Origin of the sequence: Chitinophaga sp. Ak27, from assembly GCF_012726295.1 — a bacterium.
Taxonomy (GTDB): Bacteria; Bacteroidota; Bacteroidia; order Chitinophagales; family Chitinophagaceae; genus Chitinophaga.
Genome location: NZ_JABAOB010000003.1, coordinates 346,030 through 403,700 on the forward strand (window position 1 = coordinate 346,030; position 57,671 = coordinate 403,700).

Annotated in this window: 50 protein-coding genes (2 of these 50 only partly in view); 34 read left to right on the forward strand and 16 right to left on the reverse strand. The window is 44.9% G+C overall.

The features are described from left to right. From HGH90_RS12885 to HGH90_RS12900, 4 genes are all read left to right on the forward strand, one after another. A protein-coding gene (locus tag HGH90_RS12885; RefSeq protein ID WP_168761835.1) for a RelA/SpoT family protein crosses the window boundary here: on the forward strand, nucleotides 1–762 show its 3' end. Its footprint begins 1,485 nt before the window's first position; only the last 762 of its 2,247 coding nucleotides appear in the window; its start codon lies off the left edge, out of view; the stop codon is at nucleotides 760–762. A 190-nt stretch (nucleotides 763–952) separates the two neighbouring features. Beyond that, nucleotides 953–2,224, forward strand: coding sequence for an adenylosuccinate synthase (locus HGH90_RS12890; protein WP_168761836.1), 1,272 nt, complete (start codon nucleotides 953–955; stop codon nucleotides 2,222–2,224). A gap of 93 nt (nucleotides 2,225–2,317) precedes the next feature. Next, nucleotides 2,318–2,764 (forward strand): hypothetical protein, encoded by a 447-nt coding sequence (locus tag HGH90_RS12895; protein ID WP_168761837.1) that lies wholly within the window; start codon nucleotides 2,318–2,320, stop codon nucleotides 2,762–2,764. A gap of 112 nt (nucleotides 2,765–2,876) precedes the next feature. Then, nucleotides 2,877–4,082, forward strand: a complete 1,206-nt coding sequence (locus HGH90_RS12900; protein WP_248277003.1) for an anthranilate synthase component I family protein — start codon at nucleotides 2,877–2,879, stop codon at nucleotides 4,080–4,082. On the opposite strand, the gene HGH90_RS12905 is transcribed toward HGH90_RS12900, so the two are convergent. Beyond that, nucleotides 4,072–4,986, reverse strand: a complete 915-nt coding sequence (locus tag HGH90_RS12905; RefSeq protein ID WP_168761839.1) for a TIGR01777 family oxidoreductase — start codon at nucleotides 4,984–4,986, stop codon at nucleotides 4,072–4,074. The two genes, HGH90_RS12900 and HGH90_RS12905, sit on opposite strands and share 11 nt — an antisense overlap. Nucleotides 4,987–5,177: 191 nt before the next feature. On the opposite strand from HGH90_RS12905, the gene HGH90_RS12910 reads away from it, so the two are divergent. The 5 genes from HGH90_RS12910 (at nucleotide 5,178) to HGH90_RS12930 (ending at nucleotide 11,215) form a co-directional block, all read left to right on the forward strand. After that, nucleotides 5,178–6,698: a hypothetical protein gene (locus HGH90_RS12910; RefSeq protein ID WP_168761840.1), complete on the forward strand. Its 1,521-nt coding sequence runs from the start codon at nucleotides 5,178–5,180 to the stop codon at nucleotides 6,696–6,698. A 15-nt stretch (nucleotides 6,699–6,713) separates the two neighbouring features. Further along, nucleotides 6,714–7,691 carry a hypothetical protein gene (locus HGH90_RS12915; protein WP_168761841.1) on the forward strand — a complete coding sequence of 326 codons (978 nt, stop codon included), beginning with the start codon at nucleotides 6,714–6,716 and terminating at the stop codon, nucleotides 7,689–7,691. A 190-nt stretch (nucleotides 7,692–7,881) separates the two neighbouring features. Then, nucleotides 7,882–8,574: a phosphoribosylformylglycinamidine synthase subunit PurQ gene (gene purQ, locus HGH90_RS12920; RefSeq protein ID WP_168761842.1), complete on the forward strand. Its 693-nt coding sequence runs from the start codon at nucleotides 7,882–7,884 to the stop codon at nucleotides 8,572–8,574. Between the two features lie 35 nt (nucleotides 8,575–8,609). Continuing rightward, entirely contained in the window at nucleotides 8,610–9,065 is a 456-nt protein-coding gene (locus HGH90_RS12925) for a protein-disulfide reductase DsbD domain-containing protein (protein ID WP_169191270.1), read from the forward strand. 104 nt (nucleotides 9,066–9,169) lie between these two features. Continuing rightward, complete coding sequence (locus HGH90_RS12930; protein ID WP_169191271.1) at nucleotides 9,170–11,215, forward strand: protein-disulfide reductase DsbD family protein; 2,046 nt, start codon at nucleotides 9,170–9,172, stop codon at nucleotides 11,213–11,215. A gap of 79 nt (nucleotides 11,216–11,294) precedes the next feature. Here HGH90_RS12930 and hisS read toward each other — a convergent pair whose 3' ends face one another. Both hisS and HGH90_RS12940 read right to left on the reverse strand, forming a co-directional pair. Beyond that, nucleotides 11,295–12,644: a histidine--tRNA ligase gene (hisS, locus tag HGH90_RS12935; RefSeq protein WP_169191272.1), complete on the reverse strand. Its 1,350-nt coding sequence runs from the start codon at nucleotides 12,642–12,644 to the stop codon at nucleotides 11,295–11,297. A 20-nt stretch (nucleotides 12,645–12,664) separates the two neighbouring features. Next, nucleotides 12,665–13,102, reverse strand: coding sequence for a low molecular weight protein-tyrosine-phosphatase (locus tag HGH90_RS12940; RefSeq protein WP_168761846.1), 438 nt, complete (start codon nucleotides 13,100–13,102; stop codon nucleotides 12,665–12,667). A 587-nt stretch (nucleotides 13,103–13,689) separates the two neighbouring features. Here HGH90_RS12940 and HGH90_RS12945 point away from each other — a divergent pair. The 20 genes from HGH90_RS12945 (at nucleotide 13,690) to HGH90_RS13040 (ending at nucleotide 34,062) form a co-directional block, all read left to right on the forward strand. Further along, the gene (locus HGH90_RS12945) at nucleotides 13,690–14,583 is read left to right on the forward strand and encodes a substrate-binding domain-containing protein (protein WP_168761847.1); all 894 of its coding nucleotides are present in this window, start codon (nucleotides 13,690–13,692) and stop codon (nucleotides 14,581–14,583) included. Nucleotides 14,584–14,619: 36 nt separating this feature from the next. After that, the gene (locus tag HGH90_RS12950) at nucleotides 14,620–16,383 is read left to right on the forward strand and encodes a tetratricopeptide repeat protein (RefSeq protein ID WP_169191273.1); all 1,764 of its coding nucleotides are present in this window, start codon (nucleotides 14,620–14,622) and stop codon (nucleotides 16,381–16,383) included. Nucleotides 16,384–16,546: 163 nt separating this feature from the next. Next, nucleotides 16,547–16,942 (forward strand): NADH-quinone oxidoreductase subunit A, encoded by a 396-nt coding sequence (locus HGH90_RS12955; RefSeq protein WP_145664501.1) that lies wholly within the window; start codon nucleotides 16,547–16,549, stop codon nucleotides 16,940–16,942. 24 nt (nucleotides 16,943–16,966) lie between these two features. Continuing rightward, nucleotides 16,967–17,530 carry an NADH-quinone oxidoreductase subunit B gene (locus tag HGH90_RS12960; RefSeq protein ID WP_168761849.1) on the forward strand — a complete coding sequence of 188 codons (564 nt, stop codon included), beginning with the start codon at nucleotides 16,967–16,969 and terminating at the stop codon, nucleotides 17,528–17,530. A gap of 44 nt (nucleotides 17,531–17,574) precedes the next feature. Then, entirely contained in the window at nucleotides 17,575–18,090 is a 516-nt protein-coding gene (locus HGH90_RS12965) for an NADH-quinone oxidoreductase subunit C (protein ID WP_168761850.1), read from the forward strand. A 12-nt stretch (nucleotides 18,091–18,102) separates the two neighbouring features. Further along, nucleotides 18,103–19,323, forward strand: coding sequence for an NADH-quinone oxidoreductase subunit D (locus tag HGH90_RS12970; RefSeq protein ID WP_169191274.1), 1,221 nt, complete (start codon nucleotides 18,103–18,105; stop codon nucleotides 19,321–19,323). A 57-nt stretch (nucleotides 19,324–19,380) separates the two neighbouring features. Beyond that, entirely contained in the window at nucleotides 19,381–19,884 is a 504-nt protein-coding gene (gene nuoE, locus HGH90_RS12975) for a complex I 24 kDa subunit family protein (protein WP_168761851.1), read from the forward strand. 23 nt (nucleotides 19,885–19,907) lie between these two features. Next, nucleotides 19,908–20,096: a hypothetical protein gene (locus tag HGH90_RS12980; protein WP_169191275.1), complete on the forward strand. Its 189-nt coding sequence runs from the start codon at nucleotides 19,908–19,910 to the stop codon at nucleotides 20,094–20,096. A gap of 65 nt (nucleotides 20,097–20,161) precedes the next feature. After that, nucleotides 20,162–21,523: an NADH-quinone oxidoreductase subunit NuoF gene (nuoF, locus tag HGH90_RS12985; protein ID WP_145664520.1), complete on the forward strand. Its 1,362-nt coding sequence runs from the start codon at nucleotides 20,162–20,164 to the stop codon at nucleotides 21,521–21,523. 95 nt (nucleotides 21,524–21,618) lie between these two features. Then, on the forward strand, nucleotides 21,619–22,707 hold the full coding sequence (locus tag HGH90_RS12990; RefSeq protein WP_168761852.1) for a 2Fe-2S iron-sulfur cluster-binding protein: 1,089 nt from the start codon (nucleotides 21,619–21,621) through the stop codon (nucleotides 22,705–22,707). 21 nt (nucleotides 22,708–22,728) lie between these two features. Further along, nucleotides 22,729–23,772 carry an NADH-quinone oxidoreductase subunit NuoH gene (nuoH, locus tag HGH90_RS12995; RefSeq protein ID WP_211092834.1) on the forward strand — a complete coding sequence of 348 codons (1,044 nt, stop codon included), beginning with the start codon at nucleotides 22,729–22,731 and terminating at the stop codon, nucleotides 23,770–23,772. 52 nt (nucleotides 23,773–23,824) lie between these two features. Then, nucleotides 23,825–24,328: an NADH-quinone oxidoreductase subunit NuoI gene (nuoI, locus tag HGH90_RS13000; RefSeq protein WP_168761853.1), complete on the forward strand. Its 504-nt coding sequence runs from the start codon at nucleotides 23,825–23,827 to the stop codon at nucleotides 24,326–24,328. A gap of 53 nt (nucleotides 24,329–24,381) precedes the next feature. Beyond that, complete coding sequence (locus HGH90_RS13005) at nucleotides 24,382–24,882, forward strand: NADH-quinone oxidoreductase subunit J (protein WP_247679774.1); 501 nt, start codon at nucleotides 24,382–24,384, stop codon at nucleotides 24,880–24,882. Between the two features lie 58 nt (nucleotides 24,883–24,940). Then, nucleotides 24,941–25,258: an NADH-quinone oxidoreductase subunit NuoK gene (nuoK, locus tag HGH90_RS13010; RefSeq protein ID WP_079469422.1), complete on the forward strand. Its 318-nt coding sequence runs from the start codon at nucleotides 24,941–24,943 to the stop codon at nucleotides 25,256–25,258. A gap of 55 nt (nucleotides 25,259–25,313) precedes the next feature. Next, entirely contained in the window at nucleotides 25,314–27,212 is a 1,899-nt protein-coding gene (nuoL, locus tag HGH90_RS13015) for an NADH-quinone oxidoreductase subunit L (protein WP_169191276.1), read from the forward strand. A gap of 33 nt (nucleotides 27,213–27,245) precedes the next feature. Then, nucleotides 27,246–28,682 (forward strand): NuoM family protein, encoded by a 1,437-nt coding sequence (locus tag HGH90_RS13020; RefSeq protein WP_169191277.1) that lies wholly within the window; start codon nucleotides 27,246–27,248, stop codon nucleotides 28,680–28,682. Nucleotides 28,683–28,750: 68 nt separating this feature from the next. After that, nucleotides 28,751–30,124, forward strand: coding sequence for an NADH-quinone oxidoreductase subunit N (locus tag HGH90_RS13025; protein WP_169191278.1), 1,374 nt, complete (start codon nucleotides 28,751–28,753; stop codon nucleotides 30,122–30,124). 145 nt (nucleotides 30,125–30,269) lie between these two features. Further along, complete coding sequence (locus HGH90_RS13030) at nucleotides 30,270–31,547, forward strand: ABC transporter permease (RefSeq protein ID WP_168761857.1); 1,278 nt, start codon at nucleotides 30,270–30,272, stop codon at nucleotides 31,545–31,547. Between the two features lie 49 nt (nucleotides 31,548–31,596). Further along, a complete protein-coding gene (locus HGH90_RS13035; protein ID WP_168761858.1) occupies nucleotides 31,597–32,910 on the forward strand; it encodes a gluconate:H+ symporter in 1,314 nt (437 codons plus the stop codon). Nucleotides 32,911–32,958: 48 nt separating this feature from the next. Beyond that, a complete protein-coding gene (locus HGH90_RS13040) occupies nucleotides 32,959–34,062 on the forward strand; it encodes a D-TA family PLP-dependent enzyme (RefSeq protein ID WP_169191279.1) in 1,104 nt (367 codons plus the stop codon). Nucleotides 34,063–34,099: 37 nt separating this feature from the next. Here HGH90_RS13040 and HGH90_RS13045 read toward each other — a convergent pair whose 3' ends face one another. From HGH90_RS13045 to HGH90_RS13080, 8 genes are all read right to left on the reverse strand, one after another. Beyond that, entirely contained in the window at nucleotides 34,100–34,501 is a 402-nt protein-coding gene (locus HGH90_RS13045) for a hypothetical protein (RefSeq protein WP_168761860.1), read from the reverse strand. A 51-nt stretch (nucleotides 34,502–34,552) separates the two neighbouring features. Further along, nucleotides 34,553–35,275, reverse strand: coding sequence for a hypothetical protein (locus tag HGH90_RS13050; protein WP_169191280.1), 723 nt, complete (start codon nucleotides 35,273–35,275; stop codon nucleotides 34,553–34,555). 52 nt (nucleotides 35,276–35,327) lie between these two features. Then, nucleotides 35,328–35,951: a rhomboid family intramembrane serine protease gene (locus tag HGH90_RS13055; protein WP_169191281.1), complete on the reverse strand. Its 624-nt coding sequence runs from the start codon at nucleotides 35,949–35,951 to the stop codon at nucleotides 35,328–35,330. A gap of 33 nt (nucleotides 35,952–35,984) precedes the next feature. After that, the gene (locus HGH90_RS13060) at nucleotides 35,985–36,860 is read right to left on the reverse strand and encodes a hypothetical protein (RefSeq protein WP_169191282.1); all 876 of its coding nucleotides are present in this window, start codon (nucleotides 36,858–36,860) and stop codon (nucleotides 35,985–35,987) included. A gap of 173 nt (nucleotides 36,861–37,033) precedes the next feature. After that, on the reverse strand, nucleotides 37,034–37,480 hold the full coding sequence (gene rplI / locus HGH90_RS13065; RefSeq protein ID WP_106527275.1) for a 50S ribosomal protein L9: 447 nt from the start codon (nucleotides 37,478–37,480) through the stop codon (nucleotides 37,034–37,036). Between the two features lie 6 nt (nucleotides 37,481–37,486). Beyond that, complete coding sequence (rpsR, locus tag HGH90_RS13070) at nucleotides 37,487–37,759, reverse strand: 30S ribosomal protein S18 (RefSeq protein WP_133806446.1); 273 nt, start codon at nucleotides 37,757–37,759, stop codon at nucleotides 37,487–37,489. Between the two features lie 4 nt (nucleotides 37,760–37,763). After that, on the reverse strand, nucleotides 37,764–38,114 hold the full coding sequence (gene rpsF, locus HGH90_RS13075) for a 30S ribosomal protein S6 (protein ID WP_211092473.1): 351 nt from the start codon (nucleotides 38,112–38,114) through the stop codon (nucleotides 37,764–37,766). Nucleotides 38,115–38,318: 204 nt separating this feature from the next. Further along, complete coding sequence (locus HGH90_RS13080; RefSeq protein WP_169191283.1) at nucleotides 38,319–41,597, reverse strand: Ig-like domain-containing protein; 3,279 nt, start codon at nucleotides 41,595–41,597, stop codon at nucleotides 38,319–38,321. 271 nt (nucleotides 41,598–41,868) lie between these two features. Here HGH90_RS13080 and htpG point away from each other — a divergent pair, with 271 nt between their 5' ends. Both htpG and HGH90_RS13090 read left to right on the forward strand, forming a co-directional pair. Further along, a complete protein-coding gene (gene htpG / locus HGH90_RS13085) occupies nucleotides 41,869–43,704 on the forward strand; it encodes a molecular chaperone HtpG (protein ID WP_169191284.1) in 1,836 nt (611 codons plus the stop codon). Nucleotides 43,705–43,855: 151 nt separating this feature from the next. Beyond that, on the forward strand, nucleotides 43,856–44,620 hold the full coding sequence (locus HGH90_RS13090; protein WP_169191285.1) for a dienelactone hydrolase family protein: 765 nt from the start codon (nucleotides 43,856–43,858) through the stop codon (nucleotides 44,618–44,620). A gap of 16 nt (nucleotides 44,621–44,636) precedes the next feature. Here the strand turns inward: HGH90_RS13090 and recJ are convergent, their stop codons facing one another. Both recJ and HGH90_RS13100 read right to left on the reverse strand, forming a co-directional pair. After that, complete coding sequence (gene recJ / locus HGH90_RS13095; protein WP_169191286.1) at nucleotides 44,637–46,346, reverse strand: single-stranded-DNA-specific exonuclease RecJ; 1,710 nt, start codon at nucleotides 46,344–46,346, stop codon at nucleotides 44,637–44,639. 111 nt (nucleotides 46,347–46,457) lie between these two features. Further along, nucleotides 46,458–47,423 (reverse strand): polyprenyl synthetase family protein, encoded by a 966-nt coding sequence (locus HGH90_RS13100; RefSeq protein ID WP_186452326.1) that lies wholly within the window; start codon nucleotides 47,421–47,423, stop codon nucleotides 46,458–46,460. Nucleotides 47,424–47,736: 313 nt separating this feature from the next. On the opposite strand from HGH90_RS13100, the gene HGH90_RS13105 reads away from it, so the two are divergent. The 3 genes from HGH90_RS13105 (at nucleotide 47,737) to HGH90_RS13115 (ending at nucleotide 53,345) form a co-directional block, all read left to right on the forward strand. After that, on the forward strand, nucleotides 47,737–49,278 hold the full coding sequence (locus HGH90_RS13105; protein WP_169191287.1) for an OmpA family protein: 1,542 nt from the start codon (nucleotides 47,737–47,739) through the stop codon (nucleotides 49,276–49,278). Nucleotides 49,279–49,437: 159 nt separating this feature from the next. Beyond that, nucleotides 49,438–51,390: a KUP/HAK/KT family potassium transporter gene (locus HGH90_RS13110; protein ID WP_168761868.1), complete on the forward strand. Its 1,953-nt coding sequence runs from the start codon at nucleotides 49,438–49,440 to the stop codon at nucleotides 51,388–51,390. A gap of 197 nt (nucleotides 51,391–51,587) precedes the next feature. Then, complete coding sequence (locus tag HGH90_RS13115; protein ID WP_211172636.1) at nucleotides 51,588–53,345, forward strand: DUF4091 domain-containing protein; 1,758 nt, start codon at nucleotides 51,588–51,590, stop codon at nucleotides 53,343–53,345. A 90-nt stretch (nucleotides 53,346–53,435) separates the two neighbouring features. On the opposite strand, the gene ftsZ is transcribed toward HGH90_RS13115, so the two are convergent. The 3 genes from ftsZ to HGH90_RS13130 all read right to left on the reverse strand — a co-directional run. Then, on the reverse strand, nucleotides 53,436–55,298 hold the full coding sequence (gene ftsZ, locus HGH90_RS13120; RefSeq protein WP_169191288.1) for a cell division protein FtsZ: 1,863 nt from the start codon (nucleotides 55,296–55,298) through the stop codon (nucleotides 53,436–53,438). A 172-nt stretch (nucleotides 55,299–55,470) separates the two neighbouring features. Continuing rightward, nucleotides 55,471–56,874 carry a cell division protein FtsA gene (ftsA, locus tag HGH90_RS13125; RefSeq protein ID WP_168742907.1) on the reverse strand — a complete coding sequence of 468 codons (1,404 nt, stop codon included), beginning with the start codon at nucleotides 56,872–56,874 and terminating at the stop codon, nucleotides 55,471–55,473. Continuing rightward, nucleotides 56,871–57,671: the 3' portion of a cell division protein FtsQ/DivIB gene (locus tag HGH90_RS13130; protein ID WP_168761870.1), read on the reverse strand. Its footprint extends 300 nt past the window's final position; only the last 801 of its 1,101 coding nucleotides appear in the window; its start codon lies off the right edge, out of view — the gene reads right to left on this strand; the stop codon is at nucleotides 56,871–56,873. The genes ftsA and HGH90_RS13130 overlap by 4 nt, the downstream gene beginning before the upstream one ends.

Here is a 57,671-nt window from a genome sequence, read left to right on the forward strand (position 1 = left end):
AAAATCAAGGATGCCCTGAAGGAGGAAAAGCGGAAAGTCGCCATGGATGGGAAAGCAGCGTTGGAGCGCAAGTTATCCCACATGAATATCTCCATCAATCAGCATAATATCAGTGAGTTGGTGCAGTTTTATAAACAACCATCTCCACTCGATTTATACTACCAGATAGCGGTTAAGAATATCGACCTGAAAGAGCTCAAGCAGTTTGCTGTACTGGGCGACAAGCTGGAACCCCCAAAACCGGTAAAGGCGCCGGAACATGTACCGGAAGAGCAGGTGAAGCATCAGCTGCCTTCCAAGAAGGATGCAGAGCTGATTATTTTCGGTGAAAGTTCAGATAAGATTGCCTATAAGCTGGCCAATTGCTGCCGGCCTATCCCCGGCGACGACGTATTTGGCTTTATTACTGCCAGTGAAGGCCTCAAAATTCACCGTACCAATTGCCCCAATGCGGCCCAACTCCTGGCTAATTACGGCCACCGGGTCGTAAAAACCAAGTGGGTGAAGAACCGGGAAATCTCTTTCCTCACCGGCTTGCGTATTATCGGTATGGACGATGTGGGAGTTATCCACAAGATCACCAACATCATTTCCGGAGAATTGAAGATCAATATCTCCGCCCTCAGTATTGAGTCAAAAGAAGGCCTTTTTGAAGGGTTGATCAAAGTTTATGTACATGATAAGGAGGAGCTGGATGAGCTGGTAGATCGGCTTAAAAAGCTGGATGGCATACAATCTATCCAACGGTTGGAGGAATCGTAATATAGCCATTGTCATTTTAAGGGAAACTGTCGGTAAAGGTGACGTATATTTACGTGATGTGCTGGCTATGGGGTTTATTGATCGCGGATAAGGGAAGGCTAAAAGCTTTCAAAATTTGTATTTCTTAATATTCGCCTTAATTTTGCGACTTCTTTTAAAGCAACAACCTCCGATAATTAATTAAATCATTATGGTAGACGTTTTGTTAGGCCTGCAATGGGGCGACGAAGGCAAGGGTAAAATTGTGGACTATTTTGCCGGCAGGTACGACGTGATTGCCCGTTTTCAGGGTGGCCCGAATGCTGGTCACACGTTATATGTAAACGGACAGAAAGTAGTATTACGCACCATTCCATCCGGTGTATTCCATGATAAGACCGTGAATCTTATCGGTAACGGGGTGGTACTGGATCCCGTAGCTTTCAAAAAGGAAAGCGAAGATATCGCGGCACTGGGCGTGGATCTGACAAAAAATCTCTTTATAGCAGAAAAAACCCATATCATCGTTCCTACGCATCGTGCGCTGGATAAAGCATCTGAAATTGCAAAAGGCAACGATAAAATCGGTTCTACCTTGAAAGGGATCGGCCCTGCCTATATGGATAAAACCGGCAGAAACGGTTTACGTGTAGGAGATGTGTTGTCGCCTAATTTTAAAAGCCTGTATGAGAGCCTGAAGCAGAAACACTTGCAGCTCTTGTCTCATTACGATATTACAGATCTTACCGAAGATATTGCCGCCTGGGAAGCTGAATTCTTTGAAGCGATTCCTTTCCTGAAAAAAATGAACGTGGTAAGCGGCGAATATTTCCTGAATGAACAACTGAAAGCCGGTAAAAAAGTTTTGGCTGAAGGAGCTCAGGGAAGCATGCTGGACGTAGATTTCGGTACCTATCCGTTTGTTACTTCTTCCAATACCATTTCTGCCGGCGTTTGTACCGGTTTGGGTATTGCCCCGCGCTGGATCAAAGAAGTAATTGGTGTTACCAAAGCTTACTGCACCCGCGTAGGTAGCGGACCTTTCCCTACTGAGCTGGACAATGAAGTGGGTGAACATCTGCGTAGTGCCGGTCATGAATTTGGCGCCGTTACCGGCCGTTCCCGCCGCTGTGGCTGGATTGACCTGGTTGCACTGAACTACACCTGCATGCTGAGTGGGGTAACGCAACTGGTAATGACCAAAAGCGATGTACTGGACGAATTTGATGAAGTATTGGCTTGTACAGCTTACGAGATCGACGGTCAGCAAACAAAACAATTACCTTTCCAGTTAAACGGTCTGGACATTAAACCGGTGTGGGAAACCTTTAAAGGATGGAGTGATAAGACGTCTACTTGTCAGCAATTCAACGAGTTACCAACCGAGATGAAAGCGTTTGTTTCATCCGTGGAGAATTACCTGGGCGTTCCCGTGAAATACGTTTCCAACGGACCTGGGCGCGATCAGATCCTTGAAAAGTAGAAGGAAAAAAGTAAGAAAAAAAAACGGCAAAAAAAATTTGGCGAATAAGAAAAACTATTAAAACTTTACGGCAAAGAAATAAGGCAACCTATTATGAAATCAAAATCTGATAAAGAGAAAGAGACCAAAAAAACTACTTCTCCTAAGACTGAAAAAGACGCTCCTAAAGCTGCGGCCAAGCCTAAGAAAGAGGTGGATGAAGATGAAGAGGAGGAAGATGATGAAGATGTGAAACCTTCAAAATCTGCCGCTAAGAAATCAGATAAGTCCGCATCAAAATCCAAACGTAAAGATGACGATGAGGAGGATGATGATGACGATGAGATGGACGACATGGACGATGCTTGGGAAAAAGGAGAAGATGATGATTATGATCCCGATTTTGAAGAATTTGACATGCCTAAGTCAAAGGGTAAACGCGGTCGTCCTGCCGGCGGCGGTAAGAAAACCGATGACGACGATGACCTGGGCATCGATGATGAATTCAAGGATATGGATCTGTTTAACGATCGTTTTGACGATGATGATGATGATTTTTAAGCTTTAAAACACGATTGTTATCAGGATATTCCACACCTTCCCGGTTGATAATCAGAAAATATTTAAGCAACAAATGTTGAATTGGGGAAACCAGTTCAACATTTGTTGTTTTTTGGACAATAATAATTACGATTCTCCCTGGCACCAATATGACGCCGTTCTGGCTGCAGACACCCTGCAAGTCCTTGAAGTAAACGCAGGTAATGCGTTTCCTGCTTTACAGGCTTTCCACGACCGGCACGCCGATTGGCTTTTCGGTCACCTGGCATATGATCTTAAAAATGAAACAGCCCCTGGTCTAAAATCCGCCAATATTGATGGTATTGGCTTCCCAGATATGTTTTTTTTTCAGCCACGTATTATCATTCAATTACAACAGCAAGAGGTACACATTGGCGGCATTCATCTCCATGAAACGGAGGCCCGCGCCATATATGACGCCTGTTTACGTATGCCCGTCCAGGTAGCACCTGTTACTACAGGGCCGGTGCCTGCCCTGCAAAGCCGCCTGGATCACCACAACTATATCACCGCCGTAGCGGATATCCGCCGGCATATTTTACAGGGAGATTGTTATGAAATCAATTTCTGCCGGGAAAATTATATGACCGGTGTCGGCGTAAATCCCACGGCGTTATTCACAAAGTTGAATAACCTTTCACCCGCACCCTTTGCTGCCTATTATCGCCTGCACGATCGCTACCTGGCCTGCTCCAGCCCGGAACGCTTCCTGAAGAAAAATGGGAACACGGTTATTTCACAGCCTATCAAAGGAACCAGCCGCAAAGACGCAGATCCGGCTACTGACCAATGGCTGCAGCAACAATTACAGCAAAATCCAAAAGAGAGAGCCGAAAATGTAATGGTGGTAGACCTGGTGCGCAATGATTTGTCGCACACCGCCATACCGGGTTCGGTACAGGTAACAGAGTTATTTGGGATTTATTCTTTTGCCCATGTACACCACATGATTTCTACTATATCGGCTCAATTGCCGCCACAGCTGCCGTTTACGGAAGTACTTCGCACTACGTTTCCTATGGGTTCTATGACTGGTGCGCCTAAGATCAGGGTGATGCAGTTGATTGAACAGTACGAGCAAACCCGCCGTGGGCTTTACTCAGGAGCCATAGGTTACATTACGCCGGAAGGCGATTTCGATTTCAATGTAGTGATCCGGAGTATACTTTATAACGCAACGAATCAATACTTGTCTTTCCAAACCGGTTCTGCTATTACCTTTTACTGTGATCCGGAAAAAGAATGGGAGGAATGCCTGCTGAAAGCAGCTGCCATGGAGAAAACCATTATTGGCTAAACAGCTGCTCCATCGCTTCATCGATGGTCGGGTACGAAAACTGGAACCCCGTCTGTTGTATTTTAGCCGGAGATGCTTTCATACTCTTTAAAACTTCCACGCTCATTTCACCCAACACCAGCTTCAATACTGCGCTTGGTACATAAGTGGTCATAAAGCTGCGGCCTTTGGCTATCCGGGCCATGCTGAGAATCAGCTCCCGGTTGCTAACCGGCTGCGGGCTTACCGCATTATAAATACCTTCCAGTTTATCATTGACGATAGCGTTGAAATATAGTCTTACCAGGTCATGGATATGTATCCAGGAAATAAACTGGTCGCCAGAGCCCAATACGGTAGCAAATCCAAAGCGCAGCGGCTTGTAAAATTCTTTAAGGGCGCCGCCCTCTCTGCTCAATACAATCCCGGTACGTAAAATAACCAGCTTCTTTCCCAGCGTGGTAACCTTGGAAATGCTTTGTTCCCAGTCCTGTGTAGTGCTGCCCAGGTAATCGGTGGCCGGCGGATCGGTTTCTGTGAAAACATGACCTGTAAACTCGCCATAGTAGCCGGTAGCCGAGGCGCTGATTACTTTCTTTACTTTATTGGGAATAGTTTGTAGTGCGGTATAGATGAGTGCACTGCTTTGCGTGCGACTATCAATAATTTCCTGTTTACGTGCCGCTGTCCAGCGTTTGCCGCCTACATTGGCGCCGGCCAGGTGTACAATATAATCAGCCTGCTGGATGGCATCTTCATCTATCGTTTGTGCTTCCAGGTTCCAATGGGCATATGTTACCGCCTTATTGCCGCCGTTTTCCGGGCGCCTGCTCAATATAATTACCTTGTAGCCGCGCTCCAGCAACAGTTGGGTCAATGCCGTTCCTATAAGTCCTGTTCCACCGGTTATAATGACGCTTTCCATCAAGTATAGCTGCTTTTTGAAAATAATTTAATAAAAGTACACAATAAATCGGGCCTTTTGGAATTTATGTAAAAGCAGGACCTGGCAGGTGTAAATTGACTGCTTAATTTCTGATTTTTAATGTAAGTTTGAAATTGAAGCATTGAAACGTGCCATCTGTATTAACACATATCTGAAACTTATATTACCGCATGCATACGCTATACCGCATACAGTTAGTATTGCTGCTGATTTTTGCCGGCTCAGCAGCAATGGCACAGAAAATCACCTATTCAGAACCGGAAAAGGATGATTACAAAAGCACGGAATTCGAAATCATTGGCAGGGTAGCAGGCAATATCCTCGTGTATAAAACAGACCGCGGCGATTACGTGGTATCGGTATATGATAATACGATGCAGCTCAAGAACCGGGTAAAGCTCGACTTTCTGCCACGGAAGGTAATCAGTATGGACTTTGTGGCTTATCCCGATAAAGTGCTGATGATATACCAGTTTCAGCGGAAGGATGCCGTTTTCAGCCTCTGTGCTACGATGTCGCCGGATGCTACTTTCGCAGATGCTCCTATCCTGATCGATTCTACCCGCATCGGTATATATTCCAAAGAAAACAAGGTATATTCTGTGGACGTATCGGAAGACAAGAACCGTATTATGGTATATAAGATCAACCAGGACAACGAAAACAACAATGTGTTTTATACATTCCTGTACGATAGCGCCATGAACCTCGTCAATAACAGCCGCTTGTCGCTGCCCATGCAGAAAAGACAGTTCCTGAGCAATTTTAACCTGACTAATAGCGGAGATTTTATCTTCAATAAGTTGGAGCGCACTTCCAACCGGGATTATGTGTTAAATGGCAACCTGATTATCAAACGTCCGCTGGTCGATAGTTTTGAAGTAACTCCCATGGAGTTCAAATCCCAGTTGCTGGATGAGGTGAAAATGAAGCTCGACAACAACAAGCAAACCGCACTGGTAACGGCTTTTTACTATAAACAAAAGCGGGGGAATGTAGAAGGCATCTATCTCTATAAATATGATTATGGCAATCATAAAACCGTGTATGAGAAATCAACGGCTTTTGCAGATGAGCTGAAAGCAAATGCCCGCGGTGAATCCAGTACCAACGCTGCCTTCAATGATTATTTTATACGGAAAATAATTAATACCGCTAATGGCGGATTCTTATTAACAGCAGAATCCTTCTCCACGTCTTCCCGCTATCAGCCATGGAACCGCTGGAACTATATGTACGGAAGTCCATACGGTGGTATGTATGCTCCTTACTACTATTCACCTTACTCTTCGATGTATTATAACCCTTATTACTGGAACAATTCCCAGGGATTGCGCTATCACTACGATAATGTAGCGGTGTTGTCTTTCGATGACGAGGGCAATATGCAATGGAATAACTTTGTACACAAGAGCCAATTTGACGATAACGCCGACCTGTACCTGTCTTACCTGATGGTAAATGTGGGCAGTGAACTGCGTTTCCTGTATAATGAGCTGGACAGAAGGAGCTATATGCTTACAGATGTGAGCCTGGCGCCTGGGGGAAAAGTAAACCGCATGCCTACCCTGCGTAACCTGGATAAAGGTTTTACCTGGATGCCCAGGTATGGTAAACAGATCAGTGCTCGTACTGTAGTAGTACCATGTGTTTACAGGAATTATATTTGCTTTGCTAAAATTGACTTTTAATCACACCTTTGCACTGTGATAAGATTTTTCCGTTCAGGCAATCCGTTAACGGTATTGCTCCTGCTGATATATACACTGGTCGTTAAGTTTTACTATCTGATTCATCCATCCTCCTTTGTGGCAGATGGATCGGAAGGATTATTGTACCACCTGCTGGTGAAATGGATGCAAGCCGCTATGGGCAACAGTCCACTGATCTTCACGTCCCTGGCGATCCTGTTATTGTTCCTGCAATCGCTGTTATTTACCCGCATAGTCAACCATCACCGGTTGTTTGCCCGGCCTACTTACCTGCCGGCAATGTGCTTCCTGCTTTTTACCTCTATGCTGTATAGCTGGAACGTATTTTCTCCGGCGTTGCTGGTCAACCTCATTATGTTATGGGTGTTTTCCAGTATAACGGAGCTGTATACACGGACTTCGGCCCGGGATGTGGTATTTAACATCGGGTTTGCGTTGGGGGTATGTGGATTGTTTTATTTCCCCTCAGTAATCTTCTGTGTGCTGTTACTGGCGAGCATGCTCATTATGCGGGCTTTCCGCCTGGCAGAGTGGATTATTGCCCTGCTGGGGCTCATATGTCCGATTTATTTGATGGGTACTTATCTCTTTTTGACCGGACAGATGACCTTACTCTGGAAAATACCGAATATCGGGTTATCGCTGCCCATGATTAAGGATTATAAGGTATGGGGAGCCATGGTGGCCTGTTTACTGTTTTTTGTGATAGGTTGGTTGTTATTACAGCGCCCGCTTAAGAAAATGTTGATTCAGGGCCGCAAGATATGGGCAGCATTGATCATATATGTACTGGTAGCCATGCTGGTACCGTTTTTTAACGTGCATTTTTCTGCCGGGTACTGGGTGTTAGCCGTTTTGCCAGTTTCCATGTTCGCCGGTAACGTCTTTTGGTCTGTCACAAACGATACTTTTGCGAACATTATCCACTTTATCACACTGGCGTACGTCATCGTTATGCAGTATTTCAGCTAGTTTCTCCATTTTAAAAGGCTGATTACCAGTAATTTGTTAAATCAGGACAAACGGCAATGGAAAATTGCGAACGGCGAAGTAATTTTGTCCTTTCCCATTAGATTTGTCATTCGTGAAAAATGAGGATAAAAACAGGGATAAAAACAGTTTTTAAAAACATTATTTACACATAAACACAAAACATTTTCAGATGAAATTTGGCGTTGTCACCTTTCCCGGTTCTAATTGTGATCATGATATGATTGATTCCCTGCGTAACGACCTGGGACAGGAAGTAATAGAACTATGGCATAAGGACAGAGACCTGAGCGCATTTACAACCAATGACTGTATCGTATTGCCGGGTGGTTTTTCTTATGGCGATTACCTGCGTTGCGGCGCTATCGCGAGATTTAGCCCAATGATGCAGAGTGTGATTGAATTTGCCAACAAAGGTGGCCGCGTAATAGGTGTATGTAATGGTTTCCAGGTATTATGTGAAGCCGGCCTGTTGCCAGGGGTGTTATTGCTGAATGAACAACAGCAGTTTGTTTGCAAGAATGTTTTCCTGAAAAGCGAAAATACCACTACCGCACTCACTAAAGATGTAACCGGCAGGGCGCTTATGATCCCGGTAGCTCATGGAGAAGGCCGCTATTATGCAGACGATGCTACTATTGAAGAGCTGTTTAAGAACAACCAGGTACTGTTCCGTTACTGCGATGAGTTTGGCAACATTATTGAATCAGCTAATCCAAACGGCGCCATCCGTAATATCGCAGGTATCTGTAACAAAGAAAGAAATGTCTTTGGTATGATGCCTCACCCGGAAAGAGCTACCAGCCTCGCCCTGGGTAATACAGACGGGCAGCTGATTTTACAGAGTCTGATCAATAACAATTAATAGATTAAATCAACCAACCAATTAAAAAGAAAAGCATGAAAAAATTACTCACAGCACTGGCTTTGTTCGCCTTGCCTATCCTGGCAAGTGCACAAATCGAAAATCCGGTAAAATGGAGCTTCTCTGCCAAGAAAGTAAATGCCAACACCTACGAAGTACACGCCATCGCTACAATCGAAGCTGGCTGGCACCTGTACGCGCAGGAAGCAGGAGAAGGCCCGGTACCTACCTCTTTCAAGTTTACTAAAAATCCGTTGGCAACACTGGATGGTAAAGTAACTGAAACAGGTAAACTGCATAAAGCATTCGACAAAAACTTCAACTCTGAACTGAAATACTACGAAAACACAGTAGACTTCGTACAGAAAGTAACCATAAAAGGTAAAGCAGCTACTAAAGTGAAAGGTTCTGTAGAATTCATGGTGTGCGATGACCACCAGTGTCTGCCTCCAAAAGAACTGGAATTTGCGGTGAATGTAGGAGGAAAGTAAATTGTATCCGGTAACTGATAATAATACTCGTAAAACGAGTTCCTCTTCCAGGGAACTCGTTTCTTGTTTTCTCAGATCTATATTATTTAAAGCCTATTGACTTTATGAAGCAACTGCTTTCATTTTTAATACCTGTCTTCGCTCTCTTTGCTTTGCATGCAAATGGCCAGGACAACAGCCCGAAACCTGTTAAATGGCAGGTTTCTGCAGAAAAGAAAAGCGACCAGGAATATGTTTTGCACCTGAAAGGTACAGTAGATAAAGGCTGGTTGATTTTTTCCACCACCATGGGAAATGATGATCCCAATACCAGGGTAGCACTGGACACCAGCGTGAATGCCACTATTGCCGGCATTACAGAAAATGGTAAACTGGAAAACCGTAAAGAGCCGTTATTCGATAATCTCGACATCAAATATTTCGAGAATGAAGTAGAGTTACTGGCAGATGTAAAGCTGAATGGCGCTGCATCCAAACTGAGTGGTACCATTACCTACATGGCCCTGAAAGGGGAAGAGGCTGTTCCGGTAGAAGAAACCTTCAGCGTACCGGTGGAGCAATCAACCAGCGCTGGTACAGCGCCCACCGCTACTGCTTCCGGCAGCAAGACTACTGCTTCCGGAGATGTGGCCGATGATGATGCCTCCAATAAATCGCTCTGGTGGATATTTATCGCCAGCTTTGGTGGTGGTTTCATCGCATTGATTACGCCTTGCGTATTTTCTATGATTCCTATTACGGTGAGCTTCTTCACTAAGCGTAGCGGCACCCGGGCCCAGGGTATCAAGAATGCCTTTACTTATTCTTTGTCTATCATCGTTATTTATACATTGCTGGGCTTTCTCATCACCAAGATATTCGGTGCCAGTGCGCTGAATTCACTGGCCAGCAACGGTATCGCCAACATGATCTTCTTCGTGATCTTCCTGTTGTTTGCCTTCTCGTTCCTGGGTGCCTTTGAAATCAGTCTGCCCAGCTCCTGGGCCAATGTGTCTGATTCCAAGGCGGGTATGGGTAGCATGCTGGGTATCTTCTTTATGGCGCTTACCCTGGCCATCGTATCTTTCTCCTGTACAGGTCCGATTTTAGGAAACCTGCTGGTGCTGGCGGCTAAAGGAGGTAACTCTGGTCCCCTGGTAGGGATGTTTGGGTTTTCCCTGGCCCTGGCTATCCCGTTCTCCTTATTCGCGCTGTTCCCCAGCCTGCTGAATAAGATCGGGAAATCCGGTGGCTGGTTAAATGCCGTGAAAGTAACCCTGGGTTTCATTGAATTGGCGCTGGCGTTGAAGTTCTTCTCCAATGTAGACATGGCATATCACTGGAACCTGCTGGACCGTGAAATATTCCTCGCTCTGTGGATCGCCATCTTCGGATTGCTTACACTGTACCTGATTGGCAAGCTGAAGTTCAGCCACGACAGCGATGTTCCGTTCCTGTCCGTTACAAGGCTTTGCTTCGCCATCGTTACCTTTACCTTCGTGGTATATATGATCCCCGGTATGTGGGGAGCGCCACTGAGAGGTATCAGCGGATTCCTGCCTCACGAAGGCTCCCAGGACTTTAACCTGAACAAATCGCTGGTGGATATCCAGGCAGCCCTGGAAAGCGGCGCTGGCGCCGGTAGCGGCAATGGCGGCAGCCAGGCCAACACCGTGAAACCAAAGAAGCTGGTAGGTATTTTACATTCTGAAATTCCGGGTGTGGAAAACGTATTCTTTGACTATGAAGAAGCGCTGGCAGCCGCAAAAGCGGCCAATAAGCCCCTGATGCTCGACTTCACTGGTCATACCTGTGTAAACTGCCGTAAATTCGAAAAATCGGTATTGTCATCGCCTGCAGTAATGAAAATCCTGCGCAACGACTTTATCGTGGCTTCTTTATACACAGATGAAAAAACATCGCTGGAGGATGCGGAAAAATATGTGTCCAAAACTACGGGTGAAAAAGTGAATAACATAGGACAGAAGAACCAGGACCTGGAAGTATCTAACTTCAACCGTAACTCCCAGCCTTACTACATCCCGGTTGACCTGGAAGGTAAGGCACTGGTGAATAAAGGGTATGGTTATGATCCTAAGGAAGATGTGGATGCATTTGTGAAATACCTGGAAGGTGCAAAAGCAGAATTTGCTAAACGTCATGCTAAGTAATTAGCAACATCTTGTAAAGGAAACAGGCGGTATCACTGAAGATACCGCCTGTTTTATTTTTGCTGAAGCCAGTTGTATGTTAGAATGTAAACTGGAGCAGGGCAGCTGCCTCAATTTTTTCCTGTTGACGGTTCACCAGGTTTTTGATGCTGAGTGTGTTTTCCTGTAGTTCTGATTCACCGAGGATGATCACATATGGAATACCGCGTTTATCTGCATACTTCATCTGTTTATCCATTTTAGCATTTTCATGGAACAGTTCTGCGGCTACGCCATTTTTGCGCAGCTGCATCATATAACCAAATGCTTTACGGGCGCTGTCTTCCCCCAGGTTTAGGAACAATACCTTGGTAGATTGTTGTGCTGTTTGGGGAAAGAGCTGCAGTTCTTCCAGTACGTCATAAATACGGTCTACGCCAAAGGAGATACCAACGCCGGAGATGCCTGGAAGGCCAAAGAGGCCAGTGAGATCATCGTATCGGCCGCCGCCGCCGATGCTGCCCATTTTAACCGTAGCGGGTGCTTTTACTTCTACAATTAAACCGGTGTAGTAGTTGAGGCCACGGGCCAGGGTTACATCTATGATTGGCGTAGTGTTAAAATCACCATAGCCGGAGTTGATCACAAACGATAGTTCTTCGATGCCTTTTAGCGCTGTAGCGGAAGATTGCAACAGTTCTTTCAGCTGCGACAATTTTTCCGTGCTGCTGCCGTCAATGGCGAGGAAGCGTTCAATGGTGTTGATGTCGTCGGGTGCAAGTCCGCGCTCCTCCAGTTCTTTCCGGACACCGGCTGCGCCTATCTTATCCAGTTTATCGATGGAGATGGTAATATCAGTCAGTAGTTCAGGTTTGCCGATTACTTCTGCGAGGCCGGCTAATATTTTGCGGTTATTGATACGCAGCTCATATCCTTTCAATCCCAGTTTAGTAAACACGGTATCGTAGATCAGCAGGAGTTCTACTTCATTTAGCAGGGAATTGCTACCCACCACGTCTGCATCGCACTGGTAAAATTCGCGATAGCGGCCTTTCTGGGGCTTGTCGGCCCGCCATACCGGCTGCATTTGATAGCGTTTAAAGGGTAACGCTAGTTCATGTTGATTCATCACCACATAGCGGGCAAATGGGATCGTAAGGTCATAGCGCAGGGCTTTTTCCGTGATGGCAGCTACCAGTTCTTTGTTATCTTTTGCTTCGTGAGCGCCGGCATAGATGTCTCCGTTGTTCAATACTTTGAACATCAGTTTATCCCCTTCTTCTCCATATTTACCGGTGAGGGTGGATAAGTTTTCCATGGCGGGAGTTTCCAGTGGCTGGAAGCCGAATAGTTCAAAGGTCTCGCGGATGGTCTGGAAGATATAATTACGTTTTCTTACTACCACCGGGCCAAAATCACGGGTACCTTTAGGAATGCCTGGCTTTATCATCTCAAAAAAATATTAAAAGTTTATTGTTGCTGGGCTGTGATGGCATCACAAGCCTCATAGATCATTTTATATACGGGAGCAAACATTTTGTCGTCGTAATAAGGGTCCGGGACTTCCTGTTGTTCCGGTAGCAAGAAATGCACTTTGGCTTTATCGGCCTCGTTGCGGGCTTTTCTTATCACATCGGCATAGTTGTTCCGGTCCATTACATAAATGCGGTCGAAGGTATCGAAATCGGCTGCCTGGAACTGCCGGCCTTTGAGGCTGGAGATGTCCACGCCGTTTTTCCTGGCTTCTTTTACAGACCGGTGGTCGGGGGAATGACCTATATGCCAGCTGCCGGTGCCGGCAGAATCAATTTCCCAGTTGAGCCCCCTTTCGGTCGCCAGATGTCGCATTACGCCTTCTGCCAGGGGAGAACGACAAATATTTCCCAGGCATACCATCAAAATCTTCATATCGTATCAAAGATGAATATCAGGCCGCAAACCTACAAGATATTATGGAAATGTGTACCCATTTGCATCTTTATCATAGAAACGGGCTCAAAAAGAAGGATTTCAGGTTCAATAAAGCAGAAACTTCCGCAAATTGTAATTAGCGGGAAATGATGAAATTTTAAATCAAAAATTTGCGCGATGTTGAAAAAATGCCTCAAATTGCGGCCAGATAGGCGATTGGGTGCAGTTTTGTTGCAGTTTTTTAACATTCTTCTAAAATTCTCTTTACCGGATTAAAAAATTATTTTTTGTATAATTGTAACTCGCAACATGGAAACACACGAAGAACAGACAAGCAGACGATTGGAAAACAGGTATCGGCCAATGGGTGAGCTGATCAGGGGGCTATTTTTTATCCTTTTTGGTTTGTTTGCCATATTCGGAGAACGAATGGGGTTGGCTCATTTCCGTATTTCACAAACAACGATGAACATAGCTGGTGCGATATTGCTAATCTATGGCCTCTTTAGGGTTTATAATGGAATCAGGAAACTTTTTTTTAACAGGAACTAAAGAGGGCAGATATGTTTTTCAGTTTTAAAAGAATGAATGCTGTATATTTATCAGCACTAGTATTGGTATTGGCTGCTTGTGGGCCAAATCCAAATGCGAAAAAACTTGATACAGCCACGGAAGGTACTATTCGCATCAGCGTAGATGAAACGTATAAACCGCTCATGGATTCAGAAATAAAAGTTTTTGAATCGCTGTATCCCAAAGCACATATCGAAGCTTCTTATAAACCGGAAGCAGATTGTTTTAAAGATCTTTTAAATGATAGCGCCCGCCTGGTGATCGTAACCCGCGATTTCAACAAACAGGAGCTGGAATATTTCAAGCAAATAAAAATTACGCCTAACAGCCTTTTACTTGCCTGGGATGCATTGGCACTGGTGGTGAATAAAGACAATCCTGATTCCGTATTTACGATGGATCAGGTGCGTAGCATCATGGATGGTAGTGCTAAAGATAGAAAATGGCAACTGGTGTTTGATAATGCCAACTCAAGCACCGTGCGATACATCATGGATTCCATCAATAAGGGAAAGCCTTTGCCAACAAACACAATGGCTGCCAAAACCAATCCTGAGGTGGTGGATTACGTGTCTAAAAACAAAGACGCAATTGGTGTGATAGGTGTCAGCTGGATCTCTGATCCCGCCGATTCATTGTCGATGGCCTTTACGAAGCAGGTGAGTGTAGTGAGGTTAAGGGCAGACAATGGTTCGGATTTTGTTAAGCCATACCAGGCTTATATTGGTATTGGTACCTATCCATTAAAGCGTGGCTTCTTCTTTTGCCTGAAAGAGCCTTATCATGGCCTGGGCAGCGGATTTGCAACCTTTCTCGGCAGTTATGAAGGACAACTGGTCATCAAACAGTTCCGTTTATTCCCCGCCAGATTGAATGTAGTTTTCCGGGAAGCGAACCTGAAGTAGAAAAAAAACACAACTAAAACTAAAAAACCAGATTGCATGAACAAACGGAAAAGTTTAATCGTAGCATTGCTTTGCGCTGCATCCAGCGGTGTGATGGCCCAATCTGTGGAAGACGGAGTGAAAGACCTGTATTATGGTAAATATCTGTCTGCCAAGCAGAATTTAGAGAAGGTGATAGCAGCAAAGCCTACGGAGGACAAAGCTTATTATTACCTCGGTATAGCACAGCTCGGACTGGAAGATGTTGCAGGTGCTGCAGCTACTTTCCAGAAAGGTTTACAGGCAGTGCCTACTTCAGCCTTATTACAGGCAGGTATGGGCCGTATTGATCTGATCAATGGTAATGCCGCTGCTGCAAAACAGAAATTTGAAGCAGCCAGTGCTGCTACCCAGGGTCGCGACGGGGATGTAGCCCGCGCCATCGCTGATGCCAACACAGAAATTAAAGGTGGCGATCGCCCTTATGCCCTTAGTGTGATGGAAAAACTCCTGAACAATGAAGGCCGTAAAAAGAAAGAACAATACACACCGATTGCAGCTGATTATATCGAATTAGGAGATGCCTACCGTTACCTGGGTGGTGAAAATGGTGGTAAAGCCATCACTACTTATGAAAAAGCGCTGGAAGTAGATCCTAACAATGCAGAAGCTGTAATGAAAGAAGGTTTGGTAAACTACAACGCCAGACTGAAATCTGAAGCAGTAGCTGATTATACCAAAGCTACCAACATGGACCCCAACTACGGTCCGGCTTATTACGAACTGTTTAACTTCTATATTACGCCGAAGAAGGATCAGTTATCCTGGGATGAAGCAGCCAAATACCTGGAAAAATATATGGGCGTTGCTGACCCGGCAGATAAAACCAAGAACCAGTACCTGGGCGCTTACATCGCTTTCTTTAAGAAAGACTATGATAACGCGATCTCCAAAGGTCAGGCTACCCTGCCAGGTGCTAATGAGCTCTATACCAATAAGCTGAACCTGTTGATCGGGGATGCTTACCTGCAGAAAGGCGACTCCCTGAATGCTAAGAAAACAATGGATGAGTATGTAGCTAAAGTAGGCGAGGCTAAACTGGACTCCAACGACTATAAGCTGCTGAGTACTATCTATATGCGTTTAAAATCTGCCGATACTGCTACGCAGAATCAGTATACAGATAAAGCGCTGGGCTACCTGGAAAAATATGCAGGATCTATCACTGCTAAAGATCCGGAAACCTTTATCCAGATTGCAGAACAGCTAAAAACTGCTAAAAAATACACCGCTGCTGCCGAATGGTATGAAAAAGCCAATGAAATCAGCACAGCTAATAAAGAACAGTTACAGGCGATCGACTACTTCAACGTAGGTATCAACTACTTCTACGGTGCAGTATCTGTGAATCCTTACGACACTGCCCTGCTGAATAAAGCAGATCTGGCGTTCCAGAAAGTAATAGAGGTAAAACCTGACCTGGGTACCGGTTACTACTGGAGAGGATATACCAACAACGCGAAAGATCCTCAGGCTCAGGCTGGTTTGGCTAAGCCTTACTATGACAAATACATAGAAATGTCTGAAAGCGATCCGGCTAAGAATAAATCTACGCTGATCAAAGCTTACAGCTATGAACTGTTATATTATTATTACAAGGAAGATAAAGCGAATGTGAAGGTATATGGTGATAAGCTTGGTGCATTGGATCCAAACAACACTACCTTGAAAGAAATCATCGAAAATATGGCTGCCCGCGAAAAAGCGGCGAACAAGCCAGCAGCTAAACCAGCTGCTAAGGCTGGCCAGAACAAGAAATAAGCATTGAAAAATGTCAAATAACTAAAAAACCTCCTGTACTTACAGGAGGTTTTTTAGTTTCCGGTTGGTGAAAAAAGATAATATTTTAACTACTAATAGATTTGATATTTGGTCAACTTACAGTATTTTTGCGCATTCGGACAATGTTTTTATCGGGAAGCTTATGTATACAGACACTGTATTTTTGTCAGCAACGACTACTCCTTTCAGCTATTTCCCTATAGTACTGCAATTAATTGCTGCTTTAGGTTTCGTAGGGATCACGATGTTAGCTACTCACTTTTTGGGTCCCAAGCGTAAAACCAGCGATAAGCTTATTAACTTTGAGAGTGGAATTGAGCAAAAGGGAAACGCCCGCCAGCCGGTAGCTATCAAATACTTCCTCACCGCTATTCTTTTCGTGTTATTTGACGTGGAAGTTATCTTTTTCTACCCTTATGCTGTGAATTTCAGAGAGCTGGGTTGGGAAGGCTTCATGGCTGTGTTGATGTTTGTGGGTTTCTTCTTATGTGGTTTTATTTATATCACAAAGAAGGGCGCCCTGAAGTGGGAAGACTAATCTTAAACCTCTAAATTAAATCCAATGGCTCGTCCGGTTCAATATAATAATAAAGTGAAGATGGTGGAAATCCCTGATGGATATTCCGGTGAAGGATTTTATGCCACCTCTTTTGATAAGGCAATAGGCCTGGCGCGTAAAAACTCCATCTGGCCTTTACCTTTCGCGACATCCTGCTGTGGTATTGAGTTCATGGCTACCATGGCGGCAACATATGATATGGCGCGGTTTGGAGCAGAACGTATGGCTTTTACGCCACGCCAGTGCGATTTGCTGATGGTTATGGGTACTATTTCCAAGAAAATGGGACCTATTGTACGCCAGGTATATCTGCAGATGGCGGAACCACGCTGGGTAATGGCTGTAGGCGCCTGCGCCAGCAGCGGTGGTATATTTGATACCTATTCCGTATTACAGGGTATAGACCAGGTAATTCCGGTAGATGTATATGTACCGGGATGCCCTCCAAGACCAGAAGGAATTATCGACGGCTTCATGAAAATACAGGACCTCGTAGGTCAGGAAAGTCTCCGCCGCCGTAACTCTGACAAATATAAGGAGCTGATGGAATCCTACGGTATCAAGTAAGGAGAGGGAATGGTTAATTGTAAATCGTAAATTTCAAATTGTTAATGTCTTTAACAAACGAACGCATACAGCAACGCCTGACGGAGAAGTTTGGAGATGTGCTTAGCGGCTTTGAAGAGCCGTACGGCCTGCTTACCCTCACCGCACAGAAAGATTATAACCTGAAAGTAATGCAATTCCTGTTTGATGATGAGGAATTGCGTTTTCGTTTTTTAACGGATATCACCGCTGTGCATTACCCGGAAAAAAAGAACGAAGAGCTGGCAGTAGTCTATCACCTGCACAACCTGCAGGACAATATCAGGCTCCGTCTGAAAGTATTTACGCCTGTGACCAAACCGGACGTTTTTACCGCTACCAGCTTATATGAATCGGCTAACTGGATGGAACGCGAAACCTACGATTTCTTTGGGATCAATTTTGTTGGCCATCCTAACCTGATCCGTGTACTGAATGTGGACGAAATGACCTATTTCCCCATGAGAAAGGAATATCCGCTGGAAGACGCTATGCGTATTGATAAGGATGATGAAATGTTTGGAAGGGGAGGAAATATTTAATACAACCAGGCTATGTTAGATCAGAAACAACATATAAAACTGCCGGAAGGCTCCATCGAGAAAGACACCACCACGCTGAACCTGGGTCCTACCCACCCGGCTACCCACGGCGTATTTCAGAACATCCTGGAAATCGATGGTGAACGTATTGTCAGCGCGGTACCTACCGTAGGGTATATCCACCGCGCATTTGAGAAGATTGCGGAGCGCCGTCCCTATTACCAGATTACACCACTTACCGACCGTCTTAACTACTGTTCCGCCCCTATCAACAACATGGGATGGTTACTCACTGTAGAAAAACTCTTGGGTATCGAAGTACCTAAACGGGTAGACTATCTGCGCGTGATTATCATGGAACTGGCGCGTATTGCAGATCACCTGATCTGTAGCTCTGTAATGGGCGTGGATACCGGCGCTTTAACCGGGTTCGTATACGTGATGACTTACCGGGAATTGATATACGAAATTTACGAAGAAATATGCGGTTCCCGTCTGACTACCAACATTGGTCGTATCGGCGGTTTTGAAAGAAATTTCACACCAACTGCATTTGCCAAAATAGAACGCTTCCTGGCAGAATATCCTGCTGTACTGAAAGAATTTGAAACCCTGCTTACCCGTAACCGTATCTTCATGGAACGTACCCAGGGTGTAGGCGCTATCAGTGCTGAAAGGGCGCTCAGCTATGGATTTACAGGTCCTAACCTGCGTGCTGCCGGCGTTGACTACGATGTACGGGTAGCTAATCCGTACAGCTCTTATCAAGACTTCGACTTTTCCGTACCGGTAGGTACTACCGGTGACAGCTACGACCGCTTCCTGGTGCGTAATGCGGAAATGTGGGAAAGCATCAGTATCATCCGCCAGGCCATGGAAAAATTGAAATCCCTGCCGGCAGAGGTATACCATGCAGATGTACCAGCTTACTACCTGCCTGATAAAAAGGATGTATATACGAAAATGGAAGCCCTTATTTATCACTTTAAGATAGTGATGGGGGAAACAGATATATTACCGGGTGAGGTATATAATGCCGTGGAAGGAGCAAATGGTGAACTTGGATTTTACCTGATCAGCGATGGTGGCCGTAGTCCTTACAGACTGCATTTCCGCCGTCCCTGCTTTATTTACTACCAGGCTTATCCCGAGTTGATTAAAGGTTCCATGCTGAGCGATGCCATCGTTTGTATGAGTAGCCTGAACCTGATTGCGGGGGAACTGGATGCCTAACAGGGAGCTGATAAACTCTGGTAAAGAATATTTTGAAGATTAAAGCTGATTAAAATAATGGCTGAGGTTCAATTTTCGGAAGAGAAACTGAATAAAGTAAAAGAAATCATTGCACGCTACCCGGCAGGGAAGCAGAAGAGTGCATTGATACCAGTGCTGCACCTGGCTCAGGAAGCATTTGGTGGATGGCTGAGTGCAGAAACAATGGACTACGTTGCTACGCTATTGCAACTGGAGCCGATTGAAGTGTATGAAGTAGCTACTTTCTATAGTATGTTTAACCTGAAACCAGTAGGTACCTACCTTTTCGAGGTATGTCAAACAGGTCCCTGCATGGTAAGTGGTTCTGATCAAATCATTGACTATATAAAAAATAAACTGGGTATTGGTGTGGGCGAAACTACCGCAGACGGGCTGTTTACCCTTAAAACGGTAGAATGCCTGGGCGCCTGTGGCTATGCACCGATGATGCAGCTGGGTAAGCATTACCGCGAGCATCTGACACCAGCCAAGGTAGATGAAATCATTGCAGAATGCAGATCTAAAGCAAACGCAAACTGATGCATCCAAAAAACAACTTGCCCATGCGTGTAAGAGACATGTATCAGCGGCATAAACTGCAAATCGTAGAAGCACTTTTACTGGTGGGATTACTCACCGCATTGTGGCGGATCGATAACTGGCTGGTTTCCTTTATCTGTGGCGTTAGCGCCGGCCTCCTGTTTTACAGACTGGCAGACCGCATTTCGCAACACGGCATACGTAAGGCATAAAAGATATATACAAAAATCATTGATGGGGTCGGATAGTCCGGTACCATTACACCATAAGGAAGAAAATGGGACGCAAATTACTGTTAGATAAAGCACATATAGAAGGCATCCGGTACTATGACACCTACCGGAGCAATGGCGGTTATGCTGCAGCGGAAAAAGCGCTGAAAACCATGGGCCCCGATGCGGTACTGGAAGAAGTGAAGAAGAGCGGCCTGAGAGGTCGCGGTGGTGCAGGTTTTCCTACCGGTTTAAAGTGGAGTTTCATCGCCAAACCGGAAGGCGTTCCCCGCTACCTGGTTTGTAATGCGGATGAATCGGAACCAGGTACGTTCAAAGACCGTTACCTCATGGAATTTATCCCCCACCTCCTCATTGAAGGGCTCATTATCTCCAGCTTTGCCCTCGGTGCTAACAGTGCTTACATCTACATCCGCGGTGAATATGCATGGATTCCAGACATCCTGGAACAAGCCATTGCAGAAGCAAAAAATAAAGGCTGGCTGGGTAAAAACATTCTCGGTACCGGTTTCGATCTCGAAATATATGTACAACGCGGCGCCGGCGCATATATTTGTGGCGAAGAAACAGCCCTGATAGAATCACTGGAAGGTAAACGAGGTAATCCACGTATTAAACCTCCATTCCCGGCGGTAAAAGGATTATGGCAGTGCCCTACCGTGGTAAATAACGTGGAAACACTGGCCGCAGTAGTGCCTATCATCAACATCGGCGGTGATGAGTATATCAAATATGGCACCGGCAAATCCACCGGTACTAAACTGATTTCTGCCTGTGGTAACATCAATAAGCCTGGTGTATACGAAATTGAAATGAATATCTCCGTAGAAGAGTTCATCTATTCTGATGAATACTGCGGTGGTATCAAAAATAATAAACGCCTGAAAGCCTGTATCCCCGGCGGCTCTTCTGTACCCGTGTTACCGGCTAACCTGCTGCTGAAAACAGCTAAGGGTGAAACCCGGATGATGACCTATGAAAGTCTTGCTGATGGCGGGTTTGCAACGGGTTCTATGCTCGGCTCCGGCGGGTTTATTGTGATGGATGAAGATCAGTGTATTGTACGCAATACCCTCACTTTTGCCCGTTTCTACCACCATGAAAGCTGCGGTCAGTGTAGCCCTTGCCGTGAAGGTACCGGATGGATGGAGAAAGTACTGAAGAATATTGAGTACGGTAAAGGCAAGATGAGTGATATCGACCTGCTCTGGGATATTCAACGTAAGATAGAAGGAAATACTATTTGCCCGCTCGGCGATGCTGCTGCATGGCCGGTGGCTGCCGCTATACGCCACTTCCGTGACGAATTTGAATGGCATGTGGCGCATCCGCAGGAAGCCTTGACCCGGAACTTCGGGCTGGCGCATTATGCGGACCCATTGCCTGCTCCGGTAGCAGCTGTGTAAGTAGGTGGATAAACAACACCATAGTAAACAAGTTATAAAATCATAACCTTTGCTTCTTTGCTGCTGAGCAGCTTGCAGGCAAAAACTATATTAAGATGGCGGAGGAAAAAAAATTATTTAAGGTTAAAATCGATAACATCTCTGTAGAGGTGGAACCCGGTACAACCATACTGAATGCGGCCAGGCAGATAGGAGGAGAGATAGTGCCGCCAGCCATGTGTTATTATTCCAAATTGCAGGGTAGTGGTGGTAAATGCCGCACCTGCCTGGTGAAAGTATCCAAAGGCTCCGATGCCGATCCTCGTCCCATGCCGAAACTGGTGGCCAGCTGCCGTACCACCGTAATGGATGGTATGGAAGTGTCTAACATCACTTCCCCGGAAGTATTGGAAGCACGTAAAGGCGTAGTGGAATTCCTGCTGCTCAATCACCCGCTGGACTGCCCGGTATGTGATCAGGCAGGTGAATGCCACTTACAGGATCTGAGCTACGAACACGGAGCGGATAGCACACGCTATGAATTTAAACGCAGAACTTTCGATAAGGTAGACCTGGGCGATAAAATCAAATTACACATGACACGTTGCATACTTTGCTACCGTTGCGTGTATACTGCCGACCAGCTGACCGAAAAGCGCGAACATGGAATATTAGGCCGTGGAGATGCTTCTGAAATCAGTACGTATATCTCGCAGTCATTGGATAACGACTTTATCGGTAACGTGATCGATGTTTGCCCGGTAGGTGCATTAACCGATCAAACCTTCCGTTTCAAAAACCGTGTATGGTTCCTGAAACCGGTAGATGCCCACCGCGATTGTGAAAATCCGAAATGCTGCGGTAAAACTGTGCTGTGGATGCGTGGTAATGAAATATTCCGCGTAACTGCCCGTAAAGACAAATACGGCGAAGTAGAAGCATTTATCTGCGATACCTGCCGTTTTGATAAAAAAGATGTGAAAGACTGGATCATCGAAGGCCCACGTAAAATAGAACGCCACAGCGTTATTTCACAGGGCCACTATGTGAATACCGTGAAGCCTAAAGATGCGCTGGTGGAAGTACTGGACGGCAGACAACCGAAATTGCTGTTTAATATCCATTCTGAAAGCCAGGTAAACAGACCGGACATTGATCTCTCGAAGATTCACGGCCCGGCTCACTCTGATGATTTTAAGAAGTAACAATCGTAATTACGTGTAAGTATGACCTTATTAAGCATAGACTGGTTTTTTATAATTGAAAAAGTGCTCCTGATATCCGGAGTGCTGGTACTTTCACTGGTAGTAGCCATGTATTCTACCTGGGGAGAAAGGAAGATCGCCGCATGGATCCAGGATCGTCTGGGGCCTAACCGTGCGGGCCCAATGGGATTATTGCAGCCATTGGCCGATGGAGGAAAGCTCTTCTTCAAAGAAGAAATTATTCCAAATACTTCCAACCGCTTCCTGTTCATACTAGGTCCTTCCATCGCTATGCTGGTGGCTTGTATGACCAGCGCTGTTATTCCATGGGGCGATACGCTGACCATTGCCGGCCGTGAAATATCCCTGCAGGTGGCAGATGTTAATATTGGTATTCTCTTCATTTTCGGTGTAGTGAGTATGGGCGTATATGGTATCATGCTCGGAGGTTGGGCTTCCAACAATAAATACTCCCTGCTGGCGTCTGTACGTGCAGCCTCCCAGATCATTTCCTACGAGCTGCCTATGGGCCTGGCTTTGATCGCTTTGTTGATGATGACCGGTTCCCTGAGCTTAAAGGATATCGTAGAACAACAACGCCATGGTTTATGGAATGTGGTATATCAACCACTGGGCTTTTTCATCTTCCTGGTATGCGCTTTCGCTGAATGTAACCGTGCTCCTTTCGATTTACCTGAAGCAGAAAATGAATTGAACGGAGGTTATCACCTGGAATATTCTTCCATGAAACTCGGTTTCTTCCTGTTCGCAGAATATATCAACATGTTTATCAGCTCAGCCCTGATGGCTACCATGTACTTCGGTGGTTACGCTTTCCCTGGTATGGATAAGCTGGGACTGGATGGTAATATGGTAACGATTTTAGGATTCCTGGCATTATTTATCAAAACGCTGATATTCATCTTCTTTTTTATGTGGGTGCGCTGGACGGTGCCAAGATTCCGTTATGATCAGCTGATGCGCCTGGGTTGGAAAGTAATGATTCCGCTGGCATTGGTAAATATGCTGATTACAGGAGCGTTGGTATTGGCGCGTCAACATTAATTTCATCTAATTAAATGCACACATCGCGTGTGGATTAAATAAAGCATTCGTTATGCAAGCATTAACAAACAGGGCAAAAGCAGTAGATCGCCGGCCGATGACCTTCGCAGAGAAGTTATATATCCCTGCTATTGCCAAAGGTATGGGGATTACCCTCAAACACATATTTCAGCGGAAGGCAACTGTAAGTTTTCCTGAAAAGAAACGTGACTTCAGCCCGGTATTTCGTGGATTACACATATTAAACCGTGATGAAGAAGGACGTGAAAGATGTACCGCATGCGGATTGTGCGCGGTAGCTTGTCCTGCTGAAGCTATTACCATGGAAGCCGCAGAAAGAAAGCCCGGAGAAGAAAACCTGTATAGGGAAGAAAAATATGCTGCAAGATATGAGATCAATATGTTGCGTTGCATATTCTGCGGTTTTTGTGAAGAGGCTTGCCCTAAGGACGCTATCTATCTGTCTGAAACCTTTGCTCCTGCAAACTATCAGCGTAAAGGCTTCATTTACGGAAAAGACGATCTGTTGATCCCTGATCCGAAAGAAGGGAAATAATATTATTCACAGCGCACATTTAGCTAAAAATACAATAGTCAAACATAGCAGAGATGGGAATGAGTATCCAACAAATAATTTTCATGGTGCTGTCGGTCATCGCGCTGATTTCAGCATTGGGCGTGGTATTAAGTAAGAATCCTGTGACGAGCGTATTGTGCCTGATCGTAACATTCTTTACTATAGCCGGGCATTATATTATGATGAATGCCCAGTTCCTGGCAGTTGTGCATATCATTGTATATGCCGGTGCCATCATGGTGCTGTTCCTTTATGTACTGATGCTCATGAACCTGAATGCAGAGCTGGAACCGCAGAAACGCAACTGGCTGAAATATGCCGGCGCTATCAGTGGGGGGGCTTTACTGGTGGTATTGGTAGCTGCTTTACGCGATGCCAGCATGCCTGCGTTGAGCGCACAACCTACAGAAGTAGGGTTGATCAAGAACCTGGGACAAATCCTGTTCAAACAATATGTGCTGCCATTTGAGGTAAGCAGTATCCTGTTCCTCAGTGCCATGGTAGGTGCCGTTGTTATTGGTAAAAAAGACTAGAAAAGGAGTATACGCGGAGCTGCCGGGTATGCTTAATTGGTAATTCGTAATTTATTTTATGCCTGTTCAATATTACATATTCCTGAGTATCGCCTTGTTTTGTATAGGTGTGATGGGTGTACTGATGCGCAGAAATGCCATCATCATCTTTATGTGCATAGAGCTGATGCTGAATGCAGTGAACCTGCTAATGGTATCATTTTCCAAAATGTGGGCAGATGCAGGCAGAGTAGATGCCGGATCGGCACAGCTGTTTGTATTCTTTATAATGGTGGTGGCGGCTGCAGAAGTAGCAGTGGGACTGGCTATCATTACAATGGTTTACAGAAATACACACTCAGTAGATATTAACATTCTTAACAGGCTGAAAAATTAATAATTCTGCTCTTCTTAATTATTGAATTTTTCGTCGTCGTAAATAGAATTGATAAATGATTAATCTAGTTTGGCTGGTACCATTTTTACCATTATTAGGTTTCCTGGTGAATGGATTGGGACGCAGATTTTTATCCAAGTCCCTGGTAGGATTTGTTGGAAGCGGCGCTATACTGGCGTCCTTTGTGATTAGCTTATTAATATTCCTGGAAGTAAAAGCTCCTGGTTTTTCTGCACAGGTAGTTACCCTGTTTGATTTTATCAGCGTAGGATCCCTGCATATTCCTTTTGCCTTCCAGGTAGATCAGCTGAGCGCCCTGTTCTTGCTGGTAATCACCGGTGTGGGTACACTGATACATATCTACTCTACTTCTTACATGCATGATGAAAGCGATGAAAGTTTTGCCAGGTATTTTGCTTACCTGAATCTCTTCGTTTTCTCTATGTTGATACTGGTGCTGGGCGCTAACTACGTCATGATGTTTATAGGCTGGGAAGGGGTTGGTCTATGCTCTTATCTCCTGATCGGTTTCTGGTTTAAAAATACCAGCTATAATAACGCCGCCAAGAAAGCATTTGTGATGAACCGCATCGGTGACCTCGGGTTCCTGATTGCTATTTTCTTCATGATCATGCAGTTTGGTACCGTTACTTTCCCGGAAGTATTTGCAAAAGCGGCGCCGCTGGGCATGAACAACACTATCCTCAGCGCCATTGCCATGCTGTTGTTTGTTGGAGCGATGGGTAAATCTGCCCAGATTCCTTTATACACCTGGTTGCCGGATGCGATGGCAGGTCCTACCCCGGTTTCTGCCCTGATCCATGCGGCTACCATGGTTACCGCCGGTATTTACATGATTGCACGCAGCAACGTGATCTATACACTGGCGCCACATGTACAAACGGTTGTAGCGATCATTGGTTTGGCTACCGCCCTGTTTGCCGCTTCTATTGCGTTAAAACAAAATGATATTAAAAAAGTGCTGGCTTATTCTACCGTGAGCCAGCTGGGTTATATGTTCCTGGCCCTCGGCGTAGGCGCTTATGGAGCCGCGGTATTTCACGTAATGACACATGCGTTCTTCAAAGCTTTATTATTCCTTGGTTCGGGCTCTGTGATTCACGCCATGGGTGGTGAGCAGGATATCCGCAAAATGGGTGGTTTGAAGAAGTTCATGCCTACTACCACCTGGACTTTCCTGGTAGGTTGCCTGGCTATTGCCGGTATTCCGGGGTTCTCCGGTTTCTTCTCCAAAGATGAAATCCTGGCGCAGGCTTATGCTAACAACCCTATATTATATGTATTGGGATTGATAGGCGCCCTGATGACGGCTTTCTACATGTTCCGTTTATACTACATCACTTTTGCCGGTAAATTCCGTGGTACACATGACCAGGAACATCACCTGCATGAAAGCCCCGCTGCAATTACTATTCCATTAGTGATTCTCGCGGTGCTCGCCATCTTTGGTGGTTATGTTGGTTTACCGGAAGTATTTGGTACAAAGAACCTGCTGGCCGATTACCTGTCGCCCGTTTTTGCACCTTCTGCTCCGTTTGCAGTAGAGCATCACCTGGCTCACAACACCGAATGGTTATTAATGGGGGTGAGCAGTGTATTGGTGATCGTATTTATCCTGCTGGCCCGTCAGAAATTTGCTGGCTATGAAGATACCGGCGCAGAGAGCACTGGCTTCGGTAAAGTGCTGGAAAACAAATGGTATATAGATGAATTGTACGATACTATCATAGTGAAACCATTGTATGAACTGGGTCGTTTCTTCCGGGATACGGTAGAAAAGGCGGGTATCGACAAGCTGGTAAATGGTATCGGGCGTGGTGTACAGCTGGGCGGCCAGCGGATTCGCCTGGTACAGAATGGCCTGGTAGGTTTTTACATCTTTGCGATGGTGATCGGTATGATTGTATTATTTGTGATCGGATTCTTATTATAAACCAATAGCAGAAGTTACAAGCGCAGATAAATTATGTTGACAGTTTTATTAATATTGATTCCTTTCATAGCCGGCCTTATCGCATTTGGTCTGAAGGGATCCGGGCCAAAAGTGCTGGGCATGATTTCATCGCTGGCAACAGTGGTGTTAGCAATAGGAGCATGGTGCCGTTTTCGTACTGCTCCAGACAGTCTGAATCTTGTTGCCAACTGGATTCCGCAGCTGGGAAGTCAATTTCGTGTAGGGTTAGATGGAATGGGCGTGATGCTTTGCTTATTGACAGCGATAGCTTCTCTGCTGGTTTTCATTACTATTTATAACCGCGATTATGAAAAGCCGGGTGCTTTTTATGGGTTGATGTTATTGTCCCAGGCTGGGCTGACTGGTGTTTTCACCGCTTTTGATGCCCTGCAGTTTTACATTTTCTGGGAATTAGCGCTGATACCTGTTTATTTCCTCTGCTCTTTATGGGGAGGTGAAAAACGTATAGCCGTTACTTTTAAGTTCTTTGTATATACTTTCCTCGGTTCACTGTTGATGATGGTAGGTATCATCTACCTGTATTTCCAAACCGCTGATCATTCCTTCAGCTGGTCTTCTTTCAGCAGTATTAACCTGAACCCGGATGATCAGAAATGGTTGTTCTGGTTATTCTTTGTGGCATTTGCCATCAAGATGCCCATATTTCCGTTTCATACCTGGCAGCCAGACACCTATGAACAGTCGCCCACACCTGTTACGATGATCCTTTCCGGTGTCATGGTAAAAATGGGGTTGTTTGGTGTTATCCGCTGGTTGTTGCCGGTGATTCCGCAGGGCGCCGCCATGTGGTCTGATGTGGCCATTGTACTGTGTGTGATCGGTATTATCTATGCTTCCTGTATTGCTATGGTGCAGAACGATCTGAAACGCCTGATCGCTTATTCTTCTATAGCCCACATCGGTTTGATGTGTGCTGCTATTTTCGCTAACAACGAACAGAGTCTGCAGGGGGTGCTGATCCAGATGTTTAACCACGGTATCAATATCATTGGTTTGTGGATTATCGTAGAAGTGATACAGCAACGCTTGGGAGTGAAGAACATGGATCAGATGGGTGGTATGGCCCGGAAAGCTCCCCGGATGGCTATTTTCCTCGTTATTATCAGTCTGGCCAACATCGGCTTACCGCTTACCAATGGTTTTATCGGTGAGTTCCTGATGTTCAGCGGATTGTTCCAATATAATCACTGGTTTATGGCATTTGCCGGATTAGGTATTATCCTCGCTGCTGTTTATACCCTGGGTATGATACAGAAGGTAATATTTGGTGAAAGCAATGACTTAACCGACACCACCACAGATTTGCAGCCTGGTGAAGCCCTGGCTTTGAGCCTGGTTGTGATCATGATTATTGTGTTGGGTGTGTATCCAAAGCCAATGCTGGATTTGGTAAGCAGCACATCTGAAGTGGTAAATAAATTGTTTTGAGATTTGGTCATTTAGGTACTGAATAACGAAATGGAAAAATTTGTAACGGGGTTTTGTAACGCAAAAATATGAATGCACTAATTTCTACTGCTTTATCGGGCGTTGTACTGATGTTTGTTGGTTTATTTGTACGCAATAAGCAGCATATTAAATTTTTTGCCATCGCGGCCATCATTATAGCATTTATTGCTAACCTGGCGCAGTATCCGTCTGTACAACACGGAGGTTATGTGATGTATGGCATGATTGAAGTGACCAAATTTGGCGTGTTGTTCAATGCAGTAGCTTTGGGCGCCACTTTGTTATATTTCCTGTTATCCGGCAGTGAGTTTGAAAAAGTAGGAGAGCATGTGGCAGATTATTTTACCCTGGTGTTCTTTATCCTGGCAGGTATCTCTCTGGCAGCTACTTTCAGTAACCTCCTCATGTTGTTCCTGGCGATTGAAATTATGTCTATCCCACAGTATATCCTGGCGGGGGCCGACAAGAAGAGCCTGAAAAGCAATGAAGCTTCCCTGAAGTACTTCCTGATGGGATCTTTTTCTACCGGTATTTTGCTGATGGGTATTACCCTTATATATGGAGCGGCGGGCACTTTTGACATTGCCGGTTTAGGCCTGGGTACAGAAAGCGTGCATCCCCTGGCATTGTGCGGTATTATACTGATCGTATTTGCACTGTCCTTTAAAGTATCGGCAGCGCCTTTCCACTTCTGGACACCAGACGTATACGATGGTTCACCTACCGTATTTACCTCTTTCATGTCTACCATAGTAAAGGCGGGTGCTTTTGTAGCTTTTTTACGGATGTTCCATGGCAGCTTTGCCGGTGGTGCCATCAGCGGACATTGGACCCTGATCTTGTCTATCATTACTGCGGTAACCCTGGTAATTGGTAACTTCAGCGCTGTATTCCAGCAGAGCGTTAAGCGTATGCTGGCCTACTCCAGTATCGCACAGGCAGGCTTTATGCTGTTTGCGGTAGTGGCTATGAATGATATGGGTACGCAGGGCATCGTGTTGTATGCAGCCGCTTACAGCATTGCTACCATTGGGATATTTGGGGTATTGATGAAATTGAAAGATTATACTTTCGAAGGATTCAATGGCCTTGCCCGTAAACAGCCCTTGTTGGCCGCTGCAACGGCAGTCTTCCTGTTTTCTCTGGCAGGTATCCCTGTAACAGCAGGTTTCTTTGCTAAATACTTTGTATTATCTGCTGCTATTCAGCATGGTCATTTACTGTGGCTGGTAATACTGGCAGTACTTTGTGCTGCGATTAGTGTGTATTATTATTTCCGTGTCATTATGGCGATGTATTTCAAAACCGGCGAGCCTGAAGTAGAACACATCTCCGGAGGCTTTAAAGCTGCATTAATACTGGCAGTAGCCCTGGTACTGGTATTGGGATTATTCCCGAACCTGTTACTTTGCTGGCTGTAATCACCAGTTACCAAATAATGGAAGGACCGGGGCAGATGCTCCGGTCTTTTTTATTGCCACTGCCGGCCAGCTGCTGACACCGCTCATCCCAAAATGAACGAATTAAATACCTATATTACGTTAACTTTATAGGTAACCCGATATTATGCAAGCAAGAGATATTTTTTCCCTGGCGTACCGTTCTGTAACTGGCAATAAGCTGCGTACAGGCCTTACTGTGTCTATTATTGCATTGGGTATTACGGTGCTGGTGGGTATTCTTACGGCGATCGACAGTATGAAAAGCAGTATCTACAGCAGCTTTGCAAGTATGGGAGCCAACAGCTTTTCTATTCGTAACCGGGGCATGCAGCTGCACATGGGGGATGATGGCAATAAAGCATCCAAGGGAAATAAAAATATCAAGAAGGTTAAAAAATCCAATAGCAATAAAGTGATCCGCTACCCGGAAGCAGTGGCTTTCCGCGACCGGTATAAATTTCCTGCTATCGTAAGTGTATCTTTCCAGGCCAGTGGTATTGCCACGGTGTATAAAGATGATAAGAAAACCAACCCTAACGTACAGGTAATAGGAGGAGATGAAAACTACCTGCAGATCTCCAACTATGAAGTAGCCCAGGGACGTAATTTCAACCAGCTGGACGTGCAGTCGGGGAGAAATGTGGCCATCCTGGGACAAGATGTTGCCCAGAAGCTATTTGGCAAAGACATGAAGAATGTGGTAAATAATACCGTCCGGGTGGGCGATATCCGTTACCGTGTTATTGGTGTGCTGGCGTCCAAAGGAAGTAGTAAAATGATGAGCGCCGACAACGTAGTGATTACTACCGTAAATAATACCCGGCGGATTTTTGACCGCCCTAATGCCAGCTACCAGATTGGCATATCGGTGAAAGATATCAAGCAAATGGATGCCGCTCAGGGTGAAGCTATTGGGTTGTTCCGGATTATTCGGGGACTGGCGATCACGGAAGAAGATAACTTTGAGTTGAGTAAAAGTGATAGCATTGCAGAAATGTTATTTTCCAGTTTGGGAAAAGTGAATCTCTTTGCTATCGTTATCGCTTTTATTACGCTTTTCGGATCAGCTATTGGTCTCATGAATATTATGCTGGTATCAGTGGCGGAGCGTACCCGTGAAATAGGCGTTACCAAAGCCCTGGGCGCCACCAGTAAAGTAGTGCGTACCCAGTTCCTGTATGAGGCTATTATCATTAGTGTGATGGGAGGAATTATCGGGGTTATCATGGGTATGTTACTGGGTAATATTGTGTCGGCATTACTGAAATCTTCTTTTATCATACCGTGGCTGTGGATATTGATAGGGGTGAGCCTCTGTGCGGCGGTAGGACTGGTGTCCGGTATTTATCCCGCTTATAAAGCCTCCAAATTAGACCCTATTATTGCCTTGAGATACGAATAATATTTTATTATCTTGTTGTTTTCCATGTTCATGTAAAACAACAATACATATGCCCTTATTAGTTGTTATCGCCGCTATTCTTTTACTGGTAGTACTGGTTACCTGGTGCAAACTCAATACTTTCCTTTCTTTCCTGATCGTGTCTTTCCTGATGGGACTAGCCCTGCACATGAAGGTAACAGACATTACACAGTCTATTCAAACAGGTATAGGTAAAACGCTGGGTTCGCTGATTGTGATTATTGTTTTTGGTGCTATGCTTGGTAAGCTGGTAGCGGAAAGTGGCGCGGGGCAAAAAATTGCCGGAGGCCTGATGAATGTATTTGGACCAAAGTATGTACAGTGGTCACTCATGCTCACCGGATTTATTGTAGGTATTCCCTTGTTTTATAACATCGGATTTGTGTTGATGGTTCCCCTGATTTTCACCGTGGCAGCACGTACTAAATTACCCGTGGTATACCTGGGCATTCCCATGTTGGCCTCTTTATCTGTAACGCATGGTTATTTGCCTCCACATCCGTCTCCTACTGCATTGATACAGCAGTTTCATGCAAATATGGGAATGACTTTATTATTCGGCATTATCGTAGCCATTCCGGCAATTATATTGGCAGGACCAGTATTTTCGCGTTTCCTGAAACATTACACCAACCCTCCTGGACAGATGTTTGTTGCTGCGCCCATTCCGGAAGAGCAGTTGCCGGGAATGTTTACCAGTTTATTTGCCGCCCTGCTGCCGGTGTTTCTGCTGGCGGCTACGGCGCTGGCAAAGTTATGGGTGGCAAAGGACAGCACTTTGTTCCATGTAGCCGACTGGCTGGGAGAGCCGTTGATAGTGATGTTGCTGGCGGTATTGAATGGCATGTATTTACTGGGATTAAGAAGAGGAATGCCCGCAAAGAAAGTGATGAGTATTATGGATGATGCAGTAAGAGATGTAGCCGTCATTATTCTCATCATCGGAGGTTCAGGTGCATTGACGCAGTTGTTGCACGACAGCAAGGTAAGCGCTTATATTGCGGATACCTTACAACATATGCATCTGCATCCGTTATTGCTGGCCTGGGGCATTGCGGCCATTATACGCGTATGTATTGGATCGGCTACTGTGGCGGGTTTAACAGCAGCGGGGATTGTAGCCCCCCTGATTGCCGCTTCGGGAGTAAATCCTAATCTCATGGTATTGGCCACCGGAGCAGGTAGCCTGATGTTTTCCCATATTAATGATGCGGGCTTCTGGATGTTCAAGGAATATTTTAACTTGTCGGTAAAGGACACGATTAAAACCTGGTCGGTGATGGAAACAATTGTTTCCGTAACGGGATTGATCGGGTGTTTACTGTTAAGCATGGTTGTATAACATTAACGGATAAACGTAATGTAAAGCCGTAAAAATAAATTTTTCTTCATGGAATGGTATCAGCTTGAAAATGCTGCCCAAATTGATTCTCCAGCAATAGTTATTTACAGGGATAGGGTAGCAGATAATATTGCTTTGTTGAAAACAATGGTCGATGATGTGCAACGCTTACGGCCACATGTAAAAACAAATAAGATCGCAGAAGTAGTGCAGTTGATGCAGGAAGCCGGTATACAACGTTTTAAATGCGCTACGATAGCAGAAGCAGAGATGCTGGGGATGGTGCAGGCGGAAGATGTATTGCTGGCTTATCAGCCGGTTGGTCCTAAAATAGTGCGACTGTTAGAGCTGGTGCAGAAATATCCGCAGACTGCTTTTTCCTGTGTGACCGATAGCACAGATGCTGCGTTGGCTATCAGTGATATCTTTGCTGAACAGGGGCGGCGCCTGCCGGTATATGTTGATCTGAATGTAGGTATGAACCGTACCGGCATTCAACCCGGGCAGGCTGCACTGGCGTTATACCAACATCTTCATACCCTGCCAGGTGTAACCCCCGTAGGATTGCATGTATACGACGGACATATTCATGATAAGGATATAGCTATACGAAAAGAGAAATGTGATGCGGCATATGCTCCGGTAGATGTACTGGCAAAGCAAATTACCGAAGAAGGACTACCCCGACCGGTAATTATTGCAGGCGGTAGTCCTACATACCCGGTACATGTAAAACGAAAAGATATAGAATGCAGCCCCGGTACTTTTGTATTCTGGGATTGGGGATATGGGAAAAACTTACCTGAACAACCATTTAAATGGGCTGCATTGGTACTTAGCCGTGTAATATCGGTTATTGATGCGCAGCATATTTGTCTTGACTTAGGTCATAAATCAGTGGCTGCAGAAAGCCCGCAGCCACGTGTACAATTTTTAAATGCACCCGCTGCACAAATTATCTCTCAAAGCGAAGAGCATCTGGTGCTCAAGGTAGAAGCGGCCAGCCAATTCCCTGTAGGCACCGTGTTATACGGTGTACCGCTGCACATATGCCCTACCGTGGCATTATATGAGAAAGCATATGTAGTGGAAGATAACGCCGCTATTGCCAACTGGCGCATTGTGGCTCGTGACAGGCAGATTATTATCTAGCATAATAGCTTTGTGCTTTATGCTTTGAGCTTTTCGCTTAGTAATACAATTGAGTCAGGATATTGGTGTCATCGAAAGACTTGGGTTTTAACCCCAGGAATTCGGAGTATTGGGTGAGTGTAAACAGTGGTTTCAGTTTAGCGTGCAATCCATTTTGCATACTGTTCATTTTGGAGGTATATGCTTTTTCATTGCTCAGGCGTAGCGGCTGAATATTTACTTTCTGGCGAAGATAGCTCGTGATGATATTGAGCAGTTTAGGCTTTTGTGCATCCGTTAGCAAGAGCGTTTTATCCAGCTTACTGACAATAGAACTGGCGGTGCCGTCTATATTCATGGTTGGGTTCTGGAACGCAATGTCAACGGGAATTGCCAGCGTTACGGCTGTAAAAGAACAGATGAGCAACAGCAATAATCCTGAAGTGAACAGTTTTTTCATATGTACGTGGGTTTGGTGCAGGAGATTACTATTAAATATACTAAATAGTCTTTATTGCATCACCAGTTTTACATAGCGTATTTGCGTATTTCCTTCTTCATTAATGGTAATGTATTCAGACAATAATGTTTTATCGTTAATCCACTGAACCATACCCGGGCCCCAATCTTCCAGGTTGGCTTCGCCAACAGGTTTTATCTCGTTGTTATTTACGCTAAACAATTGAAATCCGTTGGGATCGAAAGCGGCAACGAGATCCATGCATGCGGTCATGATGTACTTTTTATCAGGTGAAATGGCGGGGGCAGACCAGGTGATCATTGAGTCTCCATCGAGGGTATTTACGAGGGCAAAGGCGCTGCCTTCATAATAGCTGACAAAAAATCCTTTTCTTTTGATGGATGGATAGTTGGCCGCGTAGGTATACCCAATATATTCTTCGCCTTCGTTGCTATTGTCGGCCAGGATCCGTTGTTTGCCGTTTTGCAGTTGTATGGTCAGTTTATTACCTTCTCTTTTTACAAGCGTATCTTTTGCCAGTACTTGTGCTTCATTGGAATCTGATGGAGGAAGGGGGAACTTGTCAAAATCTGCTTTCTCGATAAAATAAACAAAGAATGTTTTATCACCTAGTTGAATAGTGTCGTCTGGTGTGCTATGAATAGCCCGGGGTGTGGAATCGTTGGCGGTAGCTGCGTTATTTTTGTTTTTCGTCTTACAGCCCAGCGCCAGTATTATGCCTGCGCAAAGCAGGAACCATAACTTATTCATCATCTTTTGTTGCATTTAGGTGTGCAAATGTAAGTATTTAGCATATTGGAGATAATCAGCGGGATAGTCTTTCTCCATCTGCGCCTGTTAATGTAAAAAAGAAAATATATCCCATCATGGCTCCACTTAAAAAGCCGGCCAGGTGTGCTGCATTATCTACGCCTTCTGAAACAACAGCAGCGATTACGTTTAATACGATGAATATTCCTATATACGCCAGAAAATCCTTCCGTACTTCCCGCCGGAAGAGAGGAGTCGTTAATAAGGCCAGAAATACCCCAAAAATGCCAAAGATTGCTCCCGAGGCGCCTACTCCCACTGCGCTTTGATGATACCAGATGCTCATATAATCAGATACAATACCAGTAACAATATAGGCGCATCCATACTTGCCGCTGCGAATGACAGGCTCCAGGAAAAATCCACCAATAAACAAACCAATCATGTTCGTGCAGAGATGAAAAAGCCCTGCGTGGAGGAACATACTGCTGAGCAATCTCCAGTACTGATGGGAAGATATGGTAAGTGGCCAGTAATTGGCTCCCAGGTGCAGCAATTGCCCGCCGTTTCCCTGCCATATATCCATACCTGTTAACGCTGTATAGCCGAAAAACAGTACGTTTATACCAATCAGTACCATGGTAACCGGCATAGCCCTTAATCGATTGATGATTTTCATCTCCTAAAAGTTAATGAAAAATCATCAATAATACTATTCGTAATTATATTCCAATATCACATCAGTGTCTGACCCAAGCTTGGTAAATCCTTCGCTATGTACATGTACCCACGCTCCTGAAGGGTACTTGCGACTATCGCAGGACCAGGTATATTGCATGGTGGTATAACGCTCATATTCCTGGTAATGTTGCTGGTAGCGTGATTTTTCCTTTTCAGATATTTTGATAAGGGCCGGATTTTGAGTGCCCAGGTGGAGCAAGGTATTCGAAAGGTCATACAAGGGCATAAGGCGAACCACCGGGGCTACCGCTCGACTCATCAGTAATTGATTGACCAGGGGGTGCAATGGATTAATAGAATCATCCCAGTCATACCGGGCAGTACGTAAGATTACCAGGGATTCCTCTTTTTTCCCCGAAAATGTATCCATACAAATGTCTTTCCGCACAGGATTCGCTTTTTTATAGTTCCAGCTTACTGCCTGGGTACTGTCGGAATATTTTAATCCTAACGGCTGGCCCTTTTCCCAATGAATGGCGGCTGTGCGTAACGGCTTTTTCTCCGCATCGAAATAGCGTATTTCTTCCACATTTCCGTCTTTATCCCAGGCGGTTACCTGTGCCTGTTCTTGTACCGTATCGGTTTGGTTATGCCGGTTTGAAACGACCATCCCGGTAATGCGATGGCTGCTGTCATAGAAGAAAGTATGAACATTGGTATCATGCGCACTGTAATGCTGTACTAACGTTGCCAGGTTACCAGCTTCATCATAATGAAAAGAGTATTGAGGGATATCATCCCCCTGGATGCTTATCGCAGCGAGCCGCGGTGTGGTTGCTTTGTATTTATTGGTACTACAGGCGGATATAGCAATGACCATAAATAAGCAGTAGATAACATTTTTCATATACCAGGCAGATAAGGATATGAAAATACTAATAAGATTTGAGTTTTCTGCGGTGGTATGAGCCAGGTGAATGGGTCTTTTGTTAATGAATTCCCAACAATTTCTTTTCAACACAAAAAAAATCCCAAGCTGACTATCAGCTTGGGAAGTTTCTTTTCCAACAAGTTGGAATATTACTCAGCTACTACTTCAAATTCCAGTTCGGTTTCGTTGCCTTTACCGAAATCGAGGCGAGCTTTGTAGGTACCCAGTTCTTTTACATCATCCAGGATGTGGATGCGGCGACGGTCAATTTCATAACCTTTCTGTTCTTTAATTGCACGGGCAATCTGAACACCAGTTACGCTACCGAAGATCTTACCGGAAGTACCGGTCTTAGCGCCAATTTTAACAGGAGAAGCTTTCAGCACTTCCACCACTTTCGCAATTTCAGCCAGCAGTTTCTCTTCTTTCACTTTCTGCACTTTCAGGCGTTCCTGCAGTTGCTTCATGTTAGAAGGACTAGCTTCTACTGCAAATTTCTGGGGAATCAGAAAGTTTCTGGCGTAACCATTCTTTACGTTAACCAGTTCATTTTTCTGACCCAGGTTATCTACGTCTTGTATTAAGATAATTTGCATAACTTCTTACTTTAAAAGGTCAGTAACATAAGGCAATAAAGCCATTTGACGAGCTTTCTTAATAGCCTGGGCTACTTTACGCTGAAATTTCAGGGAGTTACCCGTAATACGACGTGGCAACATTTTGCCTTGATCGTTCAAAAATTTCTTCAAAAACTCCGCGTCTTTGTAATCTACGTACCTGATGCCCAACTTCTTGAAACGGCAGTATTTCTTCTGACGTTTTTCAGTTTTTACGGCTGTTAAGTACTTAATTTCTTGTTTAGGTTTAACTGCCATAATTTTAAGCTTCAGTGGTTTTAGATTCAGCATTTACGCCATGTCTTTTACGGCCGTTGTAAGCAACTGCATGCTTATCCAGTACAGTAATCATGTGACGTAATACATTTTCATCGCGATTCAGCTGGATTTTCAGCTTCTCATTGAGGTCGGATGGCGCATTATATTCCAGAACAACATACATACCTGTAGTTTTCTTCCGGATTGGGTACGCCAGTGATCTTAATCCCCAGGGATTTTCGTGCGTAATTTCTCCGCCGTTATCTTTAATGATATCAGCGAATTTCTTTTGGGCGGCTTTGTAGTCGTCCTCAGAAAGCACAGGGGTAAAGATCACCATCAATTCGTAGTTCATAATTCCCTGTTTTAAATGGTTTAATTAAAAAAAATTAGGACCGCAAAGATACTGAACTATTCCTTATTTCCACATCTTTATCATGAGAAACGCCAAATATTTGATGATGAATGTGTATGTGATTGATAAATAAATTGTTGCGTAAATAAAAACCGCCCCGGAAACCCCGGGGCGGCCACTCATTTACATGGTTTCTCAAAAAGATCAGCGGCTAATGAAAATCTTACTTACCTGTACCTGCAACCCCGATTGTATCCTCAGGAAATAAACACCAGTCGGCAATTGGTCAATATTGACCGTTTTGTAGTTTTTTCCCTTGATCAGCTCGGTTCTGCCTTCATATCGCACCCGTCCCTGCACATCTATCAACGACACACTGGCGGCACCACTTATTGGCCAATCCAGCCAATATTGCAACTGATGACCAAAAACACACCACAAGAACTTCAACCACAGGTCTTTATCTATCATAAAGACTGTCTTAACCGGGCTGTATTTTACACTGCTATCCAGTCCCACCGTTTTCAGGCGGTACTGTGAGAATCCTGGCCAGGGCTGCTCATCATAAGAAATATAAGCCGATGCGCAGGCAATACTGCCCCGTCCCGCCACGGTATCTACCGCCTCATAGCTCCGGCCATTCCTGGAACGCTCTACCACAAAGTATTTGCTATTGATTTCATAAGGCGTCTTCCAACTTACCAATACCTTACCGCCATCCGGCCTCGCATCAAATGCGTTGACAGGCAACGGATTAGCCAATATCTGTAGATTATAACGGCTCATCACCGGGTAATGGTCGGTAGTAGTAGCGCCATAATTGCTTACCAGTCGCTCTACCTGCGTTTGTACACGGGCCGATCCAGGAATATAAGCCACCCCGGTTTCATTGGAGCCTATCACGTTATCAATTACCGATGGATAACTGATGGTAGACCGCTGTCCCGACAAACTCAACGGGAGTGTCAAAGGCCGGTAGTCAAGGCTGTCATTCAGAAAATCGATATAAGAAGAAGTAGTATCCGGTAACAATTCCGTAGTAATGGTCTTGTTCAGATCATCGTTAAAATCACCCAGCATAATAATATTGCTATACGGATACTGCGCATCCAGGGTGTCTTTCAGCTCTTTGGCACCATTTTTACGCCGCTGCCAGGAAGTGATTTTGTCGGGTTTGGTACCAGTATTAGCCTTGGCATGTAACAGGATAAATTGTATACGGGCGGAATCGTTTTCCAGTTTGGCAGTAGCTTCCATCAGGTAGGGGAAACGGCCTGATGACCAGTTATAATAAGCGTTGCTGCTGCCGTTTTGCCGTAATACTCCGTAGGTACGTACCTTCCGGATCACTGCTGTTTTATAAACAAATGCCAGCTTTTGCGCACTTACATAATCTTCATCGGTTACGCTATCTGCGTAGGAACCAAAATCAGATAGCACGTAGCTGTAGCCGGATAACTGGCTCACTACCGCCCGGAAGCGCGCAGTATCCACTACTTCCGCCAGGGCAAAAATGTCAGCATCGAGCGACTGTAACACCCTGGTTACATTGGCCTGCTGTAAACTATCATTGGCAGGGTTTTGTACCGGGCTGCCAAACCATTCAATATTCCAGTTTACCACTTTTAAAGACCGTAAGGAAGTACCGGATAATTGGGTATGGCTATCAGCAAAGCTACCGGCGTTGAAGATAAGATTCCCTGTATAGGCCTGCCCTGTTACAGTAGGTACAAATTTTACAGATATGTCCTTCGGCCCGTTCTGCAATTCTCCTGCAGTAAAGGTTACTGTATTGCCATAGTTGCTGCTGTCGCGGGATATCTGGAAGCCGGCAGGAGCGGTAATGTTGAGGTTCGCAGTAAAATCATTGGCCCAGAAATGAATATTTTGGGGAGAAGATGACTGCTCTGATTTTACATAATCGAAATCCAGCGCCCCGGGGCTGCTGTTGATCGTTGGCGCCGGTGCTGCGGTGGTATCACGAAGTATAAAGTCATCAATGGTCCACCGGGCGGCCTGTACTTCCGGACCGGAGGTATACACAAACGCAATGGATACATTGGCTTGTTTAAAGGCAGCCAGGTTAATATCGGACGACAATTTCCACACATCACTGCCGCTATCCGGGAAACGCCCGTTCAGCGTAGTCCAGTTAGCCTCGCGTGGATCGCCAATACCACTGTAGTTGGTAGATATACGCAGTGTCAGCGAGGGACCGGCAAAGGCCGTCCGACTGCTGAATTGTAACAGCGGATAATGAAATCCTGTCAGGTCAAAAGCCGGGGAAATCAACCAATCTTCATTTTCCACCGCTCCACCGCTGTACCCGTTTATTTGTACGCCATTGCTATTGTTTTGTCCAAAGGTGGTACAGCTCCATTGTTGTGCGCCACTTACGCTGTATTGGCTGAAGCCTCCACTCAATTGGCTGCTGCCGCTCGGCGTACAATCATCGAAGCGATAGGTCAGTTCCTGGCTGCCGGTGGTAAATTCCCAATGCGTGCTATCGCGGATACCAGCAAAGGCATTGCCAGACAAGTCTTTCACAGCCGCGCTATCTATTATGATATAGTAATGACAGTTAGGTTGCAATACTTTTTTGAGAGTCAGTGAATTGTTAGTGATAACAACGGCTGCATTGTTAATGGCGAAGCTATCGGTCCGCCCGGTTTGACTGTTGTTCAGCAGGATATAACCGGTGCCTGCCTGTATATTTTCACTGAAGATAACCTGGGGAGATGTAACAGGCGATACGCCGGCAGCCGTATTAGCCGGAATCAGCGTGCCGGCAACAGGCGCCGTAGTATCGGCGCCAGATCCTGTGGCTAGCAGGTTATCTACGGCAAAGCTGGGCCTGGAGCCGCCGCCGCTGATTTGCCGGTTTACCCAGCGCAGCTGCACCAGCGATTGGTTACTGCAGTCTGGCGGCAGCAATACCGACTGATGGATGTTGTGTTGCGGCGTCGTAACACCCGACCCGGTTTGTGTGATGGTGTCATTCTGATAGGCGGTTTCAGATAAACTGGTAAAATTACCGGTATTGCCTATACGATATTGCAGCACCACTTCATTAATACGGGTGTTGGCGCTCCCGTCATAAGGATTCCTGATTGTCATCACATCGTAGGCCAGCTGGATATTCTGCTGGCGGCTGGTATTGAGTGCCAGTACCAGCGCATTATCTACGCTGCCGCTGTTCAGAAATCCCAGTTTGCCATTGTAGTTGTATACACCATTACCGGTAGAAGATGCGCTGCCGGTGAGCAGGGCTTTATCTGCTGCCGGCGCAGCTGTATTGAAACTGCCGGAGGGAGCCCCGCTTAGCGACCATCCCTGCCATCCATCCGGATAAACGGTGGCAGTGGCCGGAAGAGCGTCAAAGTTTTGCTGGTAAGGGAGCGACTGTACTGCAGGATTCGTTTGGGCATGCACGTTGCCACAGAAAAATAAGCCAATAAGCAGACAGAGTAGAGGTTTTTCCATAGAAAGGTTTTAGTGAAAAAAGGGTTTCAGATTTCGGTAAATAAATCTACGGAATTCAGTTTATCCTGGATATGATTTTTTTGTTAATAACCCTAACAATAATGGATCTCCGGATTTTTCCGGGAACGCATTTCCTTGCCAGATAGCCACCAGCAATTATCTTGCTTTACTATATTATATTTCAATTTAATTAATATGTTTATTGCCATCTTGTCAGCTAACCCCTGGCTGGCACACCCTTTGAAAAGTTCAAGAAAAAATCAGATAACCGATGCAAAAAGGCGCTATACGTGTTCAAACAGAGAACATTTTCCCGATTATCAAGAAGTTCCTGTATTCCGATCATGAAATTTTTATCCGCGAGCTGGTAAGTAACGCTGTGGATGCCACCCAGAAGCTGAAAACATTAGCCAGTGTTGGGGAATTCAAAGGAGATCTGGGAGACATTGCTATTGACGTGAAAGTAGATAAAGAAAAGAAAACCATTACGATTGCAGATCATGGTATTGGCATGACTGCGGAAGAAGTAGACAAATATATTAACCAGGTAGCATTTTCGGGAGCAGAGGAGTTCCTGAAAAAATACAAAGGACAGGAAAACGGTACTAACATTATCGGGCATTTTGGGCTGGGTTTTTACTCTTCCTTTATGGTAAGCAGCAAAGTGGAAATCTATTCCAGATCATGGAAAGAAGATGCTGCAGGCGTTCGCTGGGAATGCGATGGCAGCCCGGAATATGAGCTGGAAGAAGTATCCAAAACAGACAGAGGTACCGAAATCGTGATGTATATAAATGAGGAAAGTGAAGAATTCCTGGAAGACGGACGCGTACGTGCTATCCTTGAAAAATTCTGTAAGTTCCTGCCTGTTCCCGTTACTTTTGAAGGAACACAAATCAATAACACCAACCCGGCATGGACAAAGAAACCAAGTGAGTTAACAACAGAAGACTATCAGAATTTCTATAAGGAATTATATCCGTTTGCTGAACCTCCGTTGTTCTGGATTCACCTGAATGTGGACTATCCGTTCAATCTCACCGGTATACTCTATTTCCCGAAAATCAACAAAAGCTACGAACTACAGAAAGATAAAATCAACCTCTACTCCAACCAGGTATACGTTACCGACGAAGTAAAGGATATTGTTCCTGAATTTCTAATGTTATTGCATGGCGTAATCGATAGCCCGGATATTCCGCTGAACGTGAGCCGCAGCTATCTGCAGGGCGATCCTAACGTAAAGAAAATCAACGCGCACATCACCAAAAAGGTAGCCGATAAACTGGATGAAATATTCCGGAATGACCGGACTTCTTTTGAAGAAAAATGGGATTCTATCGGTCTGTTCGTGAAATACGGTATGATGACCGATGACAAGTTCCTGGAAAAAGCCAATAAATTCCTATTGCTGGAGGATGTAGCAGGAGGTAAGTTTTATACACAGGAAGAATATCGCACTGCCGCCGCAGCGTTGCAAACTAATAAAGAACAGAAGCTTGTCATCTTATATGCTACCAATCCGGTACAACAGGATAGCTATGTGCAAGCTGCTATCAGTAAGGGTTTCAAGGTAGTGAAGATGGAAACATTAGTGGATGCAGCCTTTATCAATAACATGGAAATGAAATGGGAGAATGTATCATTCACCCGTGTGGATGCTGATATTGCCGACAACCTGATTGATAAGGAAGAAAACACTACTACCGTATTATCGCAGGAGCAGGAAGGTACGTTGAAAGAACTGTTTGGCGCCCAGGTGACCCAGTCCAATATCAAAGTGGAAATGAAGGGACTGAGTGCTGAAGCACAACCAGTAATTGTTACACGTCCCGAGTTTATGCGCCGTATGAAAGATATGGCAGCCATGGGCGGCGGTGGAATGAACTGGTATGCTAACATGCCCGACGAAATCAACATGACGGTGAATGCCAATCATCCGGTATATACCCAGATCCTGAAAGAAAGTGATAATACCTTGCAACAGAAGCAGATAAAGAACCTGGCAGATCTGGCGTTATTATCTCAGAACCTGTTGACCGGTGCAGATCTGACCGCTTTTGTAAATAGAAGCGTAGAGTTGATGGCAGAAAAAAAAATAGTATAGCTATACAATAAAAAAATATTTCATTTCCTGTTTTTGTTATTTAATTTGCAGCAACCCCCCGAAAACTGCATTTTAACCAGCAGGAGAAAAATATTGTAAAACCTGTCCCCCGTCGCCAATGCGATGGGGGATTTTAGTTTTTAGTAGTTATATGAAAAAAAGAGTAATTAAAGTATTAAGCTATATCATCGTGTTGAGCATATCTGCTCTCCTTTCCTGTAAGAAAACGGAAACTGCTACACCTATAGGCCCCCCTCCACCTGTAGAAGATTCCTTTAGCCGCCAAACGGTAGGCATCACTGCGCAAAAGATTGATACTAAAGGGAACATCAGTGATTATCTCCTTTATATCCCCGATGGCTATAATGAGAAGAAAAGTTATAAATGGCCGGTGGTCTTTTTTTTACATGGTGTGGGAGAAATGGGGAATAATGTGAATGTGCTGAGAAATGTGGGGTTGGTAAAAGTGGCAGGAGGGAAGCCATTTGTGATCATTGCGCCACAATGTTTAAGCGGGTGGTGGAATCCGCAGTACCTGGATATATTATACAAGGAAGTATTGGCAAAGTACCACGTGGATCCTACCCGGGTGTATCTCACAGGTTTGAGTATGGGCGGTTTCGGTACCTGGGACTGGAGTTCTGCCCGTCCGGAAAAATTTGCGGCCATTATTCCTATCAGCGGTGGTGGGGATGTAAACAGGATGCCCAATCTGAAAGGTATGCCTATATGGGCTTTTCATAGTGCAGATGACCCTACTGTAAATGTAAGTAATACAAGGGTGTTGGTAAATGCATTGAAAGCGCTGGGCAATAATGTGAAATATACAGAATATCCTGATGGAGGCCATGATGCCTGGACTCGTACTTATGCTCATGCAAATGTGTACACCTGGTTACTGGTGCAACATAAATAATTGGAAGGTAATCGGATCACTGATGGCGCCTGATATCAATGACTTTGAGCTGCAGGGATGTTTGCCCGTTCCATTCATTTTCATCGAGCGTAAACGCCATATCAAATGGCCTTTTATCTGCTAAAATGCTGAATTTGTCTGCCATGTAAAAGCCAATTCCCGACATGGTAGGGCCATATTTGCCTTGTTTTACAGAGAACTTGATATGTTCGTCTTTCACAATTTTTGAATAACCATTATCTGTGACGTTCCTTACCAGGAAAACCGGGCGTAGGTTTTCTGGTCCCAGTGGTTCAAATTGTTTCAGGATATTATAAAAGGCAGGAGTAATATCAGATAATTGGATTTCTGAATCGATCACGATTTCCGGTACCAGTTGATCAGGGCGTATCGTATTGGCTACTACGGCTTCAAAGCGCTCCTGGAATGCTTTTACATTTTCTGTTTTCATGGTCATGCCAGCCGCGTAAAAATGGCCCCCATAATTTTCCAGCAGGTCTTTACATTGATGAATAGCTTCATACACATTGAAACCCATTACAGAACGCGCAGATCCGGCAACTTTATCATCATTCGATTGGGTAAGGATAATTGTTGGCCGGTAGTAATATTTGTCGATAAGCCGGGAGGCAACAATGCCTACGACTCCTTTATGCCAATGTGCCTGGTAGAGTACTGTAGATTTTTTAGTGGCAATATCTGCATCATTTTGAAGGAGCACAATCGCTTCCTGGGTGATGGTATTGTCAATTTCTTTCCGGTCGAAGTTATCGGCGTGTAGTACCGCGGCGATAGCAGCCGCTTTTTCCACGTCATTTTCGATAAACAGGTTTACGGCTTTCCTGGCATCGTCCATTCTGCCGGCAGCATTTACCCGGGGGGCAATAACGAATACGAGGTTGGCGATTGTTAACTTTTCCTTCAGGGCGCTAAGGGTTATCAAAGCTTTAATGCCCGGGAGCGGATCGGTATTTACTTTTACGAGACCGTGGAAGGCAAGCACCCTGTTTTCACCGGTCATCGGAACAATATCTGCTGCGATACTGGTGGCAACAAGGTCGAGGTATTGATTGGCTTCCGAAGGAGGAAGTCCTCTTTTTTGTGCAAACGCGGAAATCAGTTTATAGCCGATGCCACATCCACTGAGTTCTTTATAAGGATAAGGACAATCTGTTTGTTTGGGATTCAGGATGGCTATCGCCGGAGGAAGTATAGCATCCGGGAGATGGTGGTCGCAAATAATAAAGTCGATGCCCCATTCTTTGGCGATGGTAATATGTTCAATAGATTTTATGCCGCAGTCGAGCGCTATGATCAGGCTGAAATCATTGTCCCTTGCATATTCGATACCTTGCATAGAAATACCGTATCCTTCCCTGTACCGGTGCGGGATATAGAATTCAATATTACCGTAGAGTTTTTGTAGAAAAGCATACACAGTCGCTACAGCGGTGGTGCCGTCTACATCGTAGTCGCCATATATCAATATTTTTTCATGCTGAAAAAACGCCTGTTCAATTCTTGAAATGGCTTTATCCATGTCCTTCATTGTCCAGGGATCATGGAGATCTTCCAGTGTAGGGCGAAAAAATTGCCGGGCAGCTTCAAAATTGGTCACATTGCGTTGTACCAGCAACCTACAAAGCAAAGGATGTATGCGCAATGAAGACTGTAGTAACTGTTCCTGATTTGGTTGATATGCTTTTACTGTCCAGCGTTTTTGCATTATTATATTTTAAGAAGCGAAAGCTTCGCCTGTATCTCCACCACTATCTCCTGCTGCTGTTAGCTCGCTGCTTTCAGCTTCATCTGCATATTACATTATTTTTTATTCTTTCTAAAATGTTCTGTCAGTTGTGAAACGTACCAGGGATTCCAGTCCGTTTCTGACGGCATTTTCCGGGAATTTATTTAATATGGTAAGGGCTTCATCCCGGTATTCAAACATTTTTTGGCGGGTATAGTCAATTCCGCCGGATGCTTTTACTAACCGGATGACTTCTTCTACGCGATCTTTTTCTGTATTGTGATTTTTTACTATATTAATAATCTTTCTCCTGGTATCTGGAGTGGCGTGTTCCAGGGTATAGATAAGGGGGAGGGTCATTTTTTTCTCCCTTATATCGATGCCGGTAGGTTTACCAATTTTGGCGGACCCGTAATCGAACAGGTCATCTTTTATCTGGAAGGCAACGCCTACTTTCTCGCCAAAAAGGCGCATTTGTTCGGTGGTATGTTCATCATTGCTGCTGCTCCATGCGCCTGCGGCGCAGGCGGAAGCCAGTAAAGAGGCTGTTTTGCGGCGGATGATTTCGAAGTAAATATCCTCTTTGATATTCAGTTTCCTTGTTTTTTCTATCTGGAGTAGCTCTCCTTCGCTCATTTCCTTTACCGCCTCTGACAGGATCTGTAAAGTCCGGAAGTCGTTGTTATTCAATGACAGTAACAGACCTTTTGACAGTAGGTAGTCGCCGACCAGCACTGCGATTTTGTTTTTCCAAAGGGCATTAATAGAAAATAACCCCCGGCGTTCATTGGCATCATCTACAACGTCGTCGTGCACGAGGGTGGCGGTATGAAGCAGTTCTACCAAGGCTGCCGCGCGGTAGGTACTTTCCTGGATGTTTTCGTTAAAAAGCTTAGCGGATAATAAAACAAACATGGGCCTGATCTGCTTTCCCTTGCGTTTCACAATGTAATGCATGATCCTGTCCAGCAATGGCACATGGCTTTTTACTGAATCTGCAAACTTACTTTCAAAATCCTGTAATTCTTTCCCTATCAGGTGTTTAATCTCGTCCATGTATGAAATAAAAAGGATTGCTAAGCTAGGTTTTATAAATCACATTTTAACATTTTGGCCTCTAATTTGTATATGGAGTATAACATTCTCTTAACAAGAGATAAAGATTTCATTAACACGAGGTATGCATTCCTTTAACTTAGCTAGATTTAAGGTATATAAATACTTTCATTTAAGCTTTAATATTGAAGGACTTATCAATGAAAATAATATTGCAAGAAAAATTTGTATATTCATTTATGATATTTACCTTTGCTAGGTAAAAAACGGGTTATTAGTAAATTTTTAACAGTTTTTAATAAAAAAAACAATTATGGCAAGCAAAAAGTACTTATTACTGGCAGGCGCTGTGGGTTTACTATCAGCATCTACTAGTTTTGCACAGGTTCAACCAACCGGCTACGATGCTTTGGATAGCACCAAAGTGTCTAGCAAGCGTATGGTACAACAAAATAACTTCACGAACCACCAATCAAATTTCCCGGCTAAACCGAGAGATATGTGGGAACTGGGTTTAAGCGGTGGTTTACACCTGATTGATGGAACAGTTAACCCTAGACCAGGTTTTGGCGGTGGTATCTCCCTGAGAAAAGCACTGGGTCATACTTTCTCCCTGAGAGCTGAGTATATCGGTTCTATCGATAAAGGTCAGAACTACAAAGCGATTTACGAAAATCCGGGTGTTGCTAGTCCATGGGCTAAAACATATGCAAAGAACGGATTTTACGTTCCTAACTACAAATCTCAGAACCACCAGCTGTCTCTGGACATGATTGCCTCTTTGAGCAATATCCTGTTCTACAGAGCAGAGCCTAAAATTAACTGGTATGTACTGGCTGGTTACTCTATTGTAGTTGCTGATGTTGACGTAGATGCATTGGATGCAAACGGTAACGGTTATGATTATTCTTCTATCAACTTTGGTCAGAAGCGTCATGACATCGTAAAAGACCTGAAGTCTTTACAAGATGGTAAATACGAGCAAAATGCTCCTTCTCAGGGTAACAGAATCGCTATCGGTCGTCATAACGACAACCAGTTACTGCGTCACGCACTGGACGTAGGTACTGGTATCGCATTCAAAATCAGCAAACGTTTCAACCTGGGTGTTGAAGAAAAGCTGACCCTGCCATTTGACGCTTACCTGGATGGTTATCCTGGACCAGGCGGTTCAACTAAAGATTTCTATTCTTACACCAGCTTACGTCTGAACTTCAACCTGGGTAACTCTTCTAAACGCGTACAGCCATTATGGTGGATCAACCCACTGGAATACGCTTACAGCGAGCTGAGCAACCCACGTCACATGAAGATCCCAGCTCCGGTTCTGCCTGATGCTGACGGTGATGGCGTAACTGATCAGTTCGATCGCGAACCTAACACTCCAGCAGGCGCACCAGTTGATTCTCACGGTGTTGCTAAAGATACTGATGGTGATGGCGTTCCTGATTACAAAGACAAACAACTGATCACTCCAACTTACTGCCAGCCAGTTGACGCTGATGGTGTTGGTAAATGCCCAGATCCAGAATGCTGCAAACACATAGCTCCAGCTTGCTCTAGCTTAGTGCTGCCCAGCGTATCTTTCAAAGGCTCTTCTACCAAAGTTGGTAGCGAACAAGAAGCTATCCTGGCTTCTGTAGCTTCCAGCCTGAAAGCTAATCCTTCTTGCAACGTGCTGGTTACTGGCCACGCAGGTGCTAAAGGTAAAAAAGGTGGTGTTGACCTGAGCAGCCGTCGTGTTGATTCAGTTATCGACTACCTGGCTGACAAACAAGGAATCGACCGTGGTCGTTTCATCAAACAAAACACTCCTGGTGAGTCTGGCACTGTTGACTTAGCTCCTGCTAACTAATCAGTATCACTCATTAAGATGATAACTAGGAAAACCTCTCCCGTTCAATCGGGAGAGGTTTTTCTCTTTGTAGCGGATACTTCCACTATAATTATTTATTGTTGGAGTATCAATATTTACCCCTAATTTTGAAGGCTTTTTTAACCAACTTTTTATTACGTGGGAATAAATATTAACAGGGTCTCCCTGGCTGGTCTGGTAGTAGCACTCGGCATTATCTATGGCGACATCGGAACATCTCCACTTTATGTGTTCAAAGCCATCGTAGGAGGAAACCCCATCAGCGATCTGCTGGTAGTTGGAGGTATATCCTGTATTATATGGACACTTACCCTACAAACCACTGTTAAATACGTTATACTGACCCTTCGTGCAGATAATAAAGGAGAAGGAGGTATCTTCTCCCTTTATGCCCTTGTCAGGCGTCACGCCAAATGGGCGGTTATCTTTGGCATGATAGGAGGCGCTGCCTTACTGGCAGACGGTATCATTACTCCTCCCATTACTGTTACCTCCGCCATTGAAGGTTTAAGAACCCTGGAAGTCTTCAAGGATCTTGGCCAAATGACCATCGTAAAGATTGTATTGACCATTATTACCGGGCTTTTCGTAATGCAGCAGTTCGGCACAGTATCTATAGGCCGCCTGTTTGGTCCCATTATGGTACTCTGGTTTTCTATGCTCGGTATCCTGGGAATTTCACATATTGCCGATGACCTCAGCATCTTTAAAGCCTTTAGTCCACACTACGCTATTGAACTCTTAACTACGTACCCCAAAGGATTCCTGATCCTGGGTGCGGTATTCCTGTGTACTACGGGAGCGGAGGCCCTCTACTCCGACCTTGGTCACTGTGGTAGAGGCAATATCCGGGTATCCTGGATCTTCGTAAAATGTTGTCTTATTTTAAATTATCTCGGACAAGGCGCCTGGTTGCTTACCCAAAAAGGACAGATTCTTCCAAAAGACCAAAATCCGTTCTTTACCATTATGCCGGAATGGTTCATCATTTTTGGCGTTTTGATCGCTACCCTGGCCTCCGTTATTGCCAGTCAGGCACTTATTTCGGGTTCATTTACACTCATCGCGGAAGCCATGCGGTTAAACCTGTGGCCTAAAATGAGGGTAAACTATCCCACTGAAATGAGAGGCCAGCTATATATTCCGGGTATCAACACCATGCTGTTTGTTGGCTGCTCAGCCATCGTACTCCTTTTCCAGGAATCAGGTAACATGGAAGCTGCCTACGGTTTGTCCATTACTATTTGTATGTTGATGACCTCCTGCCTGTTTGCATTTTATCTGTATACCAAGCGGGTATGGGTAGGATGGATCCTGCTATACCTGGTCGTCTATTTTACGATAGAATTTTCCTTCCTGTTTGCCAACGTAGTGAAGTTTATGCACGGCGGTTATGTTACCGTGATAGTAGCCGGCGCACTCTTCCTGGTAATGATTGTATGGTTCAAATCACGTAAGATCAAGAACCGTTACGTGGAGTTTGTACGCCTGGAAGATTACCTGCCTATTATTCAGGAACTCAGCAACGATACTTCTATCCCCAAATATGCTACCCATCTGGTTTATATGAGTAGCGCAGATAATCCTAAGGAGATAGAGCATAAAATCATTTATTCTATTCTCAACAAAAAGCCTAAAAGGGCGGATATTTATTGGTTTGTGCATGTAGATGTAGTGGATGAACCTTATCTCAGTGAATATTCTGTACAAACTATTATTCCCAATGAAGTAATACGTGTAGAGTTCCGCCTTGGATTTAAAGTGGAGCAACGCATCAACCTCATGTTCAGAATGGTGGTGGAAGACATGGTACGCAACAAAGAAGTAAATATTACCAGCCGTTACGAGTCATTAAGTAAGAATAATGTGGTGGGCGATTTCCAGTTTATAGTAATGGAAAAATTCTTGTCACACGACAACGACCTGCCGCTTTATGAACGGATGGTGATGAAGATGTATTTCTTCCTGAAGAAGATCAGCTTATCGGAAGAAAGAGGCTTTGGACTGGATTCCAGCTATGTAACCATTGAGAAATATCCATTGGTGGTAGCTCCTGTTACTAACTTGCAATTGAAGCGTATTGTACATTAATAGATAGTCATTTTTTTGAGATGGGGTTTCCAGGTACACACTGGGAACCCCATTTTTTTATGTGATGAATAGCCACTTCCGTCTATACGATAAATATGAAAAATCCCTTTTTTTTATAGATATTAGGTGTTTTCTGGGATACGGCCATTCAGTATTGAATCCTGACATCCCATATCCGCGAATCTCTAAATTTTAGTATGGTGAACAAATTTTTTGGCATGCTAGCCTTGCTGGCATTGCAACAAAACGTATGGGCGCAAACTTCTCCCTCCAGCGATTACAGGGAACTGCCCGATCCCAAGTCCGTTAACCAGGCCTCCTGGGCAGCTGTTAATGGCTCCCGGCTACATGTAGCATTTGGTACTGTTGATACCCGTTATGATAAAAGAAATGCGCCTGATGATAACGCATTATCCCCTTCCTGGGCCGTTAAAGCCTGGAAAGGAGAGAGGGTACATGCCCAATTAGTTATCTGGACGACCACTGCACAGCCAGCGGTGAGTATCCAAACATCGCCGCTACAGAATGACAGAGGACAAAAAATTCCTGCAAGTGCCATCTCTACAGGATTTGTAAGGTATGTAATGACCGACGAACTGAACAAAGATGGCACCGGTTGTGGTTACCGGAAAACAGTCGATTTCGATTCTTCTCTTGTAGCAGATGGTATCGATATTATCAATAGAAGAGGTATTGCTGCCAATAATACGCAGCCAGTATGGTTGAGCATCCAGGTGCCGGCCAATACCCCTGCAGGTGTTTATAAAGGTAGCATCAGCGTAAAAGCAGGAGCGGGTGTCGTGAGCCTGCCTTATGAAGTAACGGTAACAGACCGGACATTACCAGCGCCGAAAGACTGGAAATTTCACCTGGATCTGTGGCAAAGCCCCAATGCCGTAGCTCGTGTATATGGCTTGAAGCCGTGGAGCGATGCGCATTTCAAAGCCATGAAGCCCTACATGAAGATGTTGGCAGATGCCGGACAGAAAGTAATTACTACCGCCATTATATATGATCCATGGAATGGACAAACAGAAGACATCTATGGTACCATGGTTAAATGGACGAAGAAGAAAAATGGTAGCTGGGCGTATGATTATACGGTGTTTGACAAATGGGTACAGTTCATGATGGACCTGGGCATCCGCAAGGAAATCAACTGTTATAGCATGATTCCGTGGAACCTGAAATTTTATTACTATGATGAAGCTGCCGGTAAAGACACCTTCATCGTAGCAAAGCCCGGTACTCCGGAGTATACGGCTCATTGGCAGCCTATGCTGAATGATTTTGTAAAGCACCTGAAAGCGAAAGGCTGGTTTAACATTACTGCCATCGCAATGGATGAAAGAACAATGGAAGACATGAAACAGGCGCTGGCTATTATCAGGAAGGCAGACAAGGACTTCAAGGTATCGCTGGCAGGTAGCTATCATGCGCCTATTGCACAAGAGATTTATGATTACTGTGTAGCCTCCAAAGAAGTATTCCCGGCAGAAGTAATGAAGGAGCGTATACAAAAAGGATTGCCTACTACCTTTTACACTTATTGTGCAGAAGGATATCCCAATACATTTACGTTTTCACCTCCGGCAGAATCGGCCTTTATGGGCTGGTATGCTGCCCATAAAGGGTATAGTGGTTATTTGCGCTGGGCTTATAACAGTTGGGTGAAAGCACCGCTGCTAGATTCCCGTTTCCGTTCCTGGGCTGCAGGAGATACTTATTTCGTATATCCGGGGCCGAGGTCTTCTATTCGTTTTGAAAGAATGGTAGAAGGTATACAGGATTTTGAGAAGATCAGGTTATTGAAAGAGGAGTTTACAAAGAATAACAATACCGCTGCTTTGAATAAACTGAACCAGTTGCTGGAACCTTGTGATGTGCAGGCGTTGAAAGCCACGCCAGCGGCGACCATCCTGCAGGCAGCTAAACAAGGATTGAATGAATTGTAATCGGGTATTGATAGGGAGCTATCAAAAAAAATCCTCCGGGGAACCGGAGGATTTTTTTTAACACAACTAAAAAACAATCAAATGTGTTCATCAATCGGGCTTTTTCCCATCTAAAAATGTATTGATAGTATTGATTTCCGGGTGATTATTTTGTGCCGGGTCCCCACTCACGGTATAGTTGGAGTAGAAATGTTCGGCAGATCCTGCACCATTGTCCAGGTTTACGTTTCTACGCAGGTAAGCAGGTACGTTTTCCAGTTCCGCGTTATTGTCCATGTTTTTCACATTGAAGCTGATGCTGCGTAATTTGGCTACTCTTTCTGCCTGCTTGCGTTTTTGTTCTTCCAGGTCTTCATATGCTTGCTGCATAGGTACTTCCGGAGGTGTTGGAGGTACGTTTACGGCGTCTTCTTCCTCTTTAAATACCATCTTCATTTCAGGAGCAGGTACACTGCCTGGTTCCACGTAAATATGTGCTGGTCTGTTCAGGTATCCGCCGGCAGCGTTGCCTGTTTGTGGCTGGATAACGTTCACGCCTGGCTGCTGTGTATGTGGGGGCGGCACCTGTTGAACAGGCTGTATTTGCTGTTGTTGCTGCATTTGTTGTTGCTGCATCTGCTGCATTTGCTGCAGCTGTTGCTGATGTGCTGCCTGTTGCATTTGTTGTTGTATCTGCGGGTCAGGTTGCTGTGTGGTAGTAGGTACTTGTTGTATGTTCAGCACATAGTTCTGACGGGCAGGAGCGATGGGCGCCTGTTGCTGTTGCTGCGGTTGCGGCGGTGTATAAGGAATGACAGGCTCCGGATGTGTGATTACCGGTTCCATCAGTCGTGGCGCCATCAGGTCTTGCGGTTCCTGGAACAGCAGACCTTGCGATTGTTGTTGCAGATTCATTTTCTTCTCATCGCCATCTTTACCAAGCTGCATCACTATTTTAGGTTCTACACGTTCCTGGGTGGAGGGTGTGATTTTTTGCTGTGTAATAGGTTTTTGTTCAAAGCCGGTAGCAATAATGGTTACGCCCAGTTGTCTGTCGAGCGACTGGTCATATCCCACACCGAGGATTACATCGCAATCTTCGCCAGCCTGGCTTTGTACGTAGGCCTGGATAACATCCATTTCATCCAGTGTATGTTCGAATTCACCTTCAGAAGAAGAGATGTTGATGAGGATCCATTTAGCACCGCGTATATCGTTATCGTTCAGCAATGGAGAAGTCAGTGCATCTTCGATAGCTCTCTGCGCACGGTTTTCGCCTTCCGCGAGGGCAGCGCCGAGGATAGCCACACCACCGTTGCGCATAACAGTACAAACGTCGGCAAAGTCGACGTTGATCTGACCGGTAGAGTTGATCACATCGGTGATACATTTGGCGGCGGTTGCCAGTACGTTATCTGCTTTTTCGAAGGCAGCCTTGAATTTCAGGTCGCCGAATTTCTGACGTAATTTATCGTTGGAGATAATCAGCAGGGTATCTACATATTCTTTCAGACGTTGTACGCCTTCGTCGGCTTGCAACATTCTTTTCTTTCCTTCGTAGGAGAAAGGAGTGGTAACGATACCAACGGTCAGGATACCCAGTTCCTTACATATACGTGCGATGATAGGGGCGCCACCGGTACCGGTGCCACCGCCCATACCGGCAGTAATGAAGGCCATTTTGGTATTTACCTCCAGTATTTTTTTGATTTCCTCAAAGGATTCTTCTGTCGCCTGTTTTCCGATTTCAGGATTTGCACCGGCACCAAGTCCCTGGGTGAGGTGAGGTCCCAACTGAATTTTATTGGGAACGGGACTGTTAGCAATAGCTTGTGCATCGGTATTGCAAATAATGAAATTTACCCCTTCAATGCGCTGGCTATACATATGATTCACCGCGTTGCTTCCACCACCACCTATGCCGATGACTTTGATGATAGAAGATTTTTCTTTAGGAAGATCAAAATGTATCATGACTCTATACTTTTATGGGTTAGTACGATTAATTAATAATGAACTATTAAGAATTAAGTGCGTGTATGCTATTATGTTACTATGGTTCATTTGTCCTGTCATTATTAATTATCGTTCTTAATTCTTATTATAATAAACGTTTGCTGGTTACAACAATTGCGCCATATAGCGATTAAAGTTTAGCATCTTCTTCTTCTGTAAACATGTCAATGATTTTTGTTTTCATTTTGTCTAAGAAGTTTTTCAGGGATGCGTTTCTTTCTTTTGCTTTACGGTCTTGTATTTCCTGGCTGCTGGGGGCCGTTTCTTCTATCCAGTCTTCAGGCTGTGCAACTGATTGGGCAGCCTGTTCTTTTGCCAGATAGCTGGTATTAATTTTTACATAGTTTTCTTCCAGCGCTTTACGATCATTTTCAAAATCATTATATCCTTTTAAAATCAAGCCTACGCAGGTAGCGTACATAGGTTTAGTTAATTCATCTATGTGGCCGCTTGCCAGGTGCTCGTTGGGGAAACCAATGCGGGCGCTTGCGCCGGTAGTATATTCAGTTAACTGTATCAGGTGTTTCAGCTGGGATCCGCCACCGGTGAGGATAATGCCGCCATTCAGCATTTTATTATCCATACCGATTTGTTTGAGATGGTATACTACGAAATCGAGTATTTCACTCATACGGGCCTGGATGATATGGGCCAGGTTCTTTACTGAAATTTCTTTGGGGCTTTGACCTCTTAAGCCTGGAATGGTGATATAGGCATTGCTTTTGGCTTCATCTGCCAGCGCATAACCAAACTGCACTTTCATCTGCTCTGCCTGGGTTTTTAATACGCCCAATCCGTTTTTGATGTCATTGGTAATGTTTTCTCCACCGTAGGGGATTACTGCAGTATGTTTGAGAATACCTTCGTAAAACACGGCCAGATCGGTAGTTCCACCACCAATGTCAACAATGGCTACACCTGCTTCAAAGTCCATATCGCACATAACAGCGGCAGCAGAAGCCAGTGGCTGAAGTACCAGGTCGCGGATTTTGAGACCGGATTTTTCTACGCTACGGTTAATGTTACGGATGGCATTTTTATCGCCGGTGATGATGTGGAAGTTAGCGCCCACCTTTACCCCAGACATACCAATGGGATAAGTGATGTTTTGCAGGCTGTCTACAATATATTGCTGCGGGATCACATCGATAATCTGATCACTCGCGGGAATAACTGTTTTATACTGATCATTAATCAGTTGATCAATATCTTTCTGGGATATTTCCGCATCAGTGTCATTGCGTACAATATCCCCGCGGGTTTGCAAACTTTTTATATGATGACCAGCTATGCCAACGTACACCTCATTAATTTCCAGGTTGGGGTTGGATGCATAACAATTTTCGAGTGCTTGCCTGATAGCTTTGATCGTTTGGTCGATGTTCAGCACCATACCGTGCTGTACACCAAATGATGTAGCTTTTCCGAATCCCAGGATTTCCAGTTTCCCGTATTCATTCTTCCGTCCTGCAATGGCAGCAATCTTCGTAGTACCTATGTCGAGTCCTACAATGATGGGAGCTTCCTGATTCATGGCGTTTTTTGTTTTTTTGATGTGTTAACAGATTTATTCCCTGGCTTATACACTGCTTTGGGTTGTTGTTTGGCGGGCGCAGGGGCTGCTTTTGCTTTCTTCACTACTTTCTCATGCTGCGTTTTCGCCTTTTCTTTTCCTTTTGCGGGATGTTCCGGTTTGGCTGCTGATTTTACAGCTTCCGGTTTGGGCGATGTTGCCACCGGATGCGCTACTGCACCGCTATCAGCATCTTCCACATCTGCAATAGGTGGTTCATCTACGGCGGGCAGTTTTATACTGTCTGCTTTGATCACCGGTTGTAACGGAACTACGCCATCTTTGCGGGTACACACTACTTCATTCTCAAATGCGATGTTAATGCGCGTATAGTTATTCCATCCTACTTTATTCAATCCTTCTTTGTAAAAAGCCAATAATTTGACAAATTTCTTTTCTATATCAGTACCGTCTCCGAATACAATGACCTGGTCGCCCAGTTTAGGTATAAATTCAAACTTACGATCGGGAGTGATCATGAGTTGTTCTACCTGTGCCATCCAGAACGGATCATTACCGATATAATTGCCCATGTCCACAATTTGCGTGCTGAGCAGGCTATCCGCTTTCTGCAGCTTTTCTGCATCTGTGGGAAAGCCGGTGAATACGGGCACCCGGGCGGCATAACGACCGGATACCGGTATATGTTCCCCTGCTGCATCGAGGTAAAAACTGTTACCGGAAAAGGTGAATATCCTTGCTACCGGTTCGCGTTGCGTTACCTTGATATTTAGCTGTTGCCTGTTATCGAAGTAAAG

What these genes read in the sequence shown, in the direction of transcription:
- HGH90_RS12890 (WP_168761836.1), top strand. Translation starts at nt 953, where the DNA reads ATGGTAGACGTTTTGTTAGGCCTGCAATGGGGCGACGAAGGCAAGGGT.
- HGH90_RS12895 (WP_168761837.1), top strand. Translation starts at nt 2,318, where the DNA reads ATGAAATCAAAATCTGATAAAGAGAAAGAGACCAAAAAAACTACTTCT.
- HGH90_RS12905 (WP_168761839.1), bottom strand. Translation starts at nt 4,986, where the DNA reads ATGGAAAGCGTCATTATAACCGGTGGAACAGGACTTATAGGAACGGCA.
- HGH90_RS12910 (WP_168761840.1), top strand. Translation starts at nt 5,178, where the DNA reads ATGCATACGCTATACCGCATACAGTTAGTATTGCTGCTGATTTTTGCC.
- purQ (WP_168761842.1), top strand. Translation starts at nt 7,882, where the DNA reads ATGAAATTTGGCGTTGTCACCTTTCCCGGTTCTAATTGTGATCATGAT.
- HGH90_RS12925 (WP_169191270.1), top strand. Translation starts at nt 8,610, where the DNA reads ATGAAAAAATTACTCACAGCACTGGCTTTGTTCGCCTTGCCTATCCTG.
- HGH90_RS12930 (WP_169191271.1), top strand. Translation starts at nt 9,170, where the DNA reads ATGAAGCAACTGCTTTCATTTTTAATACCTGTCTTCGCTCTCTTTGCT.
- hisS (WP_169191272.1), bottom strand. Translation starts at nt 12,644, where the DNA reads ATGATAAAGCCAGGCATTCCTAAAGGTACCCGTGATTTTGGCCCGGTG.
- HGH90_RS12940 (WP_168761846.1), bottom strand. Translation starts at nt 13,102, where the DNA reads ATGAAGATTTTGATGGTATGCCTGGGAAATATTTGTCGTTCTCCCCTG.
- HGH90_RS12945 (WP_168761847.1), top strand. Translation starts at nt 13,690, where the DNA reads ATGAATGCTGTATATTTATCAGCACTAGTATTGGTATTGGCTGCTTGT.
- HGH90_RS12950 (WP_169191273.1), top strand. Translation starts at nt 14,620, where the DNA reads ATGAACAAACGGAAAAGTTTAATCGTAGCATTGCTTTGCGCTGCATCC.
- HGH90_RS12955 (WP_145664501.1), top strand. Translation starts at nt 16,547, where the DNA reads ATGTATACAGACACTGTATTTTTGTCAGCAACGACTACTCCTTTCAGC.
- HGH90_RS12960 (WP_168761849.1), top strand. Translation starts at nt 16,967, where the DNA reads ATGGCTCGTCCGGTTCAATATAATAATAAAGTGAAGATGGTGGAAATC.
- HGH90_RS12965 (WP_168761850.1), top strand. Translation starts at nt 17,575, where the DNA reads ATGTCTTTAACAAACGAACGCATACAGCAACGCCTGACGGAGAAGTTT.
- HGH90_RS12970 (WP_169191274.1), top strand. Translation starts at nt 18,103, where the DNA reads ATGTTAGATCAGAAACAACATATAAAACTGCCGGAAGGCTCCATCGAG.
- nuoE (WP_168761851.1), top strand. Translation starts at nt 19,381, where the DNA reads ATGGCTGAGGTTCAATTTTCGGAAGAGAAACTGAATAAAGTAAAAGAA.
- HGH90_RS12980 (WP_169191275.1), top strand. Translation starts at nt 19,908, where the DNA reads ATGCGTGTAAGAGACATGTATCAGCGGCATAAACTGCAAATCGTAGAA.
- nuoF (WP_145664520.1), top strand. Translation starts at nt 20,162, where the DNA reads ATGGGACGCAAATTACTGTTAGATAAAGCACATATAGAAGGCATCCGG.
- HGH90_RS12990 (WP_168761852.1), top strand. Translation starts at nt 21,619, where the DNA reads ATGGCGGAGGAAAAAAAATTATTTAAGGTTAAAATCGATAACATCTCT.
- nuoH (WP_211092834.1), top strand. Translation starts at nt 22,729, where the DNA reads ATGACCTTATTAAGCATAGACTGGTTTTTTATAATTGAAAAAGTGCTC.
- nuoI (WP_168761853.1), top strand. Translation starts at nt 23,825, where the DNA reads ATGCAAGCATTAACAAACAGGGCAAAAGCAGTAGATCGCCGGCCGATG.
- HGH90_RS13005 (WP_247679774.1), top strand. Translation starts at nt 24,382, where the DNA reads ATGGGAATGAGTATCCAACAAATAATTTTCATGGTGCTGTCGGTCATC.
- nuoK (WP_079469422.1), top strand. Translation starts at nt 24,941, where the DNA reads ATGCCTGTTCAATATTACATATTCCTGAGTATCGCCTTGTTTTGTATA.
- nuoL (WP_169191276.1), top strand. Translation starts at nt 25,314, where the DNA reads ATGATTAATCTAGTTTGGCTGGTACCATTTTTACCATTATTAGGTTTC.
- HGH90_RS13020 (WP_169191277.1), top strand. Translation starts at nt 27,246, where the DNA reads ATGTTGACAGTTTTATTAATATTGATTCCTTTCATAGCCGGCCTTATC.
- HGH90_RS13025 (WP_169191278.1), top strand. Translation starts at nt 28,751, where the DNA reads ATGAATGCACTAATTTCTACTGCTTTATCGGGCGTTGTACTGATGTTT.
- HGH90_RS13030 (WP_168761857.1), top strand. Translation starts at nt 30,270, where the DNA reads ATGCAAGCAAGAGATATTTTTTCCCTGGCGTACCGTTCTGTAACTGGC.
- HGH90_RS13035 (WP_168761858.1), top strand. Translation starts at nt 31,597, where the DNA reads ATGCCCTTATTAGTTGTTATCGCCGCTATTCTTTTACTGGTAGTACTG.
- HGH90_RS13040 (WP_169191279.1), top strand. Translation starts at nt 32,959, where the DNA reads ATGGAATGGTATCAGCTTGAAAATGCTGCCCAAATTGATTCTCCAGCA.
- HGH90_RS13045 (WP_168761860.1), bottom strand. Translation starts at nt 34,501, where the DNA reads ATGAAAAAACTGTTCACTTCAGGATTATTGCTGTTGCTCATCTGTTCT.
- HGH90_RS13050 (WP_169191280.1), bottom strand. Translation starts at nt 35,275, where the DNA reads ATGATGAATAAGTTATGGTTCCTGCTTTGCGCAGGCATAATACTGGCG.
- HGH90_RS13055 (WP_169191281.1), bottom strand. Translation starts at nt 35,951, where the DNA reads ATGAAAATCATCAATCGATTAAGGGCTATGCCGGTTACCATGGTACTG.
- HGH90_RS13060 (WP_169191282.1), bottom strand. Translation starts at nt 36,860, where the DNA reads ATGAAAAATGTTATCTACTGCTTATTTATGGTCATTGCTATATCCGCC.
- rplI (WP_106527275.1), bottom strand. Translation starts at nt 37,480, where the DNA reads ATGCAAATTATCTTAATACAAGACGTAGATAACCTGGGTCAGAAAAAT.
- rpsR (WP_133806446.1), bottom strand. Translation starts at nt 37,759, where the DNA reads ATGGCAGTTAAACCTAAACAAGAAATTAAGTACTTAACAGCCGTAAAA.
- rpsF (WP_211092473.1), bottom strand. Translation starts at nt 38,114, where the DNA reads ATGAACTACGAATTGATGGTGATCTTTACCCCTGTGCTTTCTGAGGAC.
- HGH90_RS13080 (WP_169191283.1), bottom strand. Translation starts at nt 41,597, where the DNA reads ATGGAAAAACCTCTACTCTGTCTGCTTATTGGCTTATTTTTCTGTGGC.
- htpG (WP_169191284.1), top strand. Translation starts at nt 41,869, where the DNA reads ATGCAAAAAGGCGCTATACGTGTTCAAACAGAGAACATTTTCCCGATT.
- HGH90_RS13090 (WP_169191285.1), top strand. Translation starts at nt 43,856, where the DNA reads ATGAAAAAAAGAGTAATTAAAGTATTAAGCTATATCATCGTGTTGAGC.
- recJ (WP_169191286.1), bottom strand. Translation starts at nt 46,346, where the DNA reads ATGCAAAAACGCTGGACAGTAAAAGCATATCAACCAAATCAGGAACAG.
- HGH90_RS13100 (WP_186452326.1), bottom strand. Translation starts at nt 47,423, where the DNA reads ATGGACGAGATTAAACACCTGATAGGGAAAGAATTACAGGATTTTGAA.
- HGH90_RS13105 (WP_169191287.1), top strand. Translation starts at nt 47,737, where the DNA reads ATGGCAAGCAAAAAGTACTTATTACTGGCAGGCGCTGTGGGTTTACTA.
- HGH90_RS13115 (WP_211172636.1), top strand. Translation starts at nt 51,588, where the DNA reads ATGGTGAACAAATTTTTTGGCATGCTAGCCTTGCTGGCATTGCAACAA.
- ftsZ (WP_169191288.1), bottom strand. Translation starts at nt 55,298, where the DNA reads ATGATACATTTTGATCTTCCTAAAGAAAAATCTTCTATCATCAAAGTC.
- ftsA (WP_168742907.1), bottom strand. Translation starts at nt 56,874, where the DNA reads ATGAATCAGGAAGCTCCCATCATTGTAGGACTCGACATAGGTACTACG.